The organism is Floricoccus penangensis, from assembly GCF_001832885.1.
GTDB lineage: Bacteria > Bacillota > Bacilli > Lactobacillales > Streptococcaceae > Floricoccus > Floricoccus penangensis.
Map to the genome: position 1 here is coordinate 57,672 of NZ_MKIQ01000001.1, position 57,671 is coordinate 115,342.

Genomic DNA, 57,671 nt, shown 5'->3' on the forward strand with positions numbered 1-57,671 from the left:
ATATAAAATGAATTATTATGAAACGTTCCTAAAGCTAGCAATTGGTATGATAGGATTAATCGTCCAAATAAATCTTTTTGGTAAGGGAAACCTTGCTCCCAATAATGCCATTGACCTTATTCAAAATTATATCTTAGGTGGTATCATTGGTGCGGTTATTTATAATCCAGACATTACGGCATTCCAATTCGTCCTTGTACTGATGATTTGGACTCTCATTGTTTTCTTATTTAAGTACGCTAAAGACCATAGCTATATTATAAAAAATATAATTGACGGTCGACCTGTTATTTTGATTGAAGATGGTAAAATCAAAGTTGATGAGGCAATGCGATTAGGGCTTGCGGCAGATGATTTAATGCTTCAATTAAGACAAAGTGGTGTAACTAATTTGGAACAAGTCCATTACGCTATAAGAGAGCAAAATGGTCAAATTACTTTAATCAAGTATGATGACAATGACTTCTACTTACCTGTCATTACTAATGGAAATGTAAATAATCATGTCTTAAAACTTATAGGTCGTGACAGAGATTGGATTGAATATGAAATGAAAAGGCAGATGGTAAAATTACGGAATGTCTATCTTGCTGAATATATTGATGGGGAAGTAAGTTTTACACTATACAAAGATACATTAAAACATGATCTGTGGGTAAAACAGAATGCCCGACTAAAAGAAAAGAAAGAGGCTATTCTTGCTGAAGTAGAGCAGATAATAGAAGATGAGTAGAAAAAAAGAATTGTAAATTATACTTACAATTCTTTTTTGTATAAATTTACAAGTATTTTTACAACGTTCTTTACAAGTGTGTAAATCTAATTTATTTCTTCAATAAGCAATTTAGCTACCGCCCGTGGAGAAAATGGATTTTGACCAGTAATCAATCTTTGGTCAGATACTGCAAATTCCTTATAGGCTCTTTTTTTCTGGAAATTGGCACCATGTTCAGTTGCAACCTCCTCATTTAAAAATGGTACGATTGATTTTTTGCCGGCTAAAACTTCTTCAGAGGTTGTAAAGCCAGTAATTTTTTTGCCTTTAATAAGATATTCATCATTTTCATCTTTAATATTTAGAAGACCAGCAATTCCATGACAGACCGAAGTTATATAGCCACCATCATTGTAAATTGATAAGGCAATCTCTTGTAATTCATGGTTATTTGGAAAATCCCACATCACACCATGACCACCAGTATAGTAGATGACAAAATAATCAGAGGGATTAATATCAGAAGGCTTAAGGGAGTTACTTAGTGCTTTCTTTTGAAAATCAGGTCTTTCATAAAATGAGAGAATAGATTCATCAACATACTTCATGCTTCGAGGATCTAAAGGTACAAATCCCCCTTTTGGACTAACATAGTCTACTTCAATTCCTTTATGTTCTAATTCTTCAATGAATTCGGTAGCTTCACCCAACCATAAACCAGTGGGTTCAGAGTTTCTCCGTAACGAGTTTCATTTGTTAGGACAACCAAGGCTTTTTTCATTTTTTATCCCTCTTTCTAATAACTTCTTTTATATCATTGATAAACATTTCCATCTTATCAATCTCAACAAGATCGTGAGAAAGAAAATAGTAATTTTTAGTACCAACACGAGAGTAATCAACAACATGTGCATCTTTTAAAATCTTTAAATGATGCGAGATAGCAGGACGCGATAGTTGAGTAACCTCAGTTAGATCATTTACACGTAAACCCTCACATGCCTTATCTTCCAAAAGTGCTAGAATAATAGCCTGTCTTTTTTCATGCCCTACTGCTACTAGGAATTTCCTTAGTCCGTCAAAATCCTTTTTAAGTTTTTTTAAGTCTTGCATAATTACCTCTTAATTTAATTGGTTGATATTTTTAAACCATTTAATCATATACTAACTTAACTGTCAATTTATAAGATTTTGGAAATATAGATAATCTTTCATATGCTATAATTGATAGTGCGAAAGGTGGTGAATTCAGATGGAAGTTAATAAAATCTTGTCAGAAATTCCTTCAAGTGAAGGTTGGAAGGTAATTGAAGAGATAAAATATGGTTGGTCAGAAGATAGAAAATTCTATGTTGAAACCGAAGATGGGAAAAAGTTGTTAGCTAGGTTAATACCAATTAGTTATCAAGAAATTTATAATGATACGAAAATTCAATACGAATTTATCAAAGAATGTAATAAACTTGATGTCAAAGCGTGTAAAGCTATTGATTTTGGAAAAGTTAACAATAAACCATATCTTTATATGATACTATCATATGTTGAAGGCGAGCCATTAGAGAATATGCTGAGAAATTTATCAAATGAAGAACAGTATGATTGTGGTAGTCAAGCAGGTAGAAGTTTACGAAAAATCCATGATTTAGATTATGGAGAGCAATTTGATGGTAAGGCAAAATTACAGAGATATTTTGATAGAAAAAAGATGCAACTGGAAAACTATACTAAGTCTGAATTACGCCTTGAAGACGATGAGGGAATCATAGAATTTGTATCTAAAACCTTACCTGATGTAATTTGTAGACCAACTACTTTTTTACATGGAGATTATCATCTAGGTAATCTTATATATACACCAAATGGAGAAGTTGGAGTGATTGATTTTAATGCCTCCGAATTAGGCGATAGATATGAAGATTTTTACAGGTTAGAGATCTTATTTGGGAGCAAATTTTTTATTAGAGGGTTGATAGACGCTTATTTTGAAATAGAAAAAGAAATACCAGACGAATTTTGGAAAATGTTTAAATTCTATAATTTACATGCTGCTTTGTGTGCAATATTATGGGCTAATAATTATTCCAGTGAAGAAGCTGAGAAGATGTCTAAGCGTTCAATACGAACATTAGAACACTATGAATACGGCAAATTATTAATTCCATCATGGTATGAAAGGAAAGAGTAGATGCAAAAAATAGCAATACTTTCTGATGTTCATGGAAATGTGACTGCTTTACAAGAAGTTGTCAATGATGTAAAGAAAGAAAAGTGCACTGAAACATGGTACATAGGAGATTTGATGAGGCCAGGTCCTGGTGTCAATGATTTAATTGAACTTCTTAAGTCAATAAATATGACTACTTTTGTTCGTGGTAATTGGGATGATGTGGTCCTTGATTCACTAAAAGGAATATCTCAAGGAAAGAAAATTTCTCCCGATAATCCTGAGATTGTATATGTGACTATCTTAAACAAATATGTTTTAGAAAATATCAGTCCTGAGAACTTAAAGCTTCTGGAAGATACCAAATTAAGAGAGGTTAAAGAAATTGAGGGTTTGAAGATTTCTTTGACACATAATTTACCACATGATGCATATGGAGGGGATCTTTGGATTACAAATCCAACTGAAAATTTTGATAAGCTATTTACAAATGAGGAAGGTCAAATTGATGAGGATATTGATATTGCAGTGATTGGTCATACCCATCGTCAACTTATGAGATATTCTTCAAAGGAACAATTGATAATAAATCCTGGGTCTGTTGGAATGCCTTTTTCTAAGAGGGAGAGGTTTCAGGAGAATTTAGATGCTCATTATACAATTTTAGAGATTGAAAACGGTAAAATTTGTGGTGTAAATTTTAAGAGGGTTCCTTATGACCATAATGTTGAACTTAAACTGGCAAAGGAGAGAAATCTGCCTTATAATGAGTTGTATAAATTACAGATGGAGACTGGTGAGCCTCATATTCACGATGTTGATATGCTAATTGATGTCAATGAAAAATATGGATATAGGGAGCAAGTCATGGATTTTCTGGATGATTTGGATTTAGATGATTGAGGTAGAATGTATGAAACATAAGATAGCGATTATTTCTGATGTTCACGGTAATGTAACTGCTTTACAAGAAGTTGTCAAGGACGTAAAGAAAGAATGTTGTACAGAAGCTTGGTACATGGGTGATTTGATAATGCCTGGCTCTGGTACAGATGATTTACTTAGTTTGTTAAAGGAAATAAATACGACAACTTACGTTTTAGGTAATTGGGATTCTTATTTATTTGAGGGTAATGAACCTGATAGACATGAGGATCCTCAGTATGTATATTTTTCGACATTAATTGATTATGTAAAACAAAATATGGGTACTGAAGGCATTGATTTTATCAAGTCATGGCCTATGCAAGTCATTAAACATGTGGGCCCATTGACTATTTCTCTTAGTCATAATCTACCAGATAAAAATTATGGCCATGATTTGAGACCAATGAATAACACTGAAAACTTTGAAGAGTTATTTGCAGCAGATGATTCAATTGATATAGCAATTGTTGGTCATACACATAGACAGTTTATGCGCCCTACTACGGGAGGTCAGATAGTTTTAAATCCAGGTGCAGTCGGGCAACCATTTTCGGATCGAGCAAAATTGTTTTCTGATTTAAGATCTAGGTATTTAATTCTTGAAATTGATGAAACAGGTCTTGCTGATGTTGATTTCAGACGTGTGCATTATGATCGACATGCTGAATTTGAACTTGCTAAAATACGTAAGTTACCTTATATTGAATTGTATGAAAAGCAAATGGATACAGGGGTTACTTATACCCATGACCGCGATGTATTAAAAGGTCTTAATGACAAGCATGGTTATAATTCATTTGAATAAAAAATTATTAATTTAGGAGATGAAAAGAAATGAATAAGGAAGAGTTACAGGCAAGAATTCGCAAGGAATTAAATATGCCATATTTTAAGGCACAAGTTGCTGATGATATTGATTTTACAGAAGATGAGTATCAAGAATTTAAAAATAATTTAGTTTCTTATTATAAGGACTATGTTCAAGATATTGATATTGATTTTCAAGGTGGACTTGATAAGTAGGATGATATATTTGTACTAAAAAAGTTGGAATTTGTGTCTACAGATTTCGATTTTTTTTATAAAAATTTTAAAATTTCATATTGTATTGATTTAATTTACATAGTAAAATGTGTTTAACGAACTATATAATAGCAAATAGGAAAATCGTTCGTATTTTATTTATTTAGCAAGAGAAGCATAGGCAATTGACTTCTCATCTGAAATATTAAGGAGTTTTTTTATGAAAAAATGGTTTATAGCCATTTTATTGTTGTTTTCTATTACTCTCCCACTTAATGTTAATGCAGGTGCGGATCAACTCAAGGATCAGGAGCTAATTAACTCAGCTCCATACATTAAACCTTTAAAAGAAAATGGTAAGAAAATATTATTTGATAATACACATGCTCAGACAGCTGGAGCTGCTGATTGGGTCATTGATGGAGGATTTTCTGATTTTGCTGATGGTCTTGTGAAAGAAGGTTATTACGTAAAGGAACTTCGAAAGTTTACTCCTATAACCCTTCAAGACTTAGAAGACTATGATGTATTTGTAATACCTGAAGCTAATATCCCATATAAAGCAGAAGAGCAAAATGCAATAGCTGCCTATGTTTCAGGTGGAGGTTCTGTATTTTATATAGGTGATCACTATAATGCCGATCGAAATAAGAATAGGATTGATGCACCAGAAGCATTTAATGGTTTTCGCAGAGGTGCATACACAGATATGACACTTGGTATGGATGATGGAGAGCGTAATTCCCAGGCCATGCAAGGAGTAGTTAGTAGAGATTGGTTAAATGATACATTTGGTGTTCGTTTTAGATATAATGCGCTTGATAATATTGATGCCCCAATGATTATGGAAAATACATTTGGCATTTTAGACAATGTAAGTGATGTTGCTTTGCATGCTGGTGGAACAATTGCAATAATGGATAATAAACGTGCCAAAGGAATTGTTTACCCTCCAGAAGGACTCACAAAAGAAACTAACCGTTGGCCTAACGCTACTGATGATGGAGTGTATAATGGTGGTGGAGTTGCGGAAGGTGCTTATATTGCCATCAGTAAAAAAGATAAAGGAAAGGCAGCCTTCCTTGGAGATTCTTCACTAGTTGAAGATGCTAGTCCTAAATATAGAAATGAAGAAACTGGAAACTTGAAGAGGACATACGATGGTTACAGCGAAAAAGATGATTCTCGTCTCTTGATGCAACTTATTAATTGGCTAGCTATTCAAGAAGATTATTCAGATTTTAGTAATAAAGGAATAAATTTATCAGAAAAAACTAGTTTACATGATTTTGAGATTCCAGAAAATAGTACAGAGCCACAAGCAGAGCCTTGGGGGAAACCACAAAAGGGTTATAAATGGTATGACCGTTCTACTTTTGCAGCAGGAAGTTATGGATCAAATATTGATCCAGATAAGTTACCTAAAGTAGAGATTATTTATGATAACTTGCCTGTTGTGGGTGAAGAGGTAAAACTAAAAGTTATTTTTACTAACTACAAAGCAAATACAGTTTTGAAGGACTATACTTTAGGTATTTACAATCCAACCGAAGGACAGAATGGTCTTAAACAAGGTGAGCAAGTTGCTGATACAAAAGTAGGAGAAGGTGAGTGGAAAAATAATAAATCTTATTCAAATACTTTTGATATCCAGACGGATAAGTACGGAAATGCTGAACAAGAAATCACCGTCAAAGTAGATATTGAAGGAAATTACAATATTAGATTGAAACAAGGCAAAAATAATGTTATAACTGATACTATAGTGTTCGCTACTCAGAATGATGTCGAAAAACCACAACCTAATATTGATGTTGAATATTCAAATAGGATTGCAGTAGGTAAGGAAAGTAAGGTTTCAATAAAGTTTACCGATTTTAGTCCTAATACTGATCTAAGAGACTATGTTTTAGATGTATATAGTCCAGTCTCTTATTTGGGAAATGAAGCAGGAAGTGGTTATGCTTTTGTTAAATCAAGTGATGGTAAATGGAGCAACAAACGTGATTCATCTGAATCATTTGATGTTTTGACAGATAAAGATGGTAATGCCTCTATAGAGTTAACTATTCGTACAACTGACGCAGGTGACTTTATTCTTCGTTTGCGAAAGAACAATGAAGAGCAATTTAGTAGTAAGATTCAATCTTTATGGTATTTACCAAGTTAATTAAGATAAATAAATTTTATTTATAAAAAAATATAGGAGAATTTTTTAAAAATGAAAGCAAAAAAATTATTTGCAACTAGTATGGTAGCTGTTGCTACGGCTGCACTTTTGGTTGGTTGTGGTTCTAAGGAATCAAAAACTAAAGAATCTGATTCAGGTTCTAAAGCTCTTGATGAGTTAAACGTGATGTTTGTACCATCTAAGAATCCTGATGATATTAAAACTGCGACAGAACCTTTGAGCAACTTATTAAAAGAAGAGTTGAAAAAAGAAGGTGTTGAAGTTAAGGATGTTAAAATCTCTGTTGGTACTGACTTCCAAGCAGTAGGTGAAGCTTTAAGTTCAGGAACTGCTGATGTGGGCTACGGAGTGCCAGGTGGAACTTATGCAGTATACAAAGATGAAACTGATGTTATCTTGACTGCTACACGTAAAGCTTTAAACAAAGATAGTGAAAAAGCTAAGGACTGGAATGATGGAAAACCAACTGTAGCAACTGATGAAGAAGCTAAATCATACCGCTCGCTTTTAATTGCTGGTCCTTCTGCAAAAGGTCAAGAACTTGCAAAAAAAGTTAATGCTGGTGAAGAACTTACATGGGATGATCTAAACGGAGCTAACTGGGGACTTGCATCACCTACCTCATCTGCTGGATATATTTATCCTTCTCTATGGTTGAATGATAATGTAAAACATAATATTACTGAACTTAAATCAACAGTTCAAAATGATTCATATGGTTCAGGTTTTGCTCGTTTAGCTTCTGGTCAAATTGATGTTATGCCTGTTTATGCTGATGCACGTCGTGACTTTGAAAAAGCATGGTCTTCTGAATATGGTAAGAAAGATATTTGGACTGAAACTAATGTAATTGGTGTTACTGTTCCTATTTACAATGATGCTATATTAGTTTCTAAAAAATCTGATAAGATGGATGATAAAGTCAAAGGAGCATTGCAAAATGCTTTGATCAATATGGCAAAAACTGAAGAAGGTAAAAAAGTTATTGCTGTATATTCTCATACTGGATATGTAAAGGCTACTGATTCTGACTATGATACAGAAGTTAAAGCTCAAGAGCTTATGAAATCACAAAATAAAAAATAAGAGAATTTAAAGCCGAATATAGACTGAGCATTCGCTCAGTCTATATTTTGCCTATTAATAAGGAGTACATTTATGATTAAAATGGAACATGTTTCCAAAGTTTATCCAAATGGAACTGTTGGTTTGGATGATATAAATTTAGAAATTGAACAAGGTGAGTTTGTAGCTATTATCGGTACAAGTGGGGCCGGTAAATCTACTTTGATTCGTACTATTAATCGATTGACTGATATTACAGATGGTAATTTAACAGTAAATGGAACCGATGTTGCAAAATTAAAACGTAATGATTTACGTAAGTTTCGTCAATCTATCGGTATGATTTTTCAATCGTATAATTTAGTTCCACGTATTTCAGTTATTAAGAATGTTTTAAATTCTCGTGTTTCTCAAATGAATTTTTTATCTGTATTATTCTCTCGATTTTCAAAAGAAGATAAACAAATGGCTTTGGAGTCTCTTAACCGTGTGGGAATTTTAGATAAGGCGTACGTTCGTACAGATGAACTATCTGGAGGACAGCAACAGCGTGTATCTTTAGCAAGAACACTAGCTCAAGATCCTCAAATCTTACTTGCAGATGAACCAGTAGCAGCACTTGATCCAGTAACAGCAAATGAAGTTATGGATAACTTTAAGAAAATTAATAAAGAGTTGAATAAGACTGTATTGATTAACATTCACCATGTCGATTTGGCACTTAAATATGCTGATAGAATTATTGCTATTAAAAAAGGAAAAATAGTTTTTGATGGACCAAGTAGTGAAGTAACGCAAGAGATCTTGGATGAAATTTATCAAAAAGAGGATGGCGTAAAAAATGACAAAGTATAAGAGAATAGCTCAATCAAAAGAATGGGTACTTGAAGATGGGTCAGTAGTTAAAGAAAAAAAATCCCATACATTCATCTATGCACTATTTGTCTTAGCTATAGTTATTTTTTCACTTTATATTGTGCAGTTTGATTTTGAAAAAGTATTCAAAAATTTCCATAATTTTTGGTCTATGCTTGGATCAATGTTTCCACCGAATTGGGAATACTTAGGAGCAATAAAAAAACCTTTACTAGATACCATTAAAATGAGTATAGTAGGTTCATTTTTAGGTAGTATTCTTGCTGTTCCATTTGCATTTCTTGCTGCTAATAATATTGTAAAGAATAAACTGATTAATGGAGTAATTCGTTTTATATTTACAGTTCTACGTACATTACCCACACTTGTTACAGCTTTGATTGCTACTTATATATGGGGACTTGGAACTTTTGCTGGTACAATAGCTATCTTTATATTTTCTTTTTCATACATCGGAAAACAACTTTTTGAACAAATTGAAACTGTAGATATGGGACCTTTTGAGGCTATGGAAGCTTTGGGAGCTAGTAAATCAAAAGCTGTCGTGGCAACAATCTTTCCTCAACTTATGCCTATGTATATTTCAACTACTCTCTTTAATTTCGAAGGAAATGTTCGTTATGCAGCTATCTTAGGTTATGTAGGTGCAGGAGGAATTGGTATAATCTTGAATGAGAATATTGGTTTACGCTACTACACAAATGTTGGAATGATTTTAATTGTATTATTTATAGCAGTGACTATTATTGAGCAATTTAGTCAATTTGTTCGAACTAAATTATCATAGACAATTGAAGGAGAGAAAATGCAAGTAGAAAATAAAAATAATTCAATTGTCGAGATGTTAGAAAAAGAAAAAAGTAATAAAGGATACTACATGATGATTGCTGTAGCTATTTTGGGATTACTAATCTGGTCAATGTCTGTAATTGAAGTGAAACCCCTTTCGAAAGATGGAATGGTTATTGCTAAGAATATATTTAAAGGAATTTTTCATCCTGATACTTCGTTCCTTTTCAATTTTACTAAACAAGGAGTACCATTTTTACTATTAGAAACAATTGCTATAGCGGTATTAGGTACACTATTCGGTGCAATATTAGCTCTTCCATTAGCTTTTTTATCAGCAACTAATATTGTACCAAAACCAGTTGCATTTATAATGAATTTTATTAATATGGCAATTCGAACTGTGCCACCTTTTGTATATGGTTTAATGTTTATACGTGTTACAGGACCTGGAGCTTCAGCAGGAGTATTAACACTAGCAGTTGCTTCAATAGGGATGATTGCTAAGATGTTCACCGAAACAATTGAAAATTTAGATCAAGGTATTATTGAATCAATGGAGGCATCAGGAGCTAGTTTATTCCAAAAAATTCGTTTTGGTATAATTCCACAATTGAAGCCTGATTTCTTGTCACTATTACTATATCGTTTTGACATGAATTTGAGAGATGCTACTATTTTAGGTTTAGTAGGTGCAGGAGGAATCGGAGCACCATTAATTTTTGCAATGAATGCTTATCGTTGGAATCAAGTTGGTTCAATATTAATTGGATTATTCCTACTGATATTTGTAGTTGAAGCAGCTTCATCACGAATTCGTCGATTTTTAATACAAGGAAAATAATTTTAAATAAATATAACTCGTAGTTTGATTGGACTACGAGTTTTATTATTATAAGTTGCTATTGTTCTTCGAATTTTTATCATTATTTCGTTTTGTGGCATCATCTTTATTTTTAATAAGTTCTTCAAAATCAATACCAGTTGCATCTTTAATTGCTTGGAAAGTTCGATCCATACCTATTTTTCCTAATTTTTCGATTCGATTTGCTTCAGCTTGCGCTGCTAATTCAATTTGTCTTGCTTCAATTTCTGCTTTAGCAATTTGACGAGCTTTATTTGCCTCAGCTTCCTGAACAGCAACGTAATGTCTTGTTTCAGCTTCTTTACGAAGAAAATCAGAATTGAACTCTTTTTCTCGTGCTTCTGCTTTCTTTTCTAGAAGCTCAATTTTCTTTTCTTGTTCTTCATATTCTAATTTCAACTGCTCCATTTTAGATTTTAGCTCAATTTGTGCTTTCAAAATTTCACGATCTTTTATAATATTAGCTTTTTCAATTTCTTGCATTTTTATCAAATTAGCTTGTTCAATTTGACCATCTTTCTCTATATTAGCACGTTCGATTTCACGATCTTTTTCTATATTAGCACGTTCAATTTCTTGATTTTTTATTATATTTGCTTGCTCAATTTCTTTGTCCTTCATCATATTAGCTTTTTTAATTTCACTTTTTACACGTTCTTGGACTTTTGCAATTTCTTCATCTAAATTTATTTTTATTTCTTGAAGTGCTTGTTCTTTTCGTTCTTCAGCAATTTCTATGCTTCTCTTAATTTCTTCAAGCTGTGCCGCTTTATCATCTTCGGCTTGTTTAATACGGGTTTCAAGATCGGCAGAAGAGTATTCAAGCTGTGCCTTTCTTTTGTTTTCAACTATCTGAAGTTTAGTGATTGCATCTATGTAACCATTGCCATCATTAATTTCTTTTATTGAAAGTGATAGTAATTCGATTCCCATTTTTTTAAGTTCAATTGAAGCCATAGCTTGTATCTGTTCAATTATATATGATTTATCTGTATATATATCTTCCTCTGTCATTGTACTTAAGACAGCTTGTATCTGTTTTTCAATGATTTCCTTAGCATCTTCTTCAATTTTTTTTGAAGGCTCTCCTAGATAATGCTCTACAGCATTTTTAATATACTTGTCTGTTGTTCCGATTCTTACCAACGCTGAAGCAGTAGCTTGAAAAGGTATCCCTCCATCCATATATATTTCATTGACTTCAAGATCAATTTTTTTAGTTAGAAGGCTGAGCGTATGTGCTTTCTGTAAAAATGGAACTATATATGTTCCTCCATCTGTAACTACCCTGACTCCCTCTTTATTTTTAAGATTTTTCCCCGAAACTACAAGTGCTTGATTTGGTTCTCTCTTTACATAAGTTGCTACAAGTAATACTGCAATTAAAATAAAAATGATTAAGATTACCATTAATACAATTAAAATTTTTGACATATTTTCCCCCAATTTATAAGTTTTAATAATGATTTTACTTTTTTTTCTAAACTGCAACATGAAAAAAATTTTGAAATTAATCAATCTACAATTATTTCATTAAAATAATAAAATAATTAAATTTTAAACTCCCCACAAATTTAAAATTATAATTTTAAAAACTCAAATGTATGTATTTTGTTAACAATTAAGAAAAATGCAGTAACATCCTATTGATTAGTATTATAATGCAAAAGTTTTTTTAAACAAAATAAAAACTCATTTTAGAGTATCAATGAGTTAAATTTATAGTAAAAATTTGTATAAATTTGATGATTTTTAATTTCTAATCTTTTTTTACTTTTATAAAATATTTGAAGTATTGTACTCTCTGGAAATTTGTTGGAATGCTTCATGAATTGGAAGTAAATAGGAGAAAAATATCGCAGATAGGGTACAAAAAAACAGCTATCAATTGATAACTGTTTTTAAGTTTGTACCTTATATCATATAAAATTAAGATATCATATAAAATTAAGCTTTTTGCTCTGCAATATAGTCAACAACATTACCGATTGTAATTATACGATCAGCATCTTCGTCTGAAATTTCAATATCAAATTCATCTTCAAGGGCTAGAGTAAATTCCATGATTGAGATAGAATCAGCATGAAGATCATCTACAATATCAGTTTCAAGTGTAATCTGATCTGGCTCAATTTCTAAGCTTTCAGCCAATGTATCTTTGATTTGGTTAAAAATTTCTTCTTTAGTCATTTGTATGTGTTTCACTTTCTTTTTGATAATAATCTACAAGTTGTCCAACAACATTGCTTTCAAGCATTCTGTTGATTTGTTTAATTGTTGAATAAATAGCTTGCTCTTTTGAAGAACCATGTGATTTGATAACTGGAGCTTTGACACCGAATAGCACAGCACCGCCAGCCTTTTCATAATCCATTTTATCCTTCAAACCAAGCAGTCCATTTTTTAGGAGAAGAGCACCAGCTTTACCTCTAAGACCACTTTCAGTAATTGCTTCTTTTAATAACTTCATCATATTTGATGCAGTGCCCTCAATTGTTTTAAGAACAGCATTTCCTGTGAATCCATCAGTAACAACAACATCAGCAATCCCATCAAGAAGATCACGCGCTTCTATGTTACCGATGAAATTAATCGTTTCATCAGCTTCTAGAAGTTTAAAAGCTTCTTTAGTTAGAGGAGTCCCTTTTCCAGGTTCTGTCCCGTTATTAAGTAGACCTACTCGTGGATTTTCAATACCACGAATGTTTTTAGCATAGAAGGTACCAAGAGTTCCGTAGTTGTGGAGGTGTTTTGCTGTATTTTCAGCATTGGCACCTAGGTCGAGCATATCGAAACCAGTCCCATCAATTGTAGGCAAAGTTGAAAGTAATGCTGGTCTTTCAACTTGTTTAATTCGTCCAATGACAAATAGTCCACTTGCTAATAAAGCACCTGTATTCCCAGCTGAAAGTAAAGCATCTGCATCGCCGTCTTTCACAGCTTGAGCAGCACGAACCATACTTGAATCTTTTTTCTTACGAATTGCTTTAACGGGTTCATCAGTACCTTCTATTTTTTGGGTAGTATGAACGATAGAAATATTTTTATTTTCTTCGTCAAGACATTCTTTGATTTTTGCTTCATCTCCAAAGAGAATGAATTCAAGATTTGGAAAATCTTTGCTGGCAAGTTTCACTCCATCTACAATAGCTTTAGGAGCGAAATCACCACCCATTGCATCAACTGCAATTTTCATATGTATTCCTCTTATATAGTTTATATTTTAATGCAAGAATAATCCCACAAATTATTTCTTATATATATCGAATAAAATTGTATCACAAATGTATTATTTTTTCAATTTCATCGATTACAGCACCAGCGTTATGATGCCCAATTATATTTTCACTAACGCTTTTAACTTTTTCACGAGCATTGTCAACTGCATACGAATGGCCTGCATACTCAAGCATTTCCAAATCATTATGGTTATCGCCAAAGGCTGCAATTTCATTAGGATTTATATTCAATTTTTCAGCTAATTTTTCGAGTCCGGTCGCCTTATTTATATGGCTTGGGATAATATCAAGTCCCTCGAACCCAGTGGTAACAGCGCGATAGTCACCAATCCTAGAATTAAGCCAAGATTCAAACTCTAAAATATAATCAGCCGGCAAGTTTGCACTAAGCTTCAAGATCTTGTCATCAACCTCATCAAGACTTTTAATAATAATGAGATTTGAATAGTATATTTTCGATTTTTCTATGTAATCAGGGTCTGAGTTTTCAAAAATGTAAAAGCCTTTTTCACCAGATAAGAGGATTTTTTGTCCTATAAATCTTTCATTTTGAGAAACTAGGTCGAGGATTTTTTTAACATCATTCATTGACATAACTTCTTCAAAAAGAATTTCATCCTCGTATGTCACAATTGCTCCATTCTCTGCTACAAAAGCCATTTGATCTTTGAAATCAGAAAAAACATTTTGTAGGGAAAGTAGCTGTCTTCCACTTGCAGCAGCAAAAACAACTCCTTTTTTATTTAGTTGATTGAGCACCTCTGAAAAACGTTCTTTATCGTATGTACTTGCGGCATTTAGAAATGTTCCATCCATATCTGTTGCGATTAATTTTATCAATTATTCACTCCTATCCATGTTTGTTATGGTTGATTAAAATAGAAATAAGACAAGGCGCTTCGCTGTGCTACGATGTCCATAGAACTTAAATTGCTAAAGCAATTAGTTCTAATGGCGACGAATTGATGATAGAACTAGCGTTCATCGAGATGAGTCACTACGCCTTGCTCCGATGTCGATTATACTATAATAAGCAAGCTTATTAGTATAAATCGCAACGATGTATTAATCTATTTTTAAGTGACTGTAAAATAAGAAACTCATCAATTTGAAGTTGATGAGGATCTTTTTATTTATTTAAGTATTAGTTATTCCAAAGTTCTTTTACTTTTGCTTGAACTTCATCATTTTCAAGGAACTCGTCATATGTTTCATCTATCCTATCAATAACGCCATTCTTAGAAAGAACAACGATATGATTAGCTAGTGTTTCAATAAACTCATGGTCATGACTGGCAAAAAGGATGCTTCCTTTGAATGCTTTCAATCCATCATTTAGAGCTGAAATTGACTCAAGGTCTAAATGGTTTGTTGGATCATCAAGAACAAGGACATTTGACTTAAGTAACATAAGTTTACTTAACATTACACGTACTTTTTCTCCCCCTGAAAGAACGTTAACTGATTTATTAACTTCTTCCCCAGAGAATAACATACGTCCAAGGAAACCACGTAAGAATGTGTTGTCGTCTTCTTCTTTGCTTGCGAATTGACGTAACCAGTCAAGTATAGTTTCTCCTCCAGCAAAATCACGTGTATTATCTTTTGGAAGATATGATTGACTTGTAGTAACACCCCATTTAACTTCACCAGTGTACTCAATATCATTCATAAGAGCACGCATTAGAGTAGTAGTTTGGATATCATTTTGACCAATAAAGGCAACTTTATCGCCTGGTTTAAGGATAAAGTTGATATTATCAAGAATTACTTCACCATCAATTTCAACTCGTAAGTCTTTAACTGAAAGAAGATCATTACCAATTTCGCGTTCTGGTTTGAACCCAATAAATGGATATTTACGGCTACTTGGAACAATTTCTTCAAGTTCAATTTTATCAAGCATTTTCTTACGAGATGTTGCTTGTTTAGATTTAGAAGCGTTGGCAGAGAATCTTGCAACGAAATCTTGAAGTTCTTTGATCTTTTCTTCAGCCTTACGGTTTTGATCACCTTGAAGTCGAAGTGCAAGTTCACTTGATTCTTTCCAGAAGTCATAGTTACCAACGAAAAGTTTAATTTTTCCAAAATCAAGGTCGGCCATGTGTGTACAAACTTTATTTAAAAAGTGACGGTCATGGGATACGACAATAACAGTATTTTCAAAGTTTATCAAAAACTCTTCTAACCAGTTGATAGCTTGAATATCTAGTCCATTTGTTGGTTCATCGAGTAGTAAAACATCTGGTTTACCAAATAGAGCTTTAGCAAGTAGTACTTTAACGTGTTCCCCAGCTGTTAGGTTAGCCATTAAATCAGAATGTTGACTAGCTGGAATACCAAGGTTTTGTAAAAGTGAAGCAGCTTCACCTTCAGCCTCATAACCACCCATTTCACCAAATTGTGCTTCAAGTTCAGCAGCATGCATGAAATCATCATCAGTTGAGTCAGGGTTCATGTAGATAGCATCTTTTTCTTCTGCAATCTTAGCAAGAACTTCATTACCTGACATTACAACTTCAAGTGGAGTTTGTTCTTCATAGTCAAAGTGATTTTGACGAAGAACTGAAAGACGTTCATCTGTACCAAGTGAAACATGACCTGTTGAAGGCTCAATATCACCAGCTAAAATTTTTAAAAATGTTGATTTACCAGCACCGTTGGCACCGATAAGTCCATAACAATTTCCTGGTGTAAATTTGATGTTTACTTCATCAAAAAGTTTACGGTCTGAAAATTGTAAGCTAATATCGTTAACTGTAAGCATTTTTTCTCCTATAAAATATGTATATATGCCACCATTTTACAGGTTTTTTAATGAAAAGTAAACGTTTGGGAACTTTTAGCTACCTTTTATGAATTCTTACATATTTGTAAGTACCACTTTAATTCAGTATGATATAATAATAGTATGAAAAAATTAGAAACAATTTTCACTGAGAATCGTGGGGTTAATTTTTTAGCCCGTACAGCATTATACTTTGTAATTTTACTTGGTTTGCTGTATCTATATCACTATTCTGGTATAGGCCAAGGTGGCTTTATGTACAATGAATTTTAGAAGGAAATAACACTATGTTAACAAACATTATTAAGACAATTGATGGACACAATAAAGATGCCCTAGCATATGACTACCTAGGAGAGTTACATACATATGCAGAATTAAAAGAAAAGTCTGATCAATTGGCTGCTTATCTAATTGAACAAAACCTTCCTGAGAAAGCAGCGATTATGGTTTATGGAGGACATGAATTCGAGATGATGGTTGCATTTCTTGCTTCTGTTAAGAGTGGTCATGCCTACATTCCAGTAGATGTTAATTCATCGAATGATCGTATAGAGGGAATTGTGGAAGTAGCAAAACCAGCAGCACTTATAGCTGTCAATGAGCTTCCAATAGAAATTGATGTTCCTGTTATTAAACTTGATGAGAACATATTTACAGGCTCTGTTGAATTAGATGAATCACTTCAAGTAACGGGTGATGATACGTATTACATAATATTCACTAGTGGAACAACTGGTAAACCAAAAGGTGTTCAAATAAGTCACGATAATCTTTTAAGTTTTACAAATTGGATGCTTGAAGATTTTAATTTGAAAAAAGAACCAGTAACATTAGCACAACCTCCATATTCATTTGATTTATCCGTAATGGAATGGGCACCAACATTAGCTCTCGGAGGATGCTTAAAGGCACTTCCAAAAGAAGTTGCTGATGACTTTGCTCAACTATTTACAGTTTTACCTAAAATGGACTTAGAGGTATGGGTATCAACACCATCATTTTCTGAAGTTGCTATGCTTAGCCCAGAATTTAATCAGGAAAATTATCCTGAATTAAAGCATTTTCTTTTTTGTGGTGAAGAATTAACAGTAGGAACTGCAAAAAAACTTAAGGAAAGATTCCCTGAGGCGCAAATTTTCAATACTTATGGACCAACTGAAGCAACAGTTGCTGTAACTCGTGTTGAAATTACAAATGATTTAATTGAATCAAGTGATCGTTTACCTATTGGTTATGTAAAACCTAATACAACAATTCATATTGTTGATGGTGAGATTGTAATTGCTGGACCAAGCGTTTCTAAAGGATATATGAATAATCCTGAGAAAACTGCAGAAGCATTTTATGAAGTTGATGGGGAGCCTGCTTACCGTACAGGTGACTTAGGAAAATTTGATGAAAATGGTCTTCTTCATTATGGTGGGAGAAAAGATTTTCAAATTAAACTTCACGGATATCGTATTGAGCTTGAAGAAGTGAATCACTTTTTGAACCTATCAAAATACGTAAAATCAGCAGTTGCAGTTCCAAAATATGGAGCAGATCATAAAGTTCAGGCGATGGTTGCTTATGTAGTACCAAAAGAACACGAATTTGAAAAAAATATTCAATTAACAAACGCTATTAAAGCTGAGTTAAATGAAATTATGATGCCATATATGGTTCCAAGTCGTTTTAAATATGTAGATAGTCTACCAATCTCTCCTAATGGGAAAATTGATATCAAAGCTGTGATTGCTGAGGTGAATAAATAATGATGGATTTTTTACATAAGATACCGAACTTGGACGCTTATGGGAATCCTCAGTATTTTGTTTATCTGGCTATCGCGCTATTACCTATAGTCATAGCTATGTATCATCAGAAAAGATTGCATGTATATGAAGCTCTAGTTCAATTTGGTTTTATCTTTGTAATGTTTACTGGGGTAAAATGGCACCAGGGCATGGCTCTACTTGCATATATAGCCTGGGAGTTTATAATAGTTGGTGGATACATGACATATAGAAAAAAAGCTAACAATAGTATTGTTTTCTACGTCATGACCTTCTTATCGGTGCTCCCTTTGCTTATGGTTAAGCTTACACCAGCACTGCTAGGTCATCATTCGTTCCTAGGATTTATGGGGATTAGTTATTTAACTTTCCGTGCTACCGGAATGGTAATGACTGCACGTGATGGTGTAATAAGTGAATTTAAACCGGCCATGTTCTTTAAGTTTGTATTATTCATGCCTACTTTTACTAGTGGTCCAATTGACAGATATGAGCGCTTCGAAAAAGACTATAACAATATTCCTGATAAGGAAGAGTATCTTGATATGCTTCAAAAGGCAGTTTGGTACGTTATGCTTGGCTTCCTATATAAATTCTTAATTGCCTATGTACTAAAAGAGTATTTCCAAATCTTTTTGGAAAAAGCAGCCATTGCTAAAGGTGGACTTTCATGGCCATTAGTAGGGTATATGTATGTCTATGGACTAGATTTATATTTTGATTTTGCAGGATATTCAATGTTTGCTGTCGCTATATCTTATTTGTTCGGGATTAGATCACCTATCAACTTCAATCGACCATTTATCTCTAAAAACCTTAAAGATTTCTGGAATCGTTGGCATATGAGCTTGAGTTTTTGGTTCCGTGATTTCGTCTTTATGAGATTATCTTTTCTTCTCATGAAGAAAAAGGTATTTAAGAGTCGTGTTACAACAGCAAACGTAGCCTATATCTTCAATATGCTATTAATGGGATTCTGGCATGGAGTTACATGGTATTATATTGCATATGGTCTCTTCCATGGAGTTGGACTTGTCATCAATGATGCGTGGCTTAGATACAAAAGAAAACATAAGAAAGAAATACCACATAATAAGTTCACAGAAATATTTGCAACCTTTATAACTTTACAGGCTGTATTTGTAGGATTCCTAATATTCTCAGGAATTCTAGATAAAATATTTTTTAAATAATTAAATTTCGAGAGGAAAAATAAAAATGGAAAATGTAAAAAATGGAATTATTGATATTATGGAAGAAGTTTCAGGAGAAGATGTAACTTCGATGATGGACGAAAATTTTTACGATAATGGTTTGCTTGATTCAATGGCAACTATTGAAGTATTAATGAGTATCCAAGACGAATTTGGTGTAACAATTCCTGTTTTAGGTTTTGTTCGCGAAGAGTGGGATACTCCAAATAAAGTTATAGCTAAGGTTACGGAGATGTTAGGATGAAACTAGTAAAACGCCTGTGGTGGATTTTTGGTCCATTAGTCATTGCAGCAGGTATTTTATTTAGTTTACTAGCTTTTACTAATTCAGATGTAAGGTATTCAGATAAGGTTTTAAATAAAGCAGCTTCATCACTTGAGACACGAGTTTTTAAAGGACGTGCATTAAAAAAAGCGGCATTTCAGAATAAGGAAAAAAGGTATGTTCCTTTTATGGGTTCGAGCGAATTAACACGTTTTGATTCATTCCACCCATCAGTTCTTGCTGATAAGTACAAGAGAGACTACACTCCATTTCTTTTAGGATATATGGGTACTCAATCATTAACACAGTACTCAGCTATGCAACCAATTCAAGATGATATTGCTGGTAAGAAAGTAGTCTTCAGTATCAGTCCTCAATGGTTTGATCCAAAAGGACAAAATAAGGCAGCCTTTCAAACTTTCTATTCAAAAATTCAAGGAATTTATTTCCTAAAAAACGCTACTAATTCTGCAGAAGATAGGTATGCGGCTCAAAGATATTTGGATATGGGAATTCAAGACGATGACCTTTTCAGACAAGTTGCTAAAGGACATCCATTAAGTGAGAAACAAAAAAGAAAAGTTAGTTTTGACTTAGGAATCTTGTCTAATGAAGATCTCTTATTTTCTCGTTTCGACTTAAAAGATAACTATAAGAAAAAAATTATACCTATGGAAAAACCACTTCCAGATACTTATAATTATGAAGAATTGGATCAAATAGCTACAGATCAAGCTAAGGAAAATACTACAAATAATGATTTAGGCATTAAAAATAGTTTTTATAATGAGCGTTTAAGGGCTAATGTCGGTCGATTAAAAGGTTCTCAAGCACATTTTGACTATACAAGATCAAAAGAATACAATGATTTTCAGTTAGTTCTTGATGAATTTGCTAAACAAAACATTGAAGTTCTATTTGTAATTCCGCCTATTAATCAAAAGTGGATTGACTACACAGGTTTAAGCCCTAAGATGTATCAAGATACTGTGAAAAAAATTAAACATCAATTAACTGAACAAGGTTTTAATAATATTGCAGACCTCTCTAATGAGAGTGATAAACCATATTATATGCAGGATACAATTCATATAGGATGGCGTGGATGGCTTGATTTAGATAGATATATCAATCCATTTCTATCTAAAAAGTATATTAAGCCTGAATATGAAATTGATAATGATCAATTCTTGTCTAAGGATTGGGCAATGTTAGAACCTGATAAAATTGGACAATCAACTTTAAATACAGAAAATTAAAAGGGGACACATCATGGCTTTTTTTAAAAATTTGTTTGTAAAAACTCCAAAGACAATAAAAACAGGAGTACATTGTCCGGCAATTTTTATTCCAGGGAGCTCTGCAGGTAAAAATCGCTTTGATTTAACCTTCAAAATGATGAATATAAATCCCAAGAATGTTCTTAAACTTGTTGTAAACTCAAATAAAGTTATCTCGACAACGGGAGTTTTCAAAGGCTATGTAGTCATAGCTTTTGAAAATAACCGTGATGGTTATGAAAATATTAAAGAACAAGCTCGATTATTGGATGCAGCATTCGCATATCTAGTTTCGCGCTTTGATTTTGAGGAATTTAATGCAGTAGGTCACTCCAATGGAGGACTAAACTGGACCATTTTCTTAGAAAAATATTTTGGAAATTATGATAAGACAGTTCTTAATTTGGTTACAATTGGTACACCTTTCAACCTTGATAGAAAAGATGGGAAGAAAACACCAATGCTTATTGATCTGATAAGAGAAAAGAATAATATTCCTAAAAATCTTAGAGTCCATGCAATAGCAGGCTTAGATGATGGGATAGTTGCTAATAGAAGTGCTTGGGCTAGTAAAGATATTTTCTACAAGACAGTTGCAGATTTTACTGAACTAAATGTTTCAGGCCTTACAAGTTATCATTCAGCTTTACCTCAAAATCAACTAATAGTTGATTCATTGACTTCAATACTAAGAATACCTCAATAATATATGAGGTATTTTTTATAAAAAATAATATGGCTTTACATTCCTAATCTAACACAAGCATGTGATTATATAATATAAATCGGAGGAAAATAATGAAAAGTAGATTTTTGGTCCCTATCTTAACCCTAGGAACAATCGTTCTTCTTGTGTTTGCATTTTTTACTTTTTATCAAAATAAGAATGAAATTGTTGACCGTATAAATCCGTTAATGAAAATGACCTATGGATATGCTACACTTCCACCCGAAGTAACCTATAATGGTGGAAAAGCCTACGTAGAAAAGTCTAGTCAAACACAAATTCCAGACAATTATGTAGAACCTGTCTATGATAAAGCAGGAAAGAAACCTCATACTTTAACTTTTTCGGGAGGACAATCACCAGAAGGTAAAAATTATGGTAAGTTGGAACATAAAGGTACTTACGTGAAATATTTAGAGTTTGTATCTTGGGATGAGATACCTAAAGATTTACAAAAAGTTATGAACAAGGAATATAAAAAGTAATATTTTGGACAAATTGGACATAGTGAGTTAAACTTGAGGCTACAATATTAATTAAATTAATTGATAGATGTTGTAAATAAATTTCAAAGGTGGTAAAAATGAAATTTTTACGTGATTGGGGTATATTTATACTTATTTTAGCCCTATACTTTCTATCTCGAATCTTTTTATGGGCACCTGTCATAGTGTCGGGACCTTCAATGGATCCTACTTTAGCAGATGGTCAACGTCTAATTCTCCTTAAAACGGAAAGATTGGAGCGTTTCGATATAGTAGTCGCAGAAGAAACCGATGATAATGGCGATAAGAAGGATATAATCAAGAGAATTGTTGGATTACCAGTAGATAAAATTTCTTATAAAGATGATACTTTGACTATTAATGGTCAAAAGTATGATGAACCGTATTTAGATGACTACAAACAAAAACTTAGAACAGAAAAGCTACAAAAAGAATACTCATTTAATAGTGAATTTCAAGAGTGGGCAAGAGAAACCAAATATTTTACTTTGGATAAAGATGCTAACTCAGAATTTGAAGTAACTGTACCCGAAGGACAATATTATTTACTTGGAGATAACCGATTAATCTCGGAAGACAGTCGAAGAATAGGTTCTGTTAATAAAAAAGATATTTTAGGTAAAGTCAAATTTAGAGTATGGCCATTTAAATCAATTGGAACAGTAAACTAACTTAATTGATTTTAGATCAAGAAATCTTTAGATTGACAGGTATGTAGATTACTTATATAATTTATATTAATAAGAGCGAAGAAAAGTAGCATTTGGAATGATTTCAGAGAATTGGCGGGTAGTGCGAGTCAATATCATAAAAAGTGTGAATGGGCTTTGCTTAAAATCATGATTTGAAAAAATAAAAATCACGGTAGTCACCGATATCAGACAATTGTTTTGTAAGACAATTAGAGGGAATAGATATGTTCCGAATTGTGGTGGTACCGTGTCGTGAGACGCCCGCATATAGATTATTAATCTATATGCGGTTTTTTGTTTTTCGAATCGAAGAACTTAATTATTATTTATTTATAAGGAGAAGAAGATGACATCAAAAAAAATTATTTTAACAGGTGATAGACCAACAGGTAAACTTCATATTGGTCATTATGTTGGTTCATTACGTAACCGAGTACTTTTACAAAATCAAGGTAAATATGATTTATTTGTCTTTCTAGCTGACCAACAAGCATTGACAGACCATGCAAAAGAGCCTCAAAAGATTATTGAAAGTGTTGGGGAAGTGGCACTTGATTACTTGGCAGCAGGTCTTGATCCTTCTAAATCAACTATCTTTATTCAAAGCCAAATTCCAGAACTTGCTGAGCTTTCTATGTATTTTATGAACTTAGTTAGTCTTGCTCGTTTGGAACGTAATCCAACAGTAAAAACGGAAATTTCTCAAAAGGGATTTGGAGAAAGTATTCCAGCAGGTTTCTTGGTTTATCCAGTATCTCAAGCAGCTGACATTACTGCATTTAAGGCTAATCTTGTTCCAGTTGGTAATGACCAAAAGCCAATGATTGAACAGACTCGTGAGATTGTTCGTTCATTCAATAACGCTTATGATACTGATGTATTAGTTGAACCAGAAGGAATTTATCCGGATAATGAAGCAGCAGGACGTCTACCTGGACTTGATGGTAACGCTAAGATGTCTAAATCATTAAATAATGGTATTTACCTATCAGATGATATTGATACGCTTCAGAAGAAAGTTATGAGCATGTATACTGATCCTAATCATATTCGTGTTGAAGATCCAGGACAAGTTGAAGGTAATATGGTATTCCATTATCTAGATGTCTTCGGAAATGCTGATGATGCTCAAAAAATTGCTGAGATGAAAGAACAATATGCAGCTGGTGGTCTTGGGGATGTTAAAACTAAGCGTTATTTACTAGAAGTTCTAGATCGTGAGTTAGGACCAATACGTGAACGTCGCTTAGAATATGCTAAAGATATGGGACAAGTTTACCAAATGCTTAAAGATGGTAGTGAAAAAGCCCAAGCAGTTGCTGCTAATACGCTTGATGAAGTAAAAGATGCAATGGGATTAAATTATTTTAAGTAAAAAATTCATGCCTAACTATTAATTTGATTATTTAAAAACAAAAGAATAACTCTTAGTAAGATGTGGATAGAAAATATTTTCTGTCCATATTTTTTTAGATTATATTAAGATTTTATCCACAATTTATGATAGAATAAAACTCCACAATTTAAGAAAAGAGGTGATTACCAATGAAGAATTCTCAGGAGCTAAATCTTAGAGAAATTTCAAATTTTGCAGCAAATATTCATTCGAATTTTAATGAAGGTCATGATTTTGAACATATCCAAAGGGTAGTGGAGTTAGCTAAGGAACTTTTACAAGATTATCCACAGGCAGATGAATTTTTAGTTTTAGCAGCATGCTATCTCCATGATACTTATGATGAAAAGTTATTTGATGATAGTATCAAACAAAAAGAAGCTGTAAAAGAATTTCTAGAGTCTTTAGGACTTGGTGATGATATTATTAGGCAATTATTTTCTATTATTGATAATATGAGTTTTGCAGCCAGTCTGGATGGTAAGGCACCTCTTGATCTTAATGGACAAATAGTACAGGATGCTGATAGGATTGATAGCCTTGGGCCGATAGCTGTTACACGTGCTCTACAATTCGGCTGGTATCATAATATTCCTCTTTATAATCCAGAGGAAGTAGCTCAGACTTTTACGTCCAAGGAGGATTATCGTAAGGCAGATAGTAGCACCATAACTCACTTTAAGGAAAGATTATTTCTTTTAAAGGATATGCTTAATACAAAAAAGGCTCAGGATATGTGTTTTGAGCGTGATAAATTTATTCGTGATTTTGTAGCAGCTATTGAAGCAGAGTGGGTTATGGATAATCCTGACTTAATAAATGATGAGAAATTAGTAAAAATAAGAGATTTTGCCTATAACATTCATTCCGAAATTAATGATGGTCATGATTTTAATCATATTAGACGAGTAGCTGGTTTAGCTCAAAAAATTCTAGAGACTTATTCACATGTGGATAAGTTTACAGTCCTAGCTACGGTTTATCTACATGATTGTTATGATCAAAAGCTTTTTGTGGATAGTTTGGAACAAAAAGCTAAGGTAATCGACTTTCTTTCCAAGCTAGAAATTGAACAAGATATAATTGATAAGATAATCTATATTATCGACAATATGAGTTTCTTTGCTAATATCGATGGTCAAAAGAAATTGAATTTAGTTGGACAAATCGTTCAGGATGCGGACCGTCTTGATAGTATGGGAGCTATCGCTATAAATAGAGCTCTTGAATATGGATGGTCACATAGTCGTAAATTATATGATCCAAGTGTTAAGCCTCGCCAAGATTTATCAAAGGATGAATATCGTAATTCAGAAGGAACTACAATAAATCATTTTTATGAAAAACTATTTTTATTAAGTGACAAGTTGAATACTGAAGAAGCGCGTGAACTTGCAAAAGGTCGTAATCAGATAATGCATGATTTTGTCACAGGTATTGAAAGAGATTGGATTGAAGTTAGCTAAATAAAAAGGTGTGGAAAATCCACACCTTTTTCGTTTATTATATAGTTGATTAAAATAGAAATAAGACAAGTCGACGAATTGATGATAGAACTAGCGTTCATCGAGATGAGTCAACGATGTATTAATCTATTTTTAAGTGACTATAAATTAAAAATTTTATACATAGAGGTAGACTGAGAACCACATAAGCATTGCTGCTGCCATAACGAACAGGTGCCAAACGACGTGGTTGAAGGGAAATTTGACTGTGTAGAAGAAGGCTCCACTTGTATAGACGACACCACCCGCTACTAGGAGCCAGAAGGCTGTAGGATTTAGGGTGTTCCAAAGTGGGACGATCATTCCGACACATAGCCAGCCCATAATGATATAGATGACTGTTGAAATTTTTGGTACGCTGTCCATTTTCGGTAAGACGATGCTTTTGTAGACGATGCCAGCAATGGCAAGAAGCCAAATAGCTACCATCATTGAAGTTCCGAGCCATCCGCCGACAGTTACTAGGCAATATGGTGTATAGGTACCCGCAATCAAGAGATAGATTGATGAGTGATCAAATACTTGGAATACCTTGTTTGCCTTGGTGAAAATTAGGCTGTGGAAAAGTGTTGAAAAGAGGAATAAAAGAGTAAGACACGCTCCGTAGATAGTGAAGGATACGGTAGCTAAAGGTCCCATATGAGCACCTTTGATGATTAAAAGCACTAATCCAGCAACTGCTAAACCAAAACCGATACCGTGTGTTACCGCGTTAAACACTTCATTAGTTATTCTGTAAGCTCTACTTTCTTGCATTTTATGCCTCCTAATTTAATACTTTATCCTATTCTACTACTTTTTTGTAGAATTAATAGCTTTAGTATATAATTGAAGCAAAAGTTAGGGGGAGAGTATGAGGAAAATTTATTTACAATTTAAAAATCAACTAGCAAAACTTGCTAATGCTTATGAAAATATAAATTTATCTTTAAGACGCTCACGCCTTAAGAAAAAACTGAATTTAAATGGCAAAGGTGATTTGCAAATCTTTGCTCACCGAGGAAGTAAGTCAAATCGACCAGAAAATACACTAGCAGCCTTTGAAGAAGCAGTCAGAGTTGGAGCAGATGGGATAGAGCTTGATGTTCATATGACAAGGGACGGAGAAATTGTTATTATCCATGACGAGTCAATTGATAGAACCAGCAATGGACATGGTTTTGTCAGAAATTTAACCTTAAGGGAAATTCAAAAATTTGATGCAGGATCATGGTTTGACAAAAAGTATAAAAATGAGAAAATTCCATCCTTAAAAGAGGTTTTGGAACTATTAAAAGAGTTAGATTTCAAAGGTATATTGAATATTGAGATAAAGACAGATAAATATTACTATCCAGGAATTGAAGGAAAAGTATCAGAATTGATGCTTAAGGAAAATTATCCTTTTTCTCATATATATTGTTCATTTAACTATAAAAGTCTTGAAAAATTGCATGATTTAGAGCCAGACACAGAGTTAGCATATCTAGCCAAGAATGAAAAAGATAGAATTATTAGAGGTTTAGACTCACCATTTGCAAATAGCCTTCATCCAAGAATTGACTGGTTATATAAAAATATCGATAAGCTTGATAAATCTGAAAAGTTCTTTAGGTTTTGGACCATTAATAATGATTTAGATATTAAAATTGCACTTTCTAGTCCGAATGTTTTAGGAATAATGACAGATTATCCAGAACGTGCTGTGAAGATTAGAAATGAATACAAAAAAGAGAGTTGATTTCAACTCTCTTTACCATTTTCTTCAATTTTTCGTGTTTGTCCTAAATCGGTCATTAAATTTGACCATGAATCCATTTGATCTAAGAATTTCTTAGGCTTGAGATGTATTCCAACATATTCCTCATATAATTCGTCAATAAAGAGGCGAATTTTCTTTTTCAAGTCATCTTTTAATGAAATGTTTTGTATCTTATTTAAATCAACGTGCATAAAGAGATTTGCAAAATATATGACATTTGGATCCAGATGGCTACGTCGTTCATCTTCATTGAAGTGATTAACGCAGAGGCAACCATTGTATTTGAAGGAGTAATCCATTGGCAAGTCGGTTCTATGACAAAAGACACATTGTGAAAAATCAATACTAGAGCCAAAGTGTCCCATGATCTGTAATTCAAAAATATTTGTTACTACTTCCCTATCAAATCCCGAGTCAATTAACTCTAAACTTTTTGTTAGAAATTCAAATAAGGGAATATCTTTAATATTATCTGATATGGATGCATCAGCAAGAGCTACTAAGTAACTAGCGTGGGCATTGAGAAAAATATCTTCGTTAATATTTTTGAAAATCCTTACTTCGCTAATATCGTTAATGAATGAAAAACCAGTATCATTTATTTGAAAAATCATATTTGCAGAAGTTAGTGGCTGAATTCCAAAATTTAAACGAGACTTAGACGGATTCTTTAGGAAAAACATTCTTTTGCCGTGCTTCTTGGTAAATATTTTTACCAACTTGTCCTGTTCCTTGTAATTTTGAGAGTAGAGGACAAGAGCATTTGATTCCATTTGAGGCATAGTTAAACCTTACTTATTTTCTTCCATATATTCTTTTAGACGACTCATAGCTGTTTCAATAGTTTCCATGCTAGCAGCATAGCTAAGACGTACATATCCTTCACCTAGTTTACCAAAAGCACTTCCCGGTATAAAAGCTACTTGTTTCTTTTGAGCAAAATCTAATAAGAATTTAAATGAATTTTGTTCATACCCAGCTGGTATTTTAGCAAAAATGTAGAAGGCTCCGTCAGGTTTGATGATCTCAAAATCAAGTGCAGTCATTTTTTCTACAATATAATCACGACGCTTGATATACTCCACTTTCATAGGATAAGCATCATTTTTTCCTGCAGTTAAAGCTTCAATTGCCGCAAATTGAGCGTTAGTAGTAGCAGCAGTAACCAAATATTGATGGGTCTTGATAAGTTGAGCAGTGATAGCCTCAGTTGCTAGGATGAATCCAATACGCCAACCAGTCATAGCATGTGATTTTGAAAGTCCATTAATGACAATTGTTTGCTCAGGAATAAATTCAGCAATCGACACATGTTCTTCACCAGTGTAGTTCAGTTCAGAATAAATCTCATCACTGATAACAAAGACTTCATATTTTTTAAGAACCTCAGCAAATTCCTTAATCTGTTCTCTAGAATAAGTCACACCCGTTGGATTAGATGGGTAGTTTAGAATGATAGCCTTAACACTTTCACCACCATCAATTAGTGATTGTTCTAGTGTCTCAGGTGTTAGGATAAAATTATTTGGTGTAGTATCAATGGTAGTAACCTCGCCACCAGCCAAAGTAATAATAGGTTCATAACCTGGATAGTTAGGAGCAGGAATAAGTACCTTATCACCTTCAACAAGAATTGAAAGAAGACTTGCTGAAATTGCTTCAGTAGCACCTACGGTGACCAAAATTTCATTGTCAGGATTATAAGATAAATTATATTTTTCTTTCATAAACTCACTGACAGCTTGACGAAGTGGAAGTAAACCACTCATACCTGTGTAGTGACTTTGATTATCAGCAATTGCAGCAATACCTGCAGCTTTAACTTCTTCAGGTGTATTAAAATCAGGTTCTCCAAGTGTTAATTTAATAATATTTGGAATCTTAGAAACCTCTTGGTCAAATTGTCTAATTTCAGAAACAGCAATTTTATTAATATTTTGATTAAAACGGTGTGATAAATCCATGTTATCCTCCTAGATTATATGATGCTTAGCAATGATTTTATCAGTATTTTCAGAATTATTCAATGCTAATTAGTAGACAACAAAAAAACTTCAACAATTGCTGAAGTTTTATGAGATAGTCCGTACGGGATTCGAACCCGTGTTACCGCCGTGAAAAGGCGGTGTCTTAACCCCTTGACCAACGGACCAGGGTAAATATATAGTGGTTTAAAATAGATTAATACTTTGTTTACTTGTCTTATTTCTATTTAAATCAACTACGACTGTAGTTGTGTATAAATCATTAAGATTTAATAGTCCGTACGGGATTCGAACCCGTGTTACCGCCGTGAAAAGGCGGTGTCTTAACCCCTTGACCAACGGACCAAAAACACTACTTGAATAGTATACCCCGATACCCTCTACTTTGTCAACAACTTTTTAGAAATTTTTTGTATTTTTTTAAAAAAAGGTTTATAATAATTTTGTCTGCTCTGCTTTTTTATTTTTAAGCAATTTTGCAAGCGTATTCAAGTTCTTGAAAATTTAAAAATTTAATGGTATTATATACACAGATAAAGGTACTGGAATGTGCGAATCAGCTCATCTTTTTTGACCGACTAAATCGTATTGCTTTGGGATTCGAAGACATCTTACAGCGTGCATACCGAACATCCGGGAGCTAGTCTTAGTAAGAGCGAGAAGCCCACCTTGTCTATTAGGCGGGTTCAATACACGGGTTGATATACGGCATTCAATCAGTACTTTATTTTTTTTGAAAAAATATATTGAAATTTATAACTTAAGTGCTATAATATTCAAGTAAGCTTATTAAAGTTTTAACAAGCCTTCTTAGCTCAGTTGGCAGAGCAGTGGACTCTTAATCCATGGGTCGTAGGTTCAAATCCTACAGGGGGCACTAAGCAGACCTTCTATGAATCCTTTCATAGAAGGCTTTTTTATTGTTTTAAATGTGAGTTGCCCACTTTTTGTTCTAGTTAATTTTATATTTTAAATCATATTGTAGATTTTTCGTATGCTATAATGAATTATGAAGATGAGATATTAAAGAATCTATGTTATACAGAGCTTGTATATCCTAGAATTAATAAAAAACTAGCATTTAACATTTATAACATAGCAATTGAAAATTTAATTCTTACACATATAGAGTAATAACAGTTAATAGATTTTAAATTGCAAACCATATGTCCGACTTAGGTCATTTATTTTATATATTAAAAGGAAGATTTATGAAATACAAAACTTTACTATTTGATCTAGATGATACGATTTTAGATTTTGGCGCTGCTGAAGATTACGCTCTAGCTAAGCTATTTGAAGATATGGGTGTTGAGTTAACAGATGATATTAAAGACTATTACTTAAAGATAAATAAGCAAGCTTGGAAGGATTATGAAGACGGTAAGATAAGCCGTCAAGAAGTTACAGATAATCGTTTTTCTAATTTATTTTCTACATTAGGTATTGAGGTTGATGGTCCAAAAATGGATAATAAGTATCGCTCTCATTTAGCAGAAAACCCTCAATTTTTAGGGAAAAGTCTTGAAGTACTAGAAAAGTTGTCGCAAGATGATTATAAAATGTATATTTTGACTAATGGAGTATCTGTCACTCAACATAAGAGACTAAAAGATGCTGATTTATACCGCTTTTTCGAAGATGTTATTGTGTCAGAGGAGACAGGATATCAAAAACCAATGGTAGAATTTTTTGACTGTGCTTTTGAAAGGATAGAAAATTTTAATCCTGATACGACATTAATGATAGGTGACACATTATCCTCTGACATTAAAGGTGGTAATAATGCAGGAGTTGACACAGTATGGCTTAATAATAAAGATGCTGAAAACTTAACCGATGCCGTACCTACATACGAGATAAATGATATAGAAAAAATCTATGAAATTTTAAAATAGCTCTCAAGTCCTTACTTAATAGTAGGGGCTTTTATTAACCTTATTTTTACAAAGATTTAATAAAGAATTTACACACAAATAAGTTTTAAATCTTTATACTACAAATATGTGAAATCACAAACATTGTAATTGAAGTTATTGTTTTAAGTTAAGGGTGTTTTTAAGTGTTCTTTTTGTGAAAATCACATTTAAAGGAAGCGTTTTCATGATATAATATTTGATGTTGGAAAATTTATTGGAGGATTTATATAATGCATAAAGGTAAAAAGATTATTGCGCACAGGGGATTACCAGTCTTAGCACCTGAAAACACAATGGGTGGTTTTAAGCTAATGGAGAAATATAATGTAGATTGGTTTGAAACTGATGTTACTTCGACTAGTGATGGGGAACTTGTAATTATTCATGATGACTATCTTGATAGAACGACAAATAAATCAGGAGAGGTTTCAAGAATGAATTATTCAGAAATCAAAGATGCAGATACAGGTTTCTGGTTTTCATCAAAATATGATGGTGAAAAACTGCCAACTATGAGAGATATTGTTGATTTTGTTAATGAAACAAAAATTAATTTGAACATTGAGCTCAAAGGAATTACGGGTCCTGAGGGTAATAAACTAGCAGATAGCTTAGTCCATAAATTAAAAGACTTCTTAGATCAGATTGATCCTAATATTGAAATTCTTATTTCTAGTTTTAATTCAATAATGTTAGCTAAGATGCATAATATTGCTCCTGAATATGAATATGCTATTCTTTTTGAACAACATACTTTGTACCCAGATTGGCAATTAATTGCTGATGCATGTGGAGCAAAGACAGTTCACTTAGAGAGTGAAAGATTAACATATGATATGATTTCAGAGATCAAAAAACGAGGCTATAATGTTAATGTATGGACGGTTAATGATCATGGAAGAGCAAATGAACTTTTCAACTGGGGAGTTGATGGAATTTTTACAGATGTAGCAGATACATTTGTTGGAGAGAAAGGGGAATAAGATGAGTTTTAGTCAAACGATAATGAATAAGATAGGCTTCAAAGATAAGAAAAAATTTTTAGGTTTTCTGACAGTTGTGAGTTCTGGACAGATTATTTACTCAGCTTTTGAAGCTTTTAAGGGTACATTTTATAATACTTTGCTGGAAGTTTTCAATTTAAGTAATGCACAGTTAGGTACAATTCTTGGCGCACTAGGAATATCAACATTTCTATATATACCTGGTGGATGGATAAATAATAGATTCTCCACTAGATCATTATTGATTACAGGTATGCTAGTAAGGTTTTTAACTATAAACTATATGTTACTTTTCACTCCAGGATTTGAGCAACTAAAATTCATTGCTATGATTTGGGGTGTAGTAGATGCGTTCTTTTGGCCTGCAGTTCTTAACGGAGTAATACTCACAACAAACGAAAGCAATAGATCTATAGGCTTTGGCCTATTAGAGTCGGTTCGTAGAGCATTGGAAGTTTTAATGAATTTCATTCTTGTGACTGTTATGTCAGTTGCTGGAGGTTTGGCAATATTTAAAGGTGGTATGTTTGTTTATAACTTACTATTGATACCTCTATGCTTCTTAGTAATGAAATATATTCCTAAAAATGGTATTTCAGCTGAACATGAGGGAGAGGGAGCAAAAGCTGCAGATGCACTAAAAGGACTGATTGCAGTTATGCTTAAACCAAAAGTTTGGCTAGCCTCACTTTCTGCATTGACTGTGTACTGGTGCTACATCATACTTATATATACTGTGCCATATCTTCAAGCTGTTTATAAAATCAATTCATCACAAGCTGCATTATTTGGTATTTTTAATACGGGGGTTATGGGAATCATATGTGGTGTATTAGCAGGTTATATAGCATCGAAAGTTCTTAAATCATCATCATTATTAATGGGACTAGCTCTACTTGTCACTGCTGCATCACTTGGTTTAACTTTAATAGTTCCAAAAACGAAAGAAGCACTTCTTCCAGCTGTAATAGTATTATTCCTATTTTCATTTTCAATTTTCTTAGCAAAAAGTATCATTTTAGCTCCTGTTGCAGAACTTGATATAGATTCTAGATATTCAGGATCGGCTATGAGTGTAGGATCATTCTTAGCGTATGCACCAGTTCTCCTTGTCTATTCAATGAATGGTCGTATTATAGATAATAATCTATCAGATCCAGTAGCTGCATATAAAACTATCTTTTTAATTGGAGTAGGAGTTGCATTATTTGGTGCATTCTGTTCATTTGTTTTAGTTGCCTTAGGTAAGAAAAGTAAGGCAGCATAGTTAAAACAATATAATAATAATTAAGGGTTGCTGAGAAGCAGCCTTTTTCATCAAGTAAATTTACTAATGGCTTATAAACAACTATTTGCAAGAAATTTTGTTATAATTAGTAAACATTATTACTTATAAATAAAATAGTATTTCTTTTTATGAGTTTAATTTTAGGAGAGGGGTGAATTATGTCACTTGCAACATTTTATAGCATATTAGGTACTTTGGTTTCTATAAATGCTGTTTTAGCACTTATAACAATTTTTCGTAAGCCAAGGTCAATAGCAAGTATCTTTGCTTGGTCTTTGATTCTTATATTCTTACCCGGGGTTGGTTTTATTGCCTATCTATTTCTAGGTCGAGGTCTTGATAAGAAAACAGTTGAGCGTTTTGCTGTAGAAAACAAACAAGATTTAAGTGCGATTCAAGAAAAAATTGATCAGATGAATCATTCTGTCGAGAAGAAAGTTATGACCCCTCAAGAACGTCAGCTAAAACGTTACTTTAGCAATATTGAGCGTACGCCATTATGTAGAGGGAATGACGTTTCTTTTTACCTTAGTGGAGAAGAAAAATTTGCAGCTCTATTTGAAGACATTAAAAATGCCAAAGATAATATTCATGTTGAATATTATGCATTCTTTAGCGATAAAATAGGTACTATCTTCCGTGATCATTTGATTGATAAAGCAAAACAAGGTGTCGAAGTAAAACTTATCTACGATCCATGGGGTGGCCACACTAATTCTAGTTTCTTTAAACCTCTTGAGGAGGCAGGGGGAGAAGTTATTCCATTTATTACTGCGCGTGACATTATTCGTAACACTCGTTTGAATTATCACCTACACCGTAAAGTAGTGGTAATTGATGGGCAGATTGGATGGACTGGTGGCTTTAATGTAGGTGACCAATATATTTATGGTAGTGAAAAATTTGGTTTTTGGCGTGATACTCATGGCCGAATGGTTGGAACAGCAGCTTTTGGTCTACAAGAAACATTTATTCGTGACTGGAATGTATCTGTCTCTGATGAAAAAGATAAGCTTAAAAGAAAAGATAACTACTTTGTAGTGCCAGAAGAACCTGTTGGAGATGTTGATATTCAAATCGTATCTGATGGACCTGAAAGTGAGTCTATGACTTTAAGAACTGGTTTTATGAAGATGATTATGGATGCTGAAGATTATATCTGGTTCCAATCTCCATATCTAGTTCCTGATGACCCGATGATTACAGCACTAGTTGCTGCAGCCCAATCAGGAGTCGATGTAAGGATAATGGTTCCTGATATGCCTGACCATCCATTTATCTTCCGAGCGACTCAGTATTATTCCAATTATTTACATAAACATGGTATTAAAATTTATAACTACAATAATGGATTTATACATTCAAAAACGGTTGTTATGGATGACAGATTAGGAGTATTTGGAACAACCAATCAAGATATTCGTAGTTATGATTTGAACTTTGAAGTTAGTGCTTTCTGTTATGATGAAGGTGTAGCTAAAGAAATGGCAGAAATTTTCAAGAATGACATGAAGAAATCTACTGAATTAACTGATGAAATAATTAGTAATCAATCACTTTGGCTTAAATTTAAACAAAATTTCTCAAGGCTATTAAGCCCAATACTTTAACATATTGTTTAGAATTAGTAGATCGTAAATTAATTATAAAAACTATAAAACTATGAAATGGGGACTTGTATTATGGTGAAAAGAAGAGAGTATGATCAAACATTAAAAAATTTAGTTGTTGCTTTATATTTAGCTGGTATGCCACGAGCTGATATTTTAAAAGAGTTTGGCTTGGACGAAACGACTTTTGACAGTTGGGTGAAACATGCTGAAAAATTAGAATATACACCGAACTTGAATGATATATTAGCCGGAGCAGAAGGAAATATAAATGCAGATTTAAAATCTGAGAATCAAAAAAATGAATTAAAATTAGTATCTATTATTGTAGACCTTTTTACTGCACTGAGAAATTATGGTATAGATGAAGGAGAGCTTAATGGACATGATATTGATATTTCATACAATAGAGATGAAGAAATATTTAGAAATGAAGGACTAGTAAATTTAGTACTCTCAATTGATTTTACGACTTGGAATATAAATTTTAAAACAATTATTCTTAGTGAAGTTAAAGTAACTAGTTATAAAAAATATAAAAACCTAGATGAACTTATGAAAAAACGTATGAAAGATTTGATTAGTCCGAGCATTTCAAAGGCAAATTTAATGATTTCAAGTATGTTGACAGATATGATTGGTTTTCCATATACAGTAAATCTATTTGAAGAATTTGCAAATGAATTAAGCAAAGATTATTTTGATAGTGATGACTTTACTGATAGCCATTTAATCGATTTATTTGATAACTAATAAATTAAAAATATGTAATCCCAAATCCTTAGATGATTTGGGATTTTTGGGTAATTATTACAGACTCAGAAACTCAAGTAGAAACAATCAAGTTTTATAGTGAATATGTTGTACGTATCCTATATTAAAAAATTAAAATTTAAAGGGTTCTTTCAAGGGTCATTCTTCATAAAATTTTGACTGATTTATTAAAGTAGGATATTATAAAAGAAAATAAGTCTTTGAAAGGTAATGCCAATTTATGTAATGTTTTTTAGAAACAATTCCGATATCTATTAAACTTTTGTGTATGTAAAAGTCTTTTTTATGTTACACAAGTTGAAGAGGGAAACCTTATTTAGGAGAATAAATGTTTTTAAAAATAATAAATTATATTACCAATGGCGTAGTCTTGAATGGATTAGTATGCTGGGTGATAGTTTTTACTATATCGCCCTTTTATCATATGCTTCAAACTTATCTAATCCAAAAATAGCTATAATGATAATCAGTATCTCTGAGATTTTTCCAAGAGTTTTTGAAGTATTTCTTGGAGTTCTAGCTGATTCGACTCGGCAAAGAACAAAGAGATTTTTCCAATCAGGAATTTTTAGGGGATTTTGTTATCTCTTGATTGGAATAATAATGTTAAAATCAAATTCCATTATAGGAATACTTATAATTGGTATATTAAATGCACTCAGCGATTTGTTTGGTTCATATGTAGAACTATGCATATCACCATTTATCAAGTTGATAGTAGATGAAGATGATTTGGAGAAATCACTAGCTATTAACTCATTCTTTCATAACTTTATTTATATGTTTGCTAATTTAATTGGTGCAGCTTTGTTAGGAGTATTAGGAATTCAACTACTGGCTTTTTTCAACGCATTAACTTTCTTTTTTGTTGCTTTTGGTGTAAAGGCAATAAGTAGTAAATTAATTTAGGTTGAGAAGAAGATTGAAGTTAAGAACTTTACTCATTTTAAGGATGTTGTAAATCATATTTTATATAGTTTGAAAGATTTAATTAGTGAAAAGTCAATCAGGAATTTTTTCTTATTTGCTGCTTGCCTTAATAGTTTTTCGCAAACCACTATTCCTGTATTGTCAATCTATTTATCTCAAAATAAAGGTTTTCAAATTATAAATTTAGCATATTCGGTAGCAATAACTCAGGGATTAATTGTTATATCTGGGCTTTTAGGTAACTTTTTAGGACCAAAATACTTTACAAGGTTGTCAACCAATAATATTCTAGCTATCTCCTATGTTGGGAATATGTTGTTTTCTGTTTTTATATTTAAAAATTTACCAATGTTAGCAGTTTTGAGTTTACTGATAAGTACATTTGCAATAGGGATATTTAACATTAGATTTAGCGTAATTATATTAAAGAATACACCATTAGAGAAAATGGGAATTATAAACTCCTGTATGAATACCTTTTTTACAGTAATCCCAGCTCTAATATCAACAGTGTCAATAAGTTTGGCTACTAACTCGATATTTATATATGCTTTATTTGTTGGTGTGATTTCCATTACTGCATTCTTAATTTTGTTTCTAACAAGAAATACAAAATTAGATATAGGAAAAATCTAAAAAATTTAGTTTATAAATCTAATATATATAAGCATGTAACAGCTTTGTTGCTTGTCATTTACTCCAGTTTACAGATAATAGAATTATAAAGAGAAAGGTAAAAGGAACTCAAAAATGGCTTTAGGTGAATCATTAAGTAAGGCTCGTAAAGATAAAAATCTTACACAGGATATGGTAGCTGAGCAATTATATGTAACTAGACAGACCGTATCTAGATGGGAGCAAAATAAGACCATGCCTAACATATATGTACTTAAGGAATTGAGTTTACTTTATGGCCTATCTCTTGAACAGCTTGTTTCTGAGAAAACAGATTCGAGTGATGAAATAAATTCTATTGAATCGAGGGAAGAGAAGATGACAAGAAAGAAAATTAACTGGTTTGCCCTAATTGGAGTGCTAATATTTAATATTTTATTAATATTAACCGTGTTTACAATAGTAGGAGGGGTATTGTTCTGTATATGGTTGTTGGATATTGTTTTTATAGCAAGTCCTTTGATTTTAGCCTATGCAAATATATCTGGTGCTCAAGCTTACGCTAATGATCAAACCATTTATGCAATTATTTTCTTTGTTATTGGAATAGTGGCATTTCCGATAATGATAAAGATAACAAAATTACTTGTAAACTTCTTTGTAAAGTACGTAAAGTATAACGTAAAGGCAGTTTATAACTAAAAAGTCAGATATCTGGCTTTTTTTTAGTTATATTTAAGTAAAGTACAATATCATAGTGTACTTAAGCTTAATTCTTGCAGTAGGTTTAATCTTTTAGTAAAATCATTGTAATATAATACTATAGTTTCTATGTATGAATGCGTATAAATGGAGTGAAAAATGAATATCTTTGATGACTTATACTTACTGTTTCAACCAATAGTTAATACAGAATCTACAATGGATTTTAATGAGTTTGAGATTCTGCTTAGAACCCATGAGACTAATTCATTTCCAGAAAGTTTATTTACTAGATTAATGAATGATGAAGGTTTATATATAAATTATTTGGACTGGTTCCACAAAGAAATTAAAAAAAATATGGATGCATTTCCTAAATATAATTTTTCTTTGAATCTTTTTCCTAACCAAATAACCAAGGAAGCAACATGGAAATTTTTGAATGAATTAAAATCATATTCATCTCAAATTATGATTGAAATAACTGAACATATCAAACCATTTCAAAAACAGGTTGATCATATGAACAATCAAATTGACATGGAATCCTATTTGATTAAAATGAGAGGACTTGGATATCAAGTTGCTTTAGATGATATATCTACAGGTCAGAATAATTTGGAGTTTGTTTTAAACAATATTGAACATATTGATACAATGAAATTTACTTTGACAGCTTTTATGGATGCACAGATGGAAGACGTTAAAGATTTTATATATGCATGGAAACATGTAGCTATGAGACACGGCAAAAGATTTATCGTTGAAGGCGTTGAAAATGAGGAAATTAGCAAGAGGCTATCAGATTCTGGTTTTACCTATCAACAAGGATATTACTGGCCATTTATAAAAGATATGTGTTAGGGTACTGGAGAACCCTTGAAAAATGAATATGATTATTACTTTAATATTTTTTATTCCCATTATATTAACCAGTCTTCTTTTATCTTTCTACTCTATTTCAAGGACAACTGGACGTACTAAGTTTGCTAGAATAGAAAAGTATGCATTGCTACTAGTGTTATATGCAATATATGAATATTTTATATTAAGCTTCACTTATACTTTTGTGGGATTCTATTGCTTTGAGTATACCTTAGCGATATTTATCTCTTATTACTGCCTACCTAAAGAAGGAAAGTACTTATTCCTTATAACCCCTTTATTATTGATGGCCTACTATAGTTTCTATAATTTTGATTATTCAGGCTCTGAAATTAGGATTATCTTAATAGGAATAATTCATTTTATTGTATTTTCCGTCTTGCAAAGCATGGAAATTAATCAGAAGAGATGGGTACAAATAATATTTCTCCTTATGATTGATATGGTGATATCTTTAGGTTCAGATTCGGCTGCTATTAGCATAGAAGGCAGAAGCATTAGAATAGATGAAGAAGTTCTGGTATTTCTAGGTTCGCTAGTTGTTGTTTTTCTATATAGAAGGTTCCATACGGTACAGCTACAAGATATTAAGGCAATGAATGATGCAATAAAGAAATCTCAAATTGATAGTTTGACTGGGGCTCATAATTTTTCTGGTTTTACTAAGTTATTGGAAAATTTTCCAATGAACACTAGCATAGTCACTGTAGCTATGATTGATTTGGATTACTTTAAAAAGGTTAATGATACATATGGTCATATAGAGGGAAACAATTTACTGATTTCATTAGTTCGTATGATTCGAAATTATATGAACAGTCAACTAAATGAAGAGGAGTATTATATATTTCGCTTTGGCGGTGAAGAATTTTGCTTGGTTTTTTTCAACCTTGATTCAAAAAAAGTTAAAAATCTTTTGGATGATTTTAGAATGTCTTTTGTTACTTACTATGATAGTGTGGATGATTATGATAAGGTTCAAGTTAGTTTTTCAGTAGGTATATCAAGTAAAGTTATTGATGGTGATAAAGAAGTAGTTCATATAGCTTTAGAGGAGGCTGACAAGGCACTTTATAAGGCGAAAAATAATGGACGAAATCAAGTAATAATATATAAAGATGATGAACAAAAAAATGAACAACTAAATTTATTAAGTTTTTTAAAGGTGAATAATAATGAAAAAAAATAAAATTTTACCAATTCTATTATTATTTTTTTTAGTAGGATTGATAGTAATTGGAGGGCTTCGAATAATAAAAAATAATAATTCAAATCAAAAAGATGTGGAAAAAATATATGAAGCTTGGTCTAGTAAATATATGTCAGACAGTAGCCAAGGGAGCTTTGTAAATACGGGTAAAGATAAGAGAATGACAGTCTCAGAAGCACAAGGTTATGGAATGCTTATTGAAATTGAGGCGTCAAAAAATGGTTGGTCTAATCAAGAAAATTTTGATAAGCTAACTGAATATTATAAAGCTCATACAATTTCTGAAAACAATAATTTAATGGCTTGGAAACAAACTGAGGCTGCAAATTCAACGTCAATGCTGACAAGCAATGAAAACAATACTAGCGCTACTGATGGTGATTTAGATATAGCTTATGCCCTATTTGAGGCTGATGATCTATGGGGTAGTGATGGGAATTATAATTATAAAGAAATTGCAAATTCTATCCTTAATGATTTATTAAAATATAATTATCAATCAAGCAACAATCTTTTGCTAGTTGGTGATTGGTCAAGGTCAACTGAGGATAAGAATAGCTTAGTAAGGACATCTGATTTGATTGTTCCTTATTATCAGTATTTCTACAAAAAGACTGGAGTGGATACGTGGAAGTTAATTGCTGACAAGTCGATAAAAGTTTTAAATGACCTAAGCTCAAAAACTGATACAGGCTTGATGCCAGACTTTATTCAAGTTTATGGGGATGATGTGCAAATAGCAAATGGTAAAGTACTTGAAAGTGAACATGATGGTGATTATTACTGGAATGCTAACAGAGTACCTTTACGCTTAGTAGGAAGTGGAGATGAACTTGCTCAAACCAAGGAAAAGCTACTTACTTTTTTCTCTAAACAGAAATCAATAAGTGCTGGTTATGGACTAAATGGGCAAGCTTTGGTAGACTATTCTTCAACTGCCTTTACATCACCGGTTGCGGTTCTTGCTAATCAGGAAGATCCTAAAAGCAATTTGGCTTTGAAAAGCAAAAATGAGACTTTGAAAAATGCTTTGGGGAGCAGTTACTATGCAGATACTTTACAAGTACTATCTGCCTTTACTATTTTAAATATGGAGGAAAAAAATTGAACATGCTGAATTTGAGCTTTCAACAAATTCTGATATTCGATGTAATTTTTGCCCTGGTCGTTTTTATAATCTATCGACTGGCAATTCGTTATCAAATCTTTAAGAATACAATTATAATTATTTATTGGGTAGCAATGGTTGTGTATCTGGTATGGAGGCTCCTCTTTACTATGCCACACGACAATATTGTCAATCTAATTGCAGGAATCTTACTATACGCAGCTGAAATCGGGGGATTTTTCCTGTCTACGGTATTTTACTTGTTATTTGCTAAGAAGCATAAACGTCCAGTTAAGACTCTAGCGGAGTTTAAGGATGGTAAATATCCGACTGTCAACGTCTTTATTGCAACATATAATGAAGATGAGATGATTCTTAGTCGTATCATTACAGCAGCCAAGAACATGACTTATCCAGGGATTCATAAAGTCTATGTTTTAGATGATGGTCATCGTGATGAGATAAAAGTTCTTTCTGAAAAACTTGGTGTAAACTATGTAAACCGAGATAACAATGATCATGCAAAAGCAGGAAATCTTAATAATGGCCTAGATGTTACTGATGGCGAATTGATTGTTACAATGGACGCAGATATGGTTCCACGTTCAGACTTTTTATTAAGAACGATTGGTTATTTTGCTGATGAAGAAGTTGGATTCATCCAATCACCACAAACATTCTTTAACAATGATCCGTATCAATTTAACCTTTTTTCAGAAGGTCTTATAGCCAATGACCAGGACTTCTTTATGCAAAGTATAGAAGCGCAAAAAGATGCCTACAATGCAACTATGTATGTTGGTTCAAATGCTGTATTTAGACGTAAGGCTCTTGAAGATATCGGAGGATTCTCAACAGGCGTCATCACAGAAGATATGGCGACAGGAATGTTAGTTCAGGCTAAAGGCTGGAAGACAGCTTTTGTCAATGAGAACTTAGCCTCTGGTCTTGCTCCTGAAACATTCGGTGACCTTATAACACAAAGAGACCGATGGGCACGTGGAAATATTCAAGTAGCTCGCAAATGGAATCCAATTTTTACCAAAGGTCTCACACTGATGCAAAGAATCATCTATATGGACGGAATTCATTATTGGGTTTCAGGAATATATAAGATGATTTATCTCTTTGCCCCAATAGTCTTTCTTTTATTTGGAGTTTATAGTTTACGTGCCTCACTCGCAGGAATCATGCTTTTTTGGTTTCCAGCCTTCATCACGTCACAGCTCGCCTTTAATACAGTAAGTGAAGGTCGTCAAACAATCATGTTAACCAACGTTTACGAGACTGTAATGGCACCGTATATGTCCTTTGCGGTAATGCGTGAAGCCCTCTTCTTGTCAAAAAATAAATTTGCTGTAACCAGAAAAGGTGTAAATACAGATGAAACTTATTATAACTGGCGACTAGCCATGCCTGTACTTGTAATTCTAGTACTGTCAATTTTAGCTTTGATCAAGGGAATTCTAATAATGTTTGGAATTGTACCATTTAAGGAGCCTGTAAATGCTGTTTACATTAATGTTTTCTGGCTCTGCTATAATATTTCAGCTCTTGCTCTTGCTGCCTTCATGCCATTTGAAAGACCAAGATTTAGAAAAGCTGAACGTTTCCCAGACAATAAGAGTGTTGAAGTTTATAGTTTAGATGGACAGAAATTAGGAGCAGGTAACCTAAATGACTGGAATGAAATTGGAGCAGCTATGACTTTGAATAGAGAGATTGTTTCTAATTTTGACCAAGTAGTTTCAAATGGAAGTAAGGTTATTATAAATGTCGAAGGACATAGTATTGAGGGTATAGTAAGTCGAAATCAAGTAAAAGATGAAGAAGTATACATGGCTATATCTTATGTAAATCTGTCAGAAGAAAACTATGCTTATATAATTTCACAAACATATGCCCTTGCTTCAACAATTTATAAACCAATTCGTTACAATAACAGTATATCGGTGATCTTCCTATCACTAATGCGAAACCATTTCAAAGTGTTTCAAAAACCTAAAAAAGGTTAGGCTATATCAAGAAGTCAGAAGTGGCTTCTTTTTTGTTTTTACTATGAATAATTATATAATTTTAGATACCAACAAATATTTTTTTTTATGCTAGAATATTAGAATATGAAAAAACTAATATTTTTATTATCCGTTTTCATAGGTATGATGCCTATCGTTGTGAATGCGGACAATACTAAAAACTATAATTTAGATGCTAAAGCTGGGATTGCTATAGATATTAATTCCGGCAAAATATTATACGAAAAAAATTCGAAACAGAAACTACCAGTCGCAAGTGTTACTAAAATTTTAAGTATGTACATAGTTTTAGAAGAAATTAATAGTGGAAAACTGAAATGGGAGGATGAAGTAGTAATTTCCAAGAATGCTTACGATTTAACGTTGAATGAGAATGCTAGTAATATATATTTAGACGAGGGTGGTAAATATACTGTAAGGGAATTGTTTGATGCTGCCATGATTCAATCTGCTAACTCTGCAACTATTGCTTTAGCTGAGAAAATAAGTGGTAGTGAACAAAAGTTCGTTGAGAAAATGCGTAAAACAGCCAAGAGTTTTGGAGTCAAAGACGCAAAAATTGTAAATTCTACGGGATTAAACAGTGAGGTTTTAGAAGAAGATTCCGATTCTAAAAATAAAAAAATTGATGATAATGAATTCTCGGCTCGAGATGTTGCTCTTATCTCTTATTACACTTTAACCAGATATCCAGAAATTTTGGAAGTAACTAAAAAAACAACTGAAACTTTTGATAAGGGTGGGTCAAATGAACAAGAATTACATACTTATAATGAAATGTTAGAAGGAATGGAGTACGAGCGTAGAGGAGTTGATGGCTTAAAAACCGGGACTACCGATTCAGCTGGTCAATGTTTTGTTGGAACTACCTACCAAGACAATTATCGAATAATCACGGTTGTGTTAAATGCTAGTAATAGCGATACTAATCCTAATGCACGATTTGATGCAACAAATAAGCTTATGGATTATGTGTATGGAAACTGGCAAGCAAAAGAAATCGTCAAAAAAGGTCAGAGTATAAAAGGATTTAAGACGATTGATGTTAGTAATGGAAAGAAAGATAAGGTAAATGTAGTTGCTGCTGATGATACTAGGATTGTAATGCCTAAAAAGATGGCTGTTAAAGATTTACAAATAAATTATCTTGGAAGCTCTGTTCAAGCACCGATTAAAAGGAATCAAAAATTGACAAGCCTTATTATTAAAGAAAATGATAAGTTAGGATATTTAATTGATAGTAGTGGACAAGCAGTTGATATGGTAGCAAAAGAAAGTGTAAAAGCTAGAGGTAAATAACCTGTGCAGACTTTTAATAAAGTATTTTGGATGGTTCTGCTAATAATATCCATGTCTGTAGTCTATAGATTGAATAAGGATAACAATGAAGTAGTTTGTAAATAAAAGATTCAAATCATGTAGTATGGTTTGAATCTTTTTGTCTATAAAGTTATGACTAGGGGTATTTTATGATTATAACTTGGGAGTTGTCATAGTCGGTTTGAGTGTATTATACATACATAAAGTACTTTATGAAAACAAACACTTAATCTAGATTAAAAAAATAAGAAAGGTAGAAAATTAATGAACTCAGAAAATAGCATCCGTTCAGATTTATGGTTGAAAAATGAGCAGTATTCAATTTCTCAAGAAGATGTCAAATTAGTTATCAATGCGGCTAGATTGTACAATTTAAGACCCAGTTTCTTAATAACACAGATGTTTGTTGAGAGTCACTGGGGTGATAACGGTACCTCATATGTAGGAACAGTGGATAACAATTGGAGTGGTATCTCAGAGCCATTCTCGGTTCCAACAGATCTTGGAGTAATCATGACAAGAGGAACTGCTCGTCCATCTAACGAAGGTGGGTATTATGTTCATTTTTCTACAAAAAAAGACTTTTTTAAAGCTTATGCTTTCCTACTTTCTAAACGTAATCGAATTTATAATGTCGAAGGTACAAATACGATTGAGGCTTATACTAAAGGATTATTCAGGATTGGCGGAGCTAAAGGAGATTATGCAGAAGCAGGTTATGATCATTACTTGAATATGATGGTCCCAACTTATAATGCAATAAAACAACAGAATCAAGGGAAATTGGAGTACATTGATTCAATTACAAATTCAGAAAATCATACAGAGGAGGAAGATGATATGTTTATAGTAACAGCAAATAATAGAGGTATTGCTTTAATGCAAGGTGGATTATTTTTAGGATTTCTTGATGCAGAAGATCCAAAATCGTTTATGCAAGCAGGTATTCCAGTCTATAAGGTTGCAACAAAAACTTTTGATAGTTGGCAATCAAAAACTATTAACACACGTGCAGTCTAATTATTTAATATAAATAATTTACAAGAATATGGTAGATTAATAAAAAACTAGGAAACATGAATTCATTTAAGTTTCCTAGTCTTTTCAATTTTGTGAACTAAATTTAGGCAAAATTACTCAATTTATTTGGATGGATAATACTTGATTTAGCGATTGTACTAACTTTTTTTGTTTATCTAAATTGTGGTTATGGGCATTTTATAGTTATAACTTGGGAATAGCTATAGCCAGTTTGAGTGTATTATACATACATAAAGTACTTTATAAAAACAAACACTTAATCTAGATTAAAAAAGAAGAAAGGAGAAATAATGGCAACAAAAAATGATGCAATTGCCTATGCCAAAGGATTAGCGGATAAGGGCATAGGAATAAATTTTGATGGGGCTTGGGGGATGCAATGTGTTGATCTACCATACGCAATCTCTCAGACATTCTTTGGAAAAAGACTTAGTGGAAATGCAATTGATTTGTTAAATAGCGCGAAATCAGTGGGTTATAAAGTTGAATATTATACACCTGGCATGAAACCTAAAGCAGGAGCAATTTTTGTTCAGAATTCATGGTTTCCGAATGAATATGGAATCCTTGTTAACTATGGTCATACAGGTTTGGTAATTTTAGATAGTGATGGTAAGACTATGAAAACAATTGAACAGAATGTTGATGGTAATCCTGATGCGCTTGTTAATGGGGGTCCAGCACGTTATCGAAATCATGTAATTAATAGTGACATATTAGGTTGGTTTTATCCGCCTTACAGCGATTTAGACAAACCATTGAAAGATAATAATAAAAATATAGAGGAGGAAGACGATATGTTTATAGTAACAGCAAATAATAGAGGTATTGCTCTAATGCAAGGTGGATTATTTTTAGGATTTCTTGATGCAGAAGATCCAAAATCATTTATGCAAGCAGGTATTCCAGTTTATAAGGTTGCGACAAAAACTTTTGATAGTTGGCAATCAGAAACTATTAACACACGCGCAGTCTAATTATTTAATGTAAATAATTTGGGCTACATATTGTAGATAATTAAAATAAAAAACTAGGAAATTTGAATTTATTCAATTTCTTAATTTTTTAATCAATTACTGAACAAATAATGATGCGACAGCTAATGCATATAAGAGAATTTGTGATTTCAAATAGTAATATTTAATATACAAAAGACCTAGAATCAAAATGTTTCTAGGTCTTTTATATATTTATTACTTAGGCAGTTGCGCTAAATATTCATCAATTATTGTAATAATTTCTTCTTGTGTTTCAGCTTGGTTGACAGCAACTTTTACTTTTGCAGCGCGTGGGGCACCTTTTAAATAATAGGCCGCGTGTTGACGGAATTCACGTGGTCCAAGCATTTCTCCTTTAAGAGCCACTAAACGTGCCAAGTGAAGTTTAGCTATCTCCATTTTTTCTTCAACTGACGGTTCATCAAGAAGTTCACCTGTTCTTAGGTAGTGTTCAGTTCTGTGAAGCATCCAAGGATTACCAAGGGCAGCACGACCAATCATTACAGCATCACAGCCAACTTCATCAATCATGCGTTTGGCATCTTCTGGAGTTCTTACATCACCATTACCCATGAAAGGAATTGTAAGTTCACTTGCTACACGAGCTAGAGTATCCCAGTCAGCATGACCTTCATACATTTGCACACGAGTACGTCCATGCATGGCAAGGGCAGCTCCACCAGCTTTTTCAACAGCAAGGGCATTTTCTACGGCATATAAATGCTCTTCATCCCAACCAGTACGCATTTTAACAGTAACAGGTAGGTCAACAGCAGAAGTAACAGCATCTACCATTTCGTAAACCTTATCAGGATCAAGAAGCCAACGAGCACCAGCCTCATTTTTTGTTACTTTAGGTACTGGGCAACCCATATTGATATCAATTATATCAGTGGGTGTGTACTCTTGAATGAATTGAGCAGCTTCGACAAGAGTTTCTTTATCGCCACCAAATATCTGCAAGCTAATTGGATGTTCTTTTTCATCCATCTCAAGCATTGATAGAGTCTTTTTGTTACGGTGTTGGATTCCTTTATCAGAAATCATTTCAACGACTACAAGTCCTGCACCAAATTCTTTAGCAGTTACACGGAAGGCCTTGTTAGAGATACCAGCCATCGGTGCTACGACTACACGGTTTGGAATTTCTACATTACCGATCTTCCAAGGTGAGTTGTATTTTTTATCCATTTGCATTGATTATTTCCTCCAAATCAGCCTGACTGAAATCGTAGTGCTTAGTACAGAATTGACAAGTAACTTCAGCACCGTGATCTTCGTCAATGATAGCTTGAATCTCATCTTTTCCAAGACTTGCTAAACCTTCAGCGAAGCGTTCTTTACTACAATCACATTTGAATGCTAGAGGACTTTCCTCTAAAATCTTATATTCATCTTCACCATAGATGGCATCAAGCATTGATTTAAGTGGATTTTCGTCTTCTAAGATTTGAGAGATGGCAGGCATTTTTTGCACATGTTCTTCAAAACGTGCAATTTCTTCCTCAGTAGCATCAGGCATTACTTGAACTAAGAAGCCACCCGCAACCTTAACTTTGTCTTTACCATCAAGTAAGACATTTAGTCCAACGGCAGATGGAGTTTGTTCACTAGTTGTAAGATAGTAGGCAAGGTCTTCACCGATTTCACCAGTTACCAAAGGTACTTGACCAGTATAAGGATTCTTTAATCCCATATCTTTCACGACTACAAACCATCCTGGTGAAATAATAGGACCGACAATTACCTCACCAGTTGAAGTTTTCTTGTAGTCGATCTCGTTGTTCTTCATATATCCCTTAACGTTACCATGGCTATCAGCGACTGCAATAATTGGTCCTACTTGCTCATTATCAGGCAAAATTCTCAGAGTAATCTTATCATTACCCTTTTGGTTTGCTCCCAAAATTTGCGCCGCAATCAAAGTACGTCCAAGAGCAACAGTAGAAGTTGACCAAGTATGATGTAAGTCTTGGGCAGTAGTTACAGTTTCTGTGGCATCTAGTGCATAGGCACGAAAATGTCCATTATTTGATATTGTTTTAATTATTTTATCCATGATTAAATCTCCTAATTAGTACAAAATATTTTAACATACTTTTATCCATTTTACCCTATTACTGCCTAGAATCCCATATAAAGCAGTTTTTCTTTTCTCTCTTTAGAAAAAGAATCCCGTAAATCTTGCATAAATATTATTTTCAGAAGAATAATAATCAAAAAAAGGACACTGAAAAACTTTTTATGGAATATATTGAGTTAATATTTAATAGCAGTTAAATATTAGATATTTGTAGTTTATGTTCGGAAATTAAAAAATATTAATTTAAAAAATCAGACAATATTCGCTTTTCTGAGAAAGTTATTTATAAAACAAGCTTAATATTCGATTTTTAAGCAAAAGAAATTTGAAAGATGGACTGAAGATTGGTATAATAAACTGTAACTAAGTAAAAATTAGGGAGAAAAAATATGTCATCAGTTGTTGTTGTAGGTACTCAGTGGGGAGACGAAGGTAAAGGTAAAATTACTGACTTCCTTAGTGCAAATGCAGAAGTTATCGCACGCTATCAAGGTGGAGATAACGCGGGACATACTATCGTCATTGACGGTTTCAAATATAAACTTCACTTAATTCCATCAGGAATCTTTTTCCCAGAGAAAATTTCTGTAATCGGAAATGGTGTCGTAGTAAATCCAAAATCTCTTGTTAAAGAGCTTGCATATTTACATGAAAATGGTGTAACTACTGAAAATCTTCGTATTTCAGATCGTGCGCACGTTATCTTGCCATACCATATCAAACTTGACCAGCTTCAAGAAGATGCTAAGGGTGATAACAAAATCGGTACTACAATCAAAGGAATCGGACCTGCTTACATGGATAAAGCAGCGCGTGTTGGTATTCGTATCGCAGACCTTCTTGACGAAGAAATCTTTGCTGAGCGTTTAAGAATCAACCTAGAAGAGAAGAACCGTCTATTTGTTAAAATGTATGACAGTGAACCTCTTGACTACGATGAAATCTTTAACGAATACTATGAATATGGTCAACAAATTAAAAAATATGTTACAGATACTTCAGTAATCTTAAATGATGCTCTTGATGCTGGTAAACGTGTTCTTTTCGAAGGTGCACAAGGGGTTATGCTTGATATTGACCAAGGTACATATCCATTCGTAACATCTTCAAACCCAGTAGCTGGTGGTGTAACTATCGGTAGTGGAGTAGGACCTTCTAAAATCTCAACAGTTGTCGGAGTATGTAAAGCATACACTAGCCGTGTAGGTGATGGACCATTCCCAACTGAACTATTTGATGAAACAGGTGAACGTATCCGTGAAATCGGACATGAATACGGAACTACAACAGGTCGTCCACGTCGTGTAGGATGGTTTGACTCAGTAGTAATGCGTCATTCTCGTCGTGTATCAGGACTTACAAACCTTTCACTTAACTCAATCGACGTATTAAGCGGACTACCAGAAGTTAAAATCTGTGTCGCTTATGACCTTGACGGTGAAAGAATCGAATACTACCCAGCAAGTCTTAAAACTCTAGAACGTTGTAAACCAATCTACGAAACACTTCCAGGTTGGGAAGAAGATATCACAGGTGTTCGTACACTAGAAGAACTTCCAGAAAATGCTCGTAACTATGTTCGTCGTGTAGGTGAACTTGTAGGAGTGCGTATTTCTACTTTCTCTGTTGGGCCGGATCGTGATCAGACTAACGTCTTAGAATCTGTCTGGGGCGTATAATCGTCTAAAATAGCGTGCTACGTCGTCGATTTCGTTGCGATGAACCATAAGTTCTATCGCTCCTCATCTCCTCGTATCCCATCTCTTTTATCCTGATTATATAAGATAATTAAGTTTATCTATCATAACTTGTCTTCTTGCATCTCGTTTATTTTACTCTGTCTATGCTGTAAATGTAATGATGGTGTGAAAAGGAGATTCTATCTGCGGCGCGTTTTTAAGCCATAAACAATTTGTCATATATTCTTTTAAATAAATGGATATTTGATAATTATTATTTTGTATTTAAACGGAGTTCTTTGGTTAGGGCTTCGTTTTCTTTTTTTAAACTATGAAGTGTACTTAAATATTTATACGTAAATTGGTTATGAAAATTGCAATTTAAAGTAATAAATTTCTTTTATTTTTGTTCTTTTCAAGTAAAACCCCTTGACGGCTATACAAATTTACGGTAAGATAATAAACGGTATTGTTTACCACCATTTTTTGGCCCCGGAAACCAGAAAATAACGAATGCAAGGAACGGCATTCACAAGTAAACAAAGACAGAAAATATTAGGAGATATCATGAACAAAACTACATACATGGCTAAGCCAGGTGAAGTTGAGCGTAAATGGTACGTTGTTGACGCAACTGATGTACCTCTAGGACGCCTTTCAGCAGTTGTTGCAAGCATCTTACGCGGAAAAAATAAACCAACATTTACACCACACACTGACACAGGTGATTTCGTAATCGTTATCAACGCTGGACAAGTAAAACTTACAGGTAAAAAAGCTACTGACAAGATTTACTACCGTCATTCATTATACCCAGGTGGTTTAAGATCAACTACAGCAGGAGAACTTCGCGCTAAGAACCCAATCCGTCTTATCGAAACTTCTGTAAAAGGTATGCTTCCACACAACACTCTAGGACGTGCTCAAGGTATGAAACTTAAAGTGTTCGCTGGAGCAGAACATACTCATCAAGCTCAACAACCAGAAGTGCTTGATATCACAGGATTAATTTAAGGAGGGCTGAACATTGGCACAAGTACAATATCTCGGCACTGGACGCCGTAAAAACTCAGTAGCTCGTGTACGTTTAGTACCTGGTACTGGTAAAATCACAGTAAACAACAAACCTGTTGAAGAATATATCCCACATGCTGACCTACGTTTAGTAATCAACCAACCATTTGGTGTTACTCAAACTGTTGGTGCATACGACGTTTTAGTAAACGTTAACGGTGGAGGATATGCAGGACAATCTGGAGCAATCCGTCACGGTATCTCTCGTGCATTGCTTGAAGTTGACCCTGACTTCCGTAGCGAACTTAAACGCGCTGGACTTCTAACACGTGATGCTCGTATGGTAGAACGTAAGAAACCAGGTCTTAAGAAAGCTCGTAAAGCAAGCCAATTCTCAAAACGTTAATATATCCTTATATATCAAGGTTTCAAAGCACTTCATAGTTTGCGCTATGAGGTGTTTTTTTTGTGCTGAAATAGAAAAGTTTGCCCTAAAGTTTGCCCTAAATTTACCCTAATTTTTTTTCGAGATTTCGGTAAGCTACCTCGCCTGCTGTAATTGTAACTACATTTGATGTATTAACTTATGTTTGAGCGACTGCTTTGTCGCTGTGAGTCACTGCGTCTGATATATTTTCTAAATGAAGATATTAAAGAAAACCGTAAACAAGTGGGAGGTTTTGCTAACTATATTTCATATTTATATGCAATTAATGCAAGGTAAACAAAAAAGTAGACGGAAAATGTCTACTTTTGGCTTCCTTAAAAAGATATACTGGAATCTTCAAAAAATACTCTGAAAGACACTAATTATAGTAGTAGTGCTAGTGGTGCAAAACAGTTATATAGAGATCTTTTAAAAGTAGCTATAGAAAAAGATATAGTTCCGATTAGTTTTGTTCCGGATATAGATATGAAATATTTTGAAAACGATGATTTAAAATTAATATAGTTTTTGAATTCTTAATCTATGTAGAAGTTAAGCTAATCTTTCAGGTTGGTTAAGGCTATGTGTATCGAAAGTATATTTATTCTATTGAAATTTCTTAGTCATTTTTGATTTTGAGAAAAAAGTAAATACCACCTACAAGATGGATGGTATTTACTGTAATATTTGTATATGATATGAAGTGAAAAATATTTAAGTGGTCGTATTTTTGAATTTATCTTAATCAGATTTATTGATCTTATTAGTATTTTTATCTATATATAGAGTCTAAGAATAATTTAAAATCAGTGTAGTATAGGATTTAGTTTATGGAATTAACTTTGTAACTAAGTTAAAGACAATAAAAATGTATTGGTTATTAGTTGTAAAAAGTTAATATATAAGAATATGAAATGAAGTATGTATAAAGTTTATTCGATAATATTTATTTTGGAAAATTCATTTTGCATTGATTGTATAAATCTATCAACGTGTTTGTCTGTTATGGTATTACTATCTTTGAGTTCTTTAAGTTCTTCCGCAAGTTCATTTTTAAAGGTATGTTTAAGATTTTTTTTAAAGATAGTTTCATCTATTTCTTCCATCTTTTTATTAAAGCAATCAATTTGATCTTTAAAAATTTCATAAATATATTTTTGAAATTCTTGAGTGAATATTCTAGTGAAATCCCCTTTTGATTCATGACCAGTAAAGGGGTCAAGTATTTTTGGCAAATATACTAAATTCCATGGAGCAGTGAATGCGTAGCAATTTTTAGTTCGTCCGTATACATGTGAAATTTGATAATTTTGCAGAATAGTTTTCTCGGAAGAAGCTAGAATTATATTTTTTTCAAGAAGTTTCTTAGGCTTAGAATTATTATTGGGGTCAATTTGAATAAATGTGCTACCTTTATCAAATAAAAAATCGTTGTAGAAAAGTTCTTGTAATTTTTGTGTATTATATTTTCCATTTGGATTTCCATAACGACGTACATAGATATTTTTTTTACTAATTATTTCGTCATCAAGCGTTTGACATAGTTCTTGAGCTTTATCTTTTTCTATATATTTGATAGTTTTTTTTGAGAAGTCTATTAATTTATCAGATGTGATGTTGAATTCTTTGAAAAATTCTTCATAAGCATCAATATTATTTGTCATGTTTTTTTATTCTCCTTCCAATTTGTCTAACAATATCCGTAACAAGCGCATTTCCCATAAAGAACATTCTCATTCTGTCAGATACCTCAATGATATCTCCGGTTTGAGTTTTTTTATATTTTGTCCAATTATCAGGGAAGTCTTGGAGTCTTTCAGCTTCAATTGGGGTCAGTAAACGATATTTTTTATTTATATAAAGTAAGTGAGTTGATCTATTGACTGATCCTTCAGAGGTAAGCATTGTTCTACCAGGTAATGATAAATCGTCATATGGAGACATTCCTCCTTCTGAGAAGGTATAAGTATGTCCGTTAATACTGGTTCTTTCAATTTTTTTTGGACCTCTTAGATATTCGAATTTTTGTAGACGAGCTTTATCTGAAAGATAATACTTTTCTTCTACTTCACTTTCTGGTTGAACGATATCTCCAAGTGTAAGTTTTGTGCCTTCATAATTTGCTTTAGTTTCAATTGTATAATATTTACCATGTCTCATGATACCAGTATTCCAAACAGTGCCAGTAAAGTTGTTAGAAACTGATACTATATCATCGTCTAACTCATAGTATGCCCTTCTATCTTTGACAATACTTTTAGATATTGGAAACTGTTTAGCAAATAAACCTTTTTCAAAAATATAATCATCATATTTCTCTTCTTCAAATATGATATTTTTTTCTTCGAATTGTTTATCGATTTCAATGGCAAAAGGTAAATCATTTCTATAAACAAAAAAGAATACGCGACGACGGCGTTGACTACGACCATAATCAGCTGCATTTATTACACGCCATTCAACAGAATAACCAAGTTCGTTGAATGCAGATAACATAATAGCGAAGTCACGCCCACGCTGTTTTGATGGTGCTTTAAGAAGCCTATCAACATTTTCTAAAACTAAGTATTTAGGTTTAATTATTCTAGTTGCTCTAATAATATCCCAAAAAAGAACACCTTTTTTCCCTTCAATACCCATTTCGTTTTTCTTGCTTCTAGCAACAGAATAATCTTGGCAAGGAAAGCCACCTACAATCATATCAGCATCCATGGAAGCAAACTTTTCATCACTAATATCCGAAATACTTATATTTATATTTTCGCTATCTGGAAAATGATAATTGTATACTTCATAAGCATCTTGAGATTTTCTAGAAGGTTCCCATTGATTGCTCCATTTTGTTTGAAAAAAATCCTTATCAGCATTTTCAAGTCCAATTCGGAATCCACCGACTCCGGCGAATAATTCAAGGATTTTCATTTTTTTACCTACCTTTTAAGTTATCTAACCTATTATACAAAAAAAAAGTCAATCGATCAAGTGATTAATTTGATATAATAATTGAAAAAAGGCATATTAATAAAAAGGAGTCCAACTATGGAAAAAGAACTTTTTGACTATGATGATAGCAGTATAGAGAGTGTAATTCAGTATTCAGAGTTATTGTTAAATAAAGAATTCGATGAAATTTTGGAAGAATATGAAGCTACTCCATATAAAAACTATAATGACTTTAAAGAAAATAAAGTTTCAGATATATCAGATAAAAAAATAAGTATGAAATCAAAAGGACAATATGGTAATTATATTGAAAAGTATTTCTATGGTTATCAGCCAAATAGTGATTCTGAAGCAGATTTTAATAAGGTTGGTGTAGAGTTAAAGGTAACACCATTTAAAGTAAATAAAAATGGAAGTATAAGCGCTAAAGAACGATTGGTATTAACCATACTTAATTATATGGAAGAAAATCTTGATGATTTCTATTCTACACATCTATGGAAAAAATGTGAGAAGATTCTTTTGCTTTTTTACAATGGATTGATTCCCGGTCGAACAATGGATAAGTACATTATTGAGAAAATTTTTTTATATGAGTGGTTTGATGAAGATATGAGTGTGATTCTCGATGACTATAATAGAATAACGGCTAAAATTAAAGATGGAAGAGCGCATGAACTTTCTGAATCAGATGGGGATTATTTATCTACATGTACTAAAGGTGCGGGTAAAGGTAAAGATTGGAGAATTCAACCATATAGTGAACAACCTGCTAAGCAACGAGCCTGGGAACTGAAATCAAGCTATATGACGTATTTGATTAATAATAAAATTTTTAATCATATTGAACAAGAGAGTATAGTTTCTGCTGCACAAGGAGGTCGAAAACCCTTCACAGAAATTGTTTCTAATAAAATATTAGCTTATAAAGGTATGAAGGATTTCGATTTATATAAAAAATTTGATATTAATCCAAATGCCAAAGGAAAAAATAGTTTGTTAATAAGAAAAATTTTAGGATTGACAGGTGATGTTGATAAAACTCAGGAATTTCAAAAGGCAAACATGAACTTACGTGTAATTCGAGTTGATAAGAATGGCTTACCTAAAGAAGATTCTCCATTTAAGAATTATAATTTTAACGAATTAGCAAATAATGATGTTTGGGAAGAATCTCATGTATATCAGGAAATTTATAATAAACGGTTTTTGTTTGTAGTTTTTCGTGAGCAAGATAAAAACATTTATAAGCTTGAAAAAATAAAATTTTGGGGTTTTCCTGAACGTCAATTAGATGAAATTACTCGTGTATGGCAAGAGACGAGAGACATAATAAACAATGGAGTAATTTTAAAGGAAAATAATGGAAGAGTTATAACAAGTTTTCCACAGAGTAAGGTAAATTCCGTTTTATTCACAAAAATACATGCAACAAATTCTTACTATGAATTATCACCAAACGAATTTGTGGGTAAAGGTAAATTATCAGACACTACGGAATTACCTGACGGACGTAGAATAACAAAGCACTCATTTTGGCTTACTAAGAAATACTTAAAAGAAGTATTAGAAAATAAGTGGGATTAGGAAGGAAAGGAGTGTGAATTATATGTCCAACATTAAATCAACTTTCTTATTCATTTTCAGGTTCTTCCTCATTCTAGGCTGTGGTTATGGTTTGCTGAAGGAGATGGGGCTTTTTGATGGTCGTTTTAGTCTTAAGCATTTGGTTTACTACACGATTCTTAGTAATCTGATGATTTTTCTTGCATATTCTTATCTGCTTGTTAGATATTTGCTTAGCCATAAGAGGTTTGGTCACTTTGAATGGAGAGACTTTTCGCCCAATGTTATGAGTGGGTTGATGTTGATGATTGTAGTTACTGGGCTGATTTACAATTTTATTTTGGCACCGACTCTTCCAAATTCATCACCTTACTCACTGACTAATTTGTCTAACTTTCTGGTTCACACTTATACGCCAGTCATGGTTTTTATTGATTGGCTGCTTCTGTCGCGTCATAGGGATTCAAAGCAGCTACATCCGCTAACTTGGGTGGTTATTCCGCTGGTTTACTGGGTCTTTACTATCGTGTATGCAAGCTTCAAGATTCCTGTCAACTCACAAGGTGGTTACTATCCTTACTTTTTCATCAATGCTGATAAGTACGGTTGGCCACAGGTGTTTAAGAATGTTGGACTTTTGCTGGTAGCTTTCCTTGTTCTTGGGTATATGCTGAAAGGCCTATCTTACTTACTTTATGACAAAAAATTTAATGAAAAAAATAAAAGATGATCCTCAAGATTCGTCTTTTTTTGCGTTTATGGATACAGTTCATTCATGCAATATTAAT

The 57,671-nt window shown here is 32.9% G+C and carries 56 protein-coding genes, 3 tRNA genes, 2 pseudogenes and 1 other annotated feature (1 of these 62 only partly in view); of the genes and pseudogenes, 45 read left to right on the top strand and 16 right to left on the bottom strand.

Features of this window, described 5'->3' with window-relative positions:
- Both BG262_RS00300 and BG262_RS00305 read left to right on the top strand, forming a co-directional pair.
- Positions 1 to 11, top strand: the final stretch of a protein-coding gene (locus BG262_RS00300; RefSeq protein ID WP_070786894.1) for a DUF3290 family protein. Its footprint begins 433 nt before the window's first position; the window shows 11 of its 444 coding nt (coding positions 434-444); its start codon lies off the left edge, out of view; its stop codon occupies positions 9 to 11.
- Positions 8 to 733: a DUF421 domain-containing protein gene (locus BG262_RS00305; protein ID WP_070786895.1), complete on the top strand. Its 726-nt coding sequence runs from the start codon at positions 8 to 10 to the stop codon at positions 731 to 733. Before BG262_RS00300 ends, BG262_RS00305 begins: the two co-directional genes overlap by 4 nt.
- Positions 734 to 819: 86 nt before the next feature.
- On the opposite strand, the pseudogene BG262_RS00310 reads toward BG262_RS00305, so the two are convergent.
- Positions 820 to 1,496, bottom strand: a pseudogene (locus BG262_RS00310) (type 1 glutamine amidotransferase domain-containing protein).
- The gene (locus BG262_RS00315; protein WP_070786896.1) at positions 1,493 to 1,828 is read right to left on the bottom strand and encodes an ArsR/SmtB family transcription factor; all 336 of its coding nucleotides are present in this window, start codon (positions 1,826 to 1,828) and stop codon (positions 1,493 to 1,495) included. Before BG262_RS00315 ends, BG262_RS00310 begins: the two are co-directional and overlap by 4 nt.
- 139 nt (positions 1,829 to 1,967) lie before the next feature.
- On the opposite strand from BG262_RS00315, the gene BG262_RS00320 reads away from it, so the two are divergent.
- From BG262_RS00320 to phnE (BG262_RS00360), 9 genes are all read left to right on the top strand, one after another.
- Entirely contained in the window at positions 1,968 to 2,900 is a 933-nt protein-coding gene (locus tag BG262_RS00320; RefSeq protein WP_070786897.1) for an aminoglycoside phosphotransferase family protein, read from the top strand.
- Positions 2,901 to 3,782, top strand: a complete 882-nt coding sequence (locus BG262_RS00325) for a metallophosphoesterase family protein (RefSeq protein WP_070786898.1) — start codon at positions 2,901 to 2,903, stop codon at positions 3,780 to 3,782.
- A 10-nt stretch (positions 3,783 to 3,792) separates the two neighbouring features.
- The gene (locus tag BG262_RS00330) at positions 3,793 to 4,611 is read left to right on the top strand and encodes a metallophosphoesterase family protein (protein ID WP_070786899.1); all 819 of its coding nucleotides are present in this window, start codon (positions 3,793 to 3,795) and stop codon (positions 4,609 to 4,611) included.
- Between the two features lie 29 nt (positions 4,612 to 4,640).
- On the top strand, positions 4,641 to 4,829 hold the full coding sequence (locus BG262_RS00335; protein ID WP_070786900.1) for a hypothetical protein: 189 nt from the start codon (positions 4,641 to 4,643) through the stop codon (positions 4,827 to 4,829).
- A 220-nt stretch (positions 4,830 to 5,049) separates the two neighbouring features.
- Positions 5,050 to 6,999, top strand: a complete 1,950-nt coding sequence (locus BG262_RS00340) for a hypothetical protein (RefSeq protein ID WP_070786901.1) — start codon at positions 5,050 to 5,052, stop codon at positions 6,997 to 6,999.
- A 51-nt stretch (positions 7,000 to 7,050) separates the two neighbouring features.
- Positions 7,051 to 8,106 (top strand): phosphate/phosphite/phosphonate ABC transporter substrate-binding protein, encoded by a 1,056-nt coding sequence (locus BG262_RS00345; RefSeq protein ID WP_070786902.1) that lies wholly within the window; start codon positions 7,051 to 7,053, stop codon positions 8,104 to 8,106.
- Positions 8,107 to 8,178: 72 nt separating this feature from the next.
- The gene (phnC, locus tag BG262_RS00350; protein WP_070786903.1) at positions 8,179 to 8,940 is read left to right on the top strand and encodes a phosphonate ABC transporter ATP-binding protein; all 762 of its coding nucleotides are present in this window, start codon (positions 8,179 to 8,181) and stop codon (positions 8,938 to 8,940) included.
- A complete protein-coding gene (gene phnE / locus BG262_RS00355) occupies positions 8,927 to 9,748 on the top strand; it encodes a phosphonate ABC transporter, permease protein PhnE (protein ID WP_070786904.1) in 822 nt (273 codons plus the stop codon). The genes phnC and phnE (BG262_RS00355) overlap by 14 nt, the downstream gene beginning before the upstream one ends.
- Before the next feature lie 18 nt (positions 9,749 to 9,766).
- Positions 9,767 to 10,594 carry a phosphonate ABC transporter, permease protein PhnE gene (gene phnE / locus BG262_RS00360; RefSeq protein ID WP_083312838.1) on the top strand — a complete coding sequence of 276 codons (828 nt, stop codon included), beginning with the start codon at positions 9,767 to 9,769 and terminating at the stop codon, positions 10,592 to 10,594.
- Positions 10,595 to 10,642: 48 nt separating this feature from the next.
- Here the strand turns inward: phnE (BG262_RS00360) and BG262_RS00365 are convergent, their stop codons facing one another.
- The 5 genes from BG262_RS00365 to BG262_RS00385 all read right to left on the bottom strand — a co-directional run bounded on the left by BG262_RS00365 (position 10,643) and on the right by BG262_RS00385 (position 16,621).
- Entirely contained in the window at positions 10,643 to 12,049 is a 1,407-nt protein-coding gene (locus tag BG262_RS00365) for an SPFH domain-containing protein (RefSeq protein WP_070786905.1), read from the bottom strand.
- 513 nt (positions 12,050 to 12,562) lie between these two features.
- Entirely contained in the window at positions 12,563 to 12,805 is a 243-nt protein-coding gene (gene acpP / locus BG262_RS00370) for an acyl carrier protein (protein ID WP_070786906.1), read from the bottom strand.
- Positions 12,798 to 13,811 (bottom strand): phosphate acyltransferase PlsX, encoded by a 1,014-nt coding sequence (plsX, locus tag BG262_RS00375; protein WP_070786907.1) that lies wholly within the window; start codon positions 13,809 to 13,811, stop codon positions 12,798 to 12,800. Before plsX ends, acpP begins: the two co-directional genes overlap by 8 nt.
- Before the next feature lie 82 nt (positions 13,812 to 13,893).
- Positions 13,894 to 14,694 carry a Cof-type HAD-IIB family hydrolase gene (locus tag BG262_RS00380; protein WP_070786908.1) on the bottom strand — a complete coding sequence of 267 codons (801 nt, stop codon included), beginning with the start codon at positions 14,692 to 14,694 and terminating at the stop codon, positions 13,894 to 13,896.
- Positions 14,695 to 14,998: 304 nt separating this feature from the next.
- Entirely contained in the window at positions 14,999 to 16,621 is a 1,623-nt protein-coding gene (locus BG262_RS00385; protein ID WP_070786909.1) for an ABC-F family ATP-binding cassette domain-containing protein, read from the bottom strand.
- 144 nt (positions 16,622 to 16,765) lie between these two features.
- Between BG262_RS00385 and BG262_RS10295 the strand changes: the two genes are divergently transcribed.
- From BG262_RS10295 to BG262_RS11070, 11 genes and pseudogenes are all read left to right on the top strand, one after another.
- Entirely contained in the window at positions 16,766 to 16,915 is a 150-nt protein-coding gene (locus tag BG262_RS10295) for a teichoic acid D-Ala incorporation-associated protein DltX (RefSeq protein ID WP_075201861.1), read from the top strand.
- A 14-nt stretch (positions 16,916 to 16,929) separates the two neighbouring features.
- A complete protein-coding gene (dltA, locus tag BG262_RS00390; protein ID WP_070786910.1) occupies positions 16,930 to 18,399 on the top strand; it encodes a D-alanine--poly(phosphoribitol) ligase subunit DltA in 1,470 nt (489 codons plus the stop codon).
- A complete protein-coding gene (gene dltB, locus BG262_RS00395; protein WP_371827957.1) occupies positions 18,399 to 19,613 on the top strand; it encodes a D-alanyl-lipoteichoic acid biosynthesis protein DltB in 1,215 nt (404 codons plus the stop codon). Before dltA ends, dltB begins: the two co-directional genes overlap by 1 nt.
- 25 nt (positions 19,614 to 19,638) lie before the next feature.
- Entirely contained in the window at positions 19,639 to 19,878 is a 240-nt protein-coding gene (dltC, locus tag BG262_RS00400; RefSeq protein ID WP_070786911.1) for a D-alanine--poly(phosphoribitol) ligase subunit DltC, read from the top strand.
- Entirely contained in the window at positions 19,875 to 21,158 is a 1,284-nt protein-coding gene (dltD, locus tag BG262_RS00405; RefSeq protein WP_070786912.1) for a D-alanyl-lipoteichoic acid biosynthesis protein DltD, read from the top strand. The genes dltC and dltD overlap by 4 nt, the downstream gene beginning before the upstream one ends.
- Positions 21,159 to 21,171: 13 nt before the next feature.
- The gene (locus tag BG262_RS00410) at positions 21,172 to 21,885 is read left to right on the top strand and encodes an alpha/beta hydrolase (protein ID WP_070786913.1); all 714 of its coding nucleotides are present in this window, start codon (positions 21,172 to 21,174) and stop codon (positions 21,883 to 21,885) included.
- A 92-nt stretch (positions 21,886 to 21,977) separates the two neighbouring features.
- Positions 21,978 to 22,391, top strand: a complete 414-nt coding sequence (locus tag BG262_RS00415) for a YxeA family protein (protein WP_070786914.1) — start codon at positions 21,978 to 21,980, stop codon at positions 22,389 to 22,391.
- 98 nt (positions 22,392 to 22,489) lie between these two features.
- A complete protein-coding gene (gene lepB, locus BG262_RS00420) occupies positions 22,490 to 23,083 on the top strand; it encodes a signal peptidase I (RefSeq protein WP_070786915.1) in 594 nt (197 codons plus the stop codon).
- Positions 23,084 to 23,152: 69 nt separating this feature from the next.
- Positions 23,153 to 23,372: a binding site (T-box leader), on the top strand.
- A 78-nt stretch (positions 23,373 to 23,450) separates the two neighbouring features.
- Positions 23,451 to 24,479 (top strand): tryptophan--tRNA ligase, encoded by a 1,029-nt coding sequence (gene trpS / locus BG262_RS00425; protein WP_070786916.1) that lies wholly within the window; start codon positions 23,451 to 23,453, stop codon positions 24,477 to 24,479.
- A 170-nt stretch (positions 24,480 to 24,649) separates the two neighbouring features.
- A pseudogene (locus BG262_RS11065) lies at positions 24,650 to 25,024 on the top strand (HD domain-containing protein); the annotation flags it as partial.
- A 273-nt stretch (positions 25,025 to 25,297) separates the two neighbouring features.
- Entirely contained in the window at positions 25,298 to 25,966 is a 669-nt protein-coding gene (locus tag BG262_RS11070; protein ID WP_070786950.1) for an HD domain-containing protein, read from the top strand.
- A 156-nt stretch (positions 25,967 to 26,122) separates the two neighbouring features.
- Here BG262_RS11070 and trhA read toward each other — a convergent pair whose 3' ends face one another.
- The gene (gene trhA, locus BG262_RS00435) at positions 26,123 to 26,761 is read right to left on the bottom strand and encodes a PAQR family membrane homeostasis protein TrhA (RefSeq protein ID WP_070786917.1); all 639 of its coding nucleotides are present in this window, start codon (positions 26,759 to 26,761) and stop codon (positions 26,123 to 26,125) included.
- Between the two features lie 97 nt (positions 26,762 to 26,858).
- Between trhA and BG262_RS00440 the strand changes: the two genes are divergently transcribed.
- Positions 26,859 to 27,725 carry a glycerophosphodiester phosphodiesterase gene (locus BG262_RS00440; RefSeq protein ID WP_083312840.1) on the top strand — a complete coding sequence of 289 codons (867 nt, stop codon included), beginning with the start codon at positions 26,859 to 26,861 and terminating at the stop codon, positions 27,723 to 27,725.
- 2 nt (positions 27,726 to 27,727) lie between these two features.
- Here BG262_RS00440 and recO read toward each other — a convergent pair whose 3' ends face one another.
- From recO to BG262_RS00460, 4 genes are all read right to left on the bottom strand, one after another.
- The gene (recO, locus tag BG262_RS00445; RefSeq protein WP_070786918.1) at positions 27,728 to 28,528 is read right to left on the bottom strand and encodes a DNA repair protein RecO; all 801 of its coding nucleotides are present in this window, start codon (positions 28,526 to 28,528) and stop codon (positions 27,728 to 27,730) included.
- A gap of 9 nt (positions 28,529 to 28,537) precedes the next feature.
- On the bottom strand, positions 28,538 to 29,710 hold the full coding sequence (locus BG262_RS00450; RefSeq protein ID WP_070786919.1) for a pyridoxal phosphate-dependent aminotransferase: 1,173 nt from the start codon (positions 29,708 to 29,710) through the stop codon (positions 28,538 to 28,540).
- Between the two features lie 116 nt (positions 29,711 to 29,826).
- A tRNA-Glu gene (locus BG262_RS00455) sits at positions 29,827 to 29,898 on the bottom strand.
- Positions 29,899 to 30,004: 106 nt separating this feature from the next.
- Positions 30,005 to 30,076, bottom strand: a tRNA-Glu gene (locus BG262_RS00460).
- A gap of 459 nt (positions 30,077 to 30,535) precedes the next feature.
- Between BG262_RS00460 and BG262_RS00465 the strand changes: the two genes are divergently transcribed.
- The 17 genes from BG262_RS00465 (at position 30,536) to BG262_RS00540 (ending at position 47,150) form a co-directional block, all read left to right on the top strand.
- Positions 30,536 to 30,608: transfer RNA gene (locus BG262_RS00465), tRNA-Lys, on the top strand.
- A 125-nt stretch (positions 30,609 to 30,733) separates the two neighbouring features.
- A complete protein-coding gene (locus tag BG262_RS11080; RefSeq protein WP_478210316.1) occupies positions 30,734 to 30,865 on the top strand; it encodes a DUF3781 domain-containing protein in 132 nt (43 codons plus the stop codon).
- Positions 30,866 to 30,942: 77 nt separating this feature from the next.
- Positions 30,943 to 31,629: a YjjG family noncanonical pyrimidine nucleotidase gene (locus BG262_RS00470; RefSeq protein ID WP_070786920.1), complete on the top strand. Its 687-nt coding sequence runs from the start codon at positions 30,943 to 30,945 to the stop codon at positions 31,627 to 31,629.
- A gap of 251 nt (positions 31,630 to 31,880) precedes the next feature.
- Complete coding sequence (locus BG262_RS00475; RefSeq protein ID WP_070786921.1) at positions 31,881 to 32,633, top strand: glycerophosphodiester phosphodiesterase family protein; 753 nt, start codon at positions 31,881 to 31,883, stop codon at positions 32,631 to 32,633.
- A 1-nt stretch (position 32,634) separates the two neighbouring features.
- Entirely contained in the window at positions 32,635 to 33,921 is a 1,287-nt protein-coding gene (locus tag BG262_RS00480) for an MFS transporter (RefSeq protein ID WP_070786922.1), read from the top strand.
- 179 nt (positions 33,922 to 34,100) lie between these two features.
- Complete coding sequence (gene cls / locus BG262_RS00485; protein ID WP_070786923.1) at positions 34,101 to 35,552, top strand: cardiolipin synthase; 1,452 nt, start codon at positions 34,101 to 34,103, stop codon at positions 35,550 to 35,552.
- Positions 35,553 to 35,624: 72 nt separating this feature from the next.
- A complete protein-coding gene (locus BG262_RS00490; protein ID WP_070786924.1) occupies positions 35,625 to 36,305 on the top strand; it encodes a helix-turn-helix domain-containing protein in 681 nt (226 codons plus the stop codon).
- 405 nt (positions 36,306 to 36,710) lie between these two features.
- Positions 36,711 to 37,235 (top strand): hypothetical protein, encoded by a 525-nt coding sequence (locus tag BG262_RS00495; RefSeq protein ID WP_143602622.1) that lies wholly within the window; start codon positions 36,711 to 36,713, stop codon positions 37,233 to 37,235.
- A gap of 69 nt (positions 37,236 to 37,304) precedes the next feature.
- A complete protein-coding gene (locus BG262_RS10670; protein ID WP_158006625.1) occupies positions 37,305 to 37,892 on the top strand; it encodes an MFS transporter in 588 nt (195 codons plus the stop codon).
- Between the two features lie 114 nt (positions 37,893 to 38,006).
- Positions 38,007 to 38,573 carry a helix-turn-helix domain-containing protein gene (locus BG262_RS00505; RefSeq protein ID WP_070786927.1) on the top strand — a complete coding sequence of 189 codons (567 nt, stop codon included), beginning with the start codon at positions 38,007 to 38,009 and terminating at the stop codon, positions 38,571 to 38,573.
- 159 nt (positions 38,574 to 38,732) lie between these two features.
- A complete protein-coding gene (locus tag BG262_RS00510; protein ID WP_070786928.1) occupies positions 38,733 to 39,437 on the top strand; it encodes an EAL domain-containing protein in 705 nt (234 codons plus the stop codon).
- 22 nt (positions 39,438 to 39,459) lie between these two features.
- A complete protein-coding gene (locus BG262_RS00515) occupies positions 39,460 to 40,647 on the top strand; it encodes a GGDEF domain-containing protein (protein ID WP_070786929.1) in 1,188 nt (395 codons plus the stop codon).
- Complete coding sequence (locus BG262_RS00520; RefSeq protein ID WP_083312841.1) at positions 40,634 to 41,776, top strand: glycosyl hydrolase family 8; 1,143 nt, start codon at positions 40,634 to 40,636, stop codon at positions 41,774 to 41,776. The genes BG262_RS00515 and BG262_RS00520 overlap by 14 nt, the downstream gene beginning before the upstream one ends.
- Before the next feature lie 2 nt (positions 41,777 to 41,778).
- Positions 41,779 to 43,791, top strand: coding sequence for a glycosyltransferase family 2 protein (locus BG262_RS00525; RefSeq protein WP_070786930.1), 2,013 nt, complete (start codon positions 41,779 to 41,781; stop codon positions 43,789 to 43,791).
- A 105-nt stretch (positions 43,792 to 43,896) separates the two neighbouring features.
- The gene (locus BG262_RS00530) at positions 43,897 to 45,111 is read left to right on the top strand and encodes a D-alanyl-D-alanine carboxypeptidase family protein (protein WP_070786931.1); all 1,215 of its coding nucleotides are present in this window, start codon (positions 43,897 to 43,899) and stop codon (positions 45,109 to 45,111) included.
- A 285-nt stretch (positions 45,112 to 45,396) separates the two neighbouring features.
- Positions 45,397 to 46,152 carry a glucosaminidase domain-containing protein gene (locus tag BG262_RS00535; RefSeq protein WP_070786932.1) on the top strand — a complete coding sequence of 252 codons (756 nt, stop codon included), beginning with the start codon at positions 45,397 to 45,399 and terminating at the stop codon, positions 46,150 to 46,152.
- A 311-nt stretch (positions 46,153 to 46,463) separates the two neighbouring features.
- Positions 46,464 to 47,150, top strand: coding sequence for a CHAP domain-containing protein (locus BG262_RS00540; protein ID WP_070786933.1), 687 nt, complete (start codon positions 46,464 to 46,466; stop codon positions 47,148 to 47,150).
- A 216-nt stretch (positions 47,151 to 47,366) separates the two neighbouring features.
- On the opposite strand, the gene dusB is transcribed toward BG262_RS00540, so the two are convergent.
- Positions 47,367 to 48,368 (bottom strand): tRNA dihydrouridine synthase DusB, encoded by a 1,002-nt coding sequence (gene dusB, locus BG262_RS00545; RefSeq protein ID WP_070786934.1) that lies wholly within the window; start codon positions 48,366 to 48,368, stop codon positions 47,367 to 47,369.
- Positions 48,355 to 49,230: an Hsp33 family molecular chaperone HslO gene (gene hslO / locus BG262_RS00550; RefSeq protein ID WP_070786935.1), complete on the bottom strand. Its 876-nt coding sequence runs from the start codon at positions 49,228 to 49,230 to the stop codon at positions 48,355 to 48,357. The genes dusB and hslO overlap by 14 nt, the downstream gene beginning before the upstream one ends.
- Before the next feature lie 413 nt (positions 49,231 to 49,643).
- Between hslO and BG262_RS00555 the strand changes: the two genes are divergently transcribed.
- From BG262_RS00555 to rpsI, 3 genes are all read left to right on the top strand, one after another.
- Positions 49,644 to 50,933 (top strand): adenylosuccinate synthase, encoded by a 1,290-nt coding sequence (locus tag BG262_RS00555; RefSeq protein ID WP_070786936.1) that lies wholly within the window; start codon positions 49,644 to 49,646, stop codon positions 50,931 to 50,933.
- Positions 50,934 to 51,500: 567 nt separating this feature from the next.
- The gene (gene rplM, locus BG262_RS00560; protein WP_070786937.1) at positions 51,501 to 51,947 is read left to right on the top strand and encodes a 50S ribosomal protein L13; all 447 of its coding nucleotides are present in this window, start codon (positions 51,501 to 51,503) and stop codon (positions 51,945 to 51,947) included.
- Between the two features lie 13 nt (positions 51,948 to 51,960).
- The gene (rpsI, locus tag BG262_RS00565; RefSeq protein ID WP_070786938.1) at positions 51,961 to 52,353 is read left to right on the top strand and encodes a 30S ribosomal protein S9; all 393 of its coding nucleotides are present in this window, start codon (positions 51,961 to 51,963) and stop codon (positions 52,351 to 52,353) included.
- Between the two features lie 953 nt (positions 52,354 to 53,306).
- On the opposite strand, the gene BG262_RS10895 is transcribed toward rpsI, so the two are convergent.
- Both BG262_RS10895 and dcm read right to left on the bottom strand, forming a co-directional pair.
- Entirely contained in the window at positions 53,307 to 54,038 is a 732-nt protein-coding gene (locus BG262_RS10895) for a PM1201 family protein (protein WP_070786939.1), read from the bottom strand.
- On the bottom strand, positions 54,028 to 55,296 hold the full coding sequence (dcm, locus tag BG262_RS00575) for a DNA (cytosine-5-)-methyltransferase (RefSeq protein WP_070786940.1): 1,269 nt from the start codon (positions 55,294 to 55,296) through the stop codon (positions 54,028 to 54,030). Before dcm ends, BG262_RS10895 begins: the two co-directional genes overlap by 11 nt.
- A gap of 117 nt (positions 55,297 to 55,413) precedes the next feature.
- Between dcm and BG262_RS00580 the strand changes: the two genes are divergently transcribed.
- On the top strand, positions 55,414 to 56,904 hold the full coding sequence (locus BG262_RS00580; RefSeq protein WP_070786941.1) for a Sau3AI family type II restriction endonuclease: 1,491 nt from the start codon (positions 55,414 to 55,416) through the stop codon (positions 56,902 to 56,904).
- 22 nt (positions 56,905 to 56,926) lie between these two features.
- The gene (locus tag BG262_RS00585; RefSeq protein WP_070786942.1) at positions 56,927 to 57,613 is read left to right on the top strand and encodes a Pr6Pr family membrane protein; all 687 of its coding nucleotides are present in this window, start codon (positions 56,927 to 56,929) and stop codon (positions 57,611 to 57,613) included.
- The last annotated feature ends 58 nt before the right edge of the window (positions 57,614 to 57,671 follow it).

Excerpts from the sequence above, each read along its gene's own strand:
- BG262_RS00305 (WP_070786895.1), top strand. The coding sequence starts at position 8 with ATGAATTATTATGAAACGTTCCTAAAGCTAGCAATTGGTATGATAGGA.
- BG262_RS00315 (WP_070786896.1), bottom strand. The coding sequence starts at position 1,828 with ATGCAAGACTTAAAAAAACTTAAAAAGGATTTTGACGGACTAAGGAAA.
- BG262_RS00320 (WP_070786897.1), top strand. The coding sequence starts at position 1,968 with ATGGAAGTTAATAAAATCTTGTCAGAAATTCCTTCAAGTGAAGGTTGG.
- BG262_RS00325 (WP_070786898.1), top strand. The coding sequence starts at position 2,901 with ATGCAAAAAATAGCAATACTTTCTGATGTTCATGGAAATGTGACTGCT.
- BG262_RS00330 (WP_070786899.1), top strand. The coding sequence starts at position 3,793 with ATGAAACATAAGATAGCGATTATTTCTGATGTTCACGGTAATGTAACT.
- BG262_RS00335 (WP_070786900.1), top strand. The coding sequence starts at position 4,641 with ATGAATAAGGAAGAGTTACAGGCAAGAATTCGCAAGGAATTAAATATG.
- BG262_RS00340 (WP_070786901.1), top strand. The coding sequence starts at position 5,050 with ATGAAAAAATGGTTTATAGCCATTTTATTGTTGTTTTCTATTACTCTC.
- BG262_RS00345 (WP_070786902.1), top strand. The coding sequence starts at position 7,051 with ATGAAAGCAAAAAAATTATTTGCAACTAGTATGGTAGCTGTTGCTACG.
- phnC (WP_070786903.1), top strand. The coding sequence starts at position 8,179 with ATGATTAAAATGGAACATGTTTCCAAAGTTTATCCAAATGGAACTGTT.
- phnE (WP_070786904.1), top strand. The coding sequence starts at position 8,927 with ATGACAAAGTATAAGAGAATAGCTCAATCAAAAGAATGGGTACTTGAA.
- phnE (WP_083312838.1), top strand. The coding sequence starts at position 9,767 with ATGCAAGTAGAAAATAAAAATAATTCAATTGTCGAGATGTTAGAAAAA.
- BG262_RS00365 (WP_070786905.1), bottom strand. The coding sequence starts at position 12,049 with ATGTCAAAAATTTTAATTGTATTAATGGTAATCTTAATCATTTTTATT.
- acpP (WP_070786906.1), bottom strand. The coding sequence starts at position 12,805 with ATGACTAAAGAAGAAATTTTTAACCAAATCAAAGATACATTGGCTGAA.
- plsX (WP_070786907.1), bottom strand. The coding sequence starts at position 13,811 with ATGAAAATTGCAGTTGATGCAATGGGTGGTGATTTCGCTCCTAAAGCT.
- BG262_RS00385 (WP_070786909.1), bottom strand. The coding sequence starts at position 16,621 with ATGCTTACAGTTAACGATATTAGCTTACAATTTTCAGACCGTAAACTT.
- BG262_RS10295 (WP_075201861.1), top strand. The coding sequence starts at position 16,766 with ATGAAAAAATTAGAAACAATTTTCACTGAGAATCGTGGGGTTAATTTT.
- dltA (WP_070786910.1), top strand. The coding sequence starts at position 16,930 with ATGTTAACAAACATTATTAAGACAATTGATGGACACAATAAAGATGCC.
- dltB (WP_371827957.1), top strand. The coding sequence starts at position 18,399 with ATGATGGATTTTTTACATAAGATACCGAACTTGGACGCTTATGGGAAT.
- dltC (WP_070786911.1), top strand. The coding sequence starts at position 19,639 with ATGGAAAATGTAAAAAATGGAATTATTGATATTATGGAAGAAGTTTCA.
- dltD (WP_070786912.1), top strand. The coding sequence starts at position 19,875 with ATGAAACTAGTAAAACGCCTGTGGTGGATTTTTGGTCCATTAGTCATT.
- BG262_RS00410 (WP_070786913.1), top strand. The coding sequence starts at position 21,172 with ATGGCTTTTTTTAAAAATTTGTTTGTAAAAACTCCAAAGACAATAAAA.
- BG262_RS00415 (WP_070786914.1), top strand. The coding sequence starts at position 21,978 with ATGAAAAGTAGATTTTTGGTCCCTATCTTAACCCTAGGAACAATCGTT.
- lepB (WP_070786915.1), top strand. The coding sequence starts at position 22,490 with ATGAAATTTTTACGTGATTGGGGTATATTTATACTTATTTTAGCCCTA.
- trpS (WP_070786916.1), top strand. The coding sequence starts at position 23,451 with ATGACATCAAAAAAAATTATTTTAACAGGTGATAGACCAACAGGTAAA.
- BG262_RS11070 (WP_070786950.1), top strand. The coding sequence starts at position 25,298 with ATGGATAATCCTGACTTAATAAATGATGAGAAATTAGTAAAAATAAGA.
- trhA (WP_070786917.1), bottom strand. The coding sequence starts at position 26,761 with ATGCAAGAAAGTAGAGCTTACAGAATAACTAATGAAGTGTTTAACGCG.
- BG262_RS00440 (WP_083312840.1), top strand. The coding sequence starts at position 26,859 with ATGAGGAAAATTTATTTACAATTTAAAAATCAACTAGCAAAACTTGCT.
- recO (WP_070786918.1), bottom strand. The coding sequence starts at position 28,528 with ATGCCTCAAATGGAATCAAATGCTCTTGTCCTCTACTCTCAAAATTAC.
- BG262_RS00450 (WP_070786919.1), bottom strand. The coding sequence starts at position 29,710 with ATGGATTTATCACACCGTTTTAATCAAAATATTAATAAAATTGCTGTT.
- BG262_RS11080 (WP_478210316.1), top strand. The coding sequence starts at position 30,734 with ATGAATTATGAAGATGAGATATTAAAGAATCTATGTTATACAGAGCTT.
- BG262_RS00470 (WP_070786920.1), top strand. The coding sequence starts at position 30,943 with ATGAAATACAAAACTTTACTATTTGATCTAGATGATACGATTTTAGAT.
- BG262_RS00475 (WP_070786921.1), top strand. The coding sequence starts at position 31,881 with ATGCATAAAGGTAAAAAGATTATTGCGCACAGGGGATTACCAGTCTTA.
- BG262_RS00480 (WP_070786922.1), top strand. The coding sequence starts at position 32,635 with ATGAGTTTTAGTCAAACGATAATGAATAAGATAGGCTTCAAAGATAAG.
- cls (WP_070786923.1), top strand. The coding sequence starts at position 34,101 with ATGTCACTTGCAACATTTTATAGCATATTAGGTACTTTGGTTTCTATA.
- BG262_RS00490 (WP_070786924.1), top strand. The coding sequence starts at position 35,625 with ATGGTGAAAAGAAGAGAGTATGATCAAACATTAAAAAATTTAGTTGTT.
- BG262_RS00495 (WP_143602622.1), top strand. The coding sequence starts at position 36,711 with ATGCTGGGTGATAGTTTTTACTATATCGCCCTTTTATCATATGCTTCA.
- BG262_RS00505 (WP_070786927.1), top strand. The coding sequence starts at position 38,007 with ATGGCTTTAGGTGAATCATTAAGTAAGGCTCGTAAAGATAAAAATCTT.
- BG262_RS00510 (WP_070786928.1), top strand. The coding sequence starts at position 38,733 with ATGAATATCTTTGATGACTTATACTTACTGTTTCAACCAATAGTTAAT.
- BG262_RS00515 (WP_070786929.1), top strand. The coding sequence starts at position 39,460 with ATGAATATGATTATTACTTTAATATTTTTTATTCCCATTATATTAACC.
- BG262_RS00520 (WP_083312841.1), top strand. The coding sequence starts at position 40,634 with ATGAAAAAAAATAAAATTTTACCAATTCTATTATTATTTTTTTTAGTA.
- BG262_RS00525 (WP_070786930.1), top strand. The coding sequence starts at position 41,779 with ATGCTGAATTTGAGCTTTCAACAAATTCTGATATTCGATGTAATTTTT.
- BG262_RS00530 (WP_070786931.1), top strand. The coding sequence starts at position 43,897 with ATGAAAAAACTAATATTTTTATTATCCGTTTTCATAGGTATGATGCCT.
- BG262_RS00535 (WP_070786932.1), top strand. The coding sequence starts at position 45,397 with ATGAACTCAGAAAATAGCATCCGTTCAGATTTATGGTTGAAAAATGAG.
- BG262_RS00540 (WP_070786933.1), top strand. The coding sequence starts at position 46,464 with ATGGCAACAAAAAATGATGCAATTGCCTATGCCAAAGGATTAGCGGAT.
- dusB (WP_070786934.1), bottom strand. The coding sequence starts at position 48,368 with ATGCAAATGGATAAAAAATACAACTCACCTTGGAAGATCGGTAATGTA.
- hslO (WP_070786935.1), bottom strand. The coding sequence starts at position 49,230 with ATGGATAAAATAATTAAAACAATATCAAATAATGGACATTTTCGTGCC.
- BG262_RS00555 (WP_070786936.1), top strand. The coding sequence starts at position 49,644 with ATGTCATCAGTTGTTGTTGTAGGTACTCAGTGGGGAGACGAAGGTAAA.
- rplM (WP_070786937.1), top strand. The coding sequence starts at position 51,501 with ATGAACAAAACTACATACATGGCTAAGCCAGGTGAAGTTGAGCGTAAA.
- BG262_RS10895 (WP_070786939.1), bottom strand. The coding sequence starts at position 54,038 with ATGACAAATAATATTGATGCTTATGAAGAATTTTTCAAAGAATTCAAC.
- dcm (WP_070786940.1), bottom strand. The coding sequence starts at position 55,296 with ATGAAAATCCTTGAATTATTCGCCGGAGTCGGTGGATTCCGAATTGGA.
- BG262_RS00580 (WP_070786941.1), top strand. The coding sequence starts at position 55,414 with ATGGAAAAAGAACTTTTTGACTATGATGATAGCAGTATAGAGAGTGTA.
- BG262_RS00585 (WP_070786942.1), top strand. The coding sequence starts at position 56,927 with ATGTCCAACATTAAATCAACTTTCTTATTCATTTTCAGGTTCTTCCTC.